At 34.2% G+C, this 57,671-nt stretch carries 23 protein-coding genes and 1 other RNA gene (1 of these 24 running past the window's edge); 3 read left to right on the forward strand and 21 right to left on the reverse strand.

The features are described from left to right. The 7 genes from ebh to HMPREF2658_RS04590 form a co-directional block, all read right to left on the reverse strand. Positions 1-29,360: hyperosmolarity resistance protein Ebh (gene ebh, locus HMPREF2658_RS04560; RefSeq protein WP_070854222.1), on the reverse strand; the 29,360-nt coding region annotated here is incomplete at its 3' end. A gap of 406 nt (positions 29,361-29,766) precedes the next feature. Next, positions 29,767-31,155, reverse strand: coding sequence for an MFS transporter (locus HMPREF2658_RS04565; protein ID WP_000414680.1), 1,389 nt, complete (start codon positions 31,153-31,155; stop codon positions 29,767-29,769). A 156-nt stretch (positions 31,156-31,311) separates the two neighbouring features. Next, positions 31,312-32,634: an APC family permease gene (locus HMPREF2658_RS04570; RefSeq protein ID WP_000064771.1), complete on the reverse strand. Its 1,323-nt coding sequence runs from the start codon at positions 32,632-32,634 to the stop codon at positions 31,312-31,314. Positions 32,635-32,664: 30 nt separating this feature from the next. Then, positions 32,665-33,705: a bifunctional threonine ammonia-lyase/L-serine ammonia-lyase TdcB gene (tdcB, locus tag HMPREF2658_RS04575; protein WP_000210832.1), complete on the reverse strand. Its 1,041-nt coding sequence runs from the start codon at positions 33,703-33,705 to the stop codon at positions 32,665-32,667. Between the two features lie 94 nt (positions 33,706-33,799). After that, positions 33,800-34,918: an alanine dehydrogenase gene (gene ald / locus HMPREF2658_RS04580; RefSeq protein WP_000959438.1), complete on the reverse strand. Its 1,119-nt coding sequence runs from the start codon at positions 34,916-34,918 to the stop codon at positions 33,800-33,802. A gap of 595 nt (positions 34,919-35,513) precedes the next feature. After that, positions 35,514-36,392 (reverse strand): 5'-3' exonuclease, encoded by an 879-nt coding sequence (locus tag HMPREF2658_RS04585; protein ID WP_001133028.1) that lies wholly within the window; start codon positions 36,390-36,392, stop codon positions 35,514-35,516. Positions 36,393-36,411: 19 nt separating this feature from the next. Continuing rightward, on the reverse strand, positions 36,412-39,852 hold the full coding sequence (locus HMPREF2658_RS04590) for a dynamin family protein (RefSeq protein WP_054194579.1): 3,441 nt from the start codon (positions 39,850-39,852) through the stop codon (positions 36,412-36,414). Positions 39,853-40,155: 303 nt separating this feature from the next. On the opposite strand from HMPREF2658_RS04590, the gene HMPREF2658_RS04595 reads away from it, so the two are divergent. Beyond that, the gene (locus HMPREF2658_RS04595) at positions 40,156-41,496 is read left to right on the forward strand and encodes a PepSY-associated TM helix domain-containing protein (protein WP_000799005.1); all 1,341 of its coding nucleotides are present in this window, start codon (positions 40,156-40,158) and stop codon (positions 41,494-41,496) included. A 205-nt stretch (positions 41,497-41,701) separates the two neighbouring features. On the opposite strand, the gene HMPREF2658_RS04600 is transcribed toward HMPREF2658_RS04595, so the two are convergent. The 6 genes from HMPREF2658_RS04600 to HMPREF2658_RS04625 all read right to left on the reverse strand — a co-directional run bounded on the left by HMPREF2658_RS04600 (position 41,702) and on the right by HMPREF2658_RS04625 (position 45,178). Beyond that, complete coding sequence (locus HMPREF2658_RS04600; RefSeq protein WP_000516800.1) at positions 41,702-42,034, reverse strand: DUF4889 domain-containing protein; 333 nt, start codon at positions 42,032-42,034, stop codon at positions 41,702-41,704. Between the two features lie 83 nt (positions 42,035-42,117). After that, a complete protein-coding gene (locus tag HMPREF2658_RS04605) occupies positions 42,118-43,263 on the reverse strand; it encodes a THUMP domain-containing class I SAM-dependent RNA methyltransferase (protein WP_000487165.1) in 1,146 nt (381 codons plus the stop codon). 208 nt (positions 43,264-43,471) lie between these two features. Continuing rightward, an RNA gene (rnpB, locus tag HMPREF2658_RS04610) (RNase P RNA component class B) lies at positions 43,472-43,851 on the reverse strand. Positions 43,852-43,913: 62 nt separating this feature from the next. Beyond that, positions 43,914-44,258, reverse strand: a complete 345-nt coding sequence (gpsB, locus tag HMPREF2658_RS04615; RefSeq protein ID WP_001286320.1) for a cell division regulator GpsB — start codon at positions 44,256-44,258, stop codon at positions 43,914-43,916. A 13-nt stretch (positions 44,259-44,271) separates the two neighbouring features. After that, positions 44,272-44,835 (reverse strand): SLOG family protein, encoded by a 564-nt coding sequence (locus tag HMPREF2658_RS04620; RefSeq protein ID WP_000241311.1) that lies wholly within the window; start codon positions 44,833-44,835, stop codon positions 44,272-44,274. Continuing rightward, positions 44,828-45,178 carry a YppE family protein gene (locus tag HMPREF2658_RS04625; protein ID WP_001000808.1) on the reverse strand — a complete coding sequence of 117 codons (351 nt, stop codon included), beginning with the start codon at positions 45,176-45,178 and terminating at the stop codon, positions 44,828-44,830. The genes HMPREF2658_RS04620 and HMPREF2658_RS04625 overlap by 8 nt, the downstream gene beginning before the upstream one ends. A gap of 538 nt (positions 45,179-45,716) precedes the next feature. On the opposite strand from HMPREF2658_RS04625, the gene recU reads away from it, so the two are divergent. Both recU and HMPREF2658_RS04640 read left to right on the forward strand, forming a co-directional pair. After that, positions 45,717-46,343, forward strand: coding sequence for a Holliday junction resolvase RecU (gene recU, locus HMPREF2658_RS04635; protein WP_001108885.1), 627 nt, complete (start codon positions 45,717-45,719; stop codon positions 46,341-46,343). Beyond that, the gene (locus HMPREF2658_RS04640; protein ID WP_000138360.1) at positions 46,340-48,523 is read left to right on the forward strand and encodes a transglycosylase domain-containing protein; all 2,184 of its coding nucleotides are present in this window, start codon (positions 46,340-46,342) and stop codon (positions 48,521-48,523) included. The genes recU and HMPREF2658_RS04640 overlap by 4 nt, the downstream gene beginning before the upstream one ends. Before the next feature lie 516 nt (positions 48,524-49,039). Here HMPREF2658_RS04640 and HMPREF2658_RS04645 read toward each other — a convergent pair. The 8 genes from HMPREF2658_RS04645 to bshA all read right to left on the reverse strand — a co-directional run. Next, positions 49,040-49,381: a YpoC family protein gene (locus tag HMPREF2658_RS04645; protein WP_000182030.1), complete on the reverse strand. Its 342-nt coding sequence runs from the start codon at positions 49,379-49,381 to the stop codon at positions 49,040-49,042. A gap of 4 nt (positions 49,382-49,385) precedes the next feature. Further along, positions 49,386-50,045, reverse strand: coding sequence for an endonuclease III (gene nth, locus HMPREF2658_RS04650; RefSeq protein ID WP_000253765.1), 660 nt, complete (start codon positions 50,043-50,045; stop codon positions 49,386-49,388). After that, complete coding sequence (locus HMPREF2658_RS04655; RefSeq protein ID WP_000362215.1) at positions 50,035-50,721, reverse strand: DnaD domain-containing protein; 687 nt, start codon at positions 50,719-50,721, stop codon at positions 50,035-50,037. Before HMPREF2658_RS04655 ends, nth begins: the two co-directional genes overlap by 11 nt. A gap of 328 nt (positions 50,722-51,049) precedes the next feature. After that, positions 51,050-52,342 (reverse strand): asparagine--tRNA ligase, encoded by a 1,293-nt coding sequence (gene asnS / locus HMPREF2658_RS04660; RefSeq protein ID WP_000858795.1) that lies wholly within the window; start codon positions 52,340-52,342, stop codon positions 51,050-51,052. A gap of 321 nt (positions 52,343-52,663) precedes the next feature. Beyond that, on the reverse strand, positions 52,664-55,357 hold the full coding sequence (locus HMPREF2658_RS04665; protein ID WP_000525057.1) for an ATP-dependent DNA helicase DinG: 2,694 nt from the start codon (positions 55,355-55,357) through the stop codon (positions 52,664-52,666). Between the two features lie 23 nt (positions 55,358-55,380). Next, a complete protein-coding gene (locus HMPREF2658_RS04670) occupies positions 55,381-56,352 on the reverse strand; it encodes a biotin--[acetyl-CoA-carboxylase] ligase (protein ID WP_000049921.1) in 972 nt (323 codons plus the stop codon). Continuing rightward, a complete protein-coding gene (locus tag HMPREF2658_RS04675; protein ID WP_000361547.1) occupies positions 56,339-57,541 on the reverse strand; it encodes a CCA tRNA nucleotidyltransferase in 1,203 nt (400 codons plus the stop codon). Before HMPREF2658_RS04675 ends, HMPREF2658_RS04670 begins: the two co-directional genes overlap by 14 nt. A gap of 4 nt (positions 57,542-57,545) precedes the next feature. After that, on the reverse strand, positions 57,546-57,671 hold the 3' portion of the coding sequence (bshA, locus tag HMPREF2658_RS04680) for an N-acetyl-alpha-D-glucosaminyl L-malate synthase BshA (RefSeq protein WP_000690024.1). It continues 1,017 nt past the right edge of the window; only the last 126 of its 1,143 coding nucleotides appear in the window; its start codon lies beyond the right edge, outside the window; it ends in the stop codon at positions 57,546-57,548.

Here is a 57,671-nt window from a genome sequence, read left to right on the forward strand (position 1 = left end):
TCAATTAATGCTTGAACTTGTTTATCAACATCTTGTTTCGCATTTTCTTTAGCTTTCACTATATCTTTAATTTCTTGTAATGCTTGTGCAAGTTGTGCTTTGGCTTGTTCAATTTCTTCTTTAGTCATCGCATTGTTAATGCCGTTATGACCTTGTTGCAAGATTTGATTTATTCGATCTTTAAGTGCTTGTTTTTCCTTATCTGTTAGATTTGGATTTCGATCAATTTCGTCAATTAATGCTTGAACTTGTTTATCAACATCTTTATTTGCATCAATTTTAGCTTTCGGTATTTCATTGGCATGCACTTGTTCAATCGCATGGTTACCAGCTGTTTGAACTTGAGATACATCCTGATTGCTTGTTGCTTTATTAATGTTGTTAATGATGCTGTTTGCCAATGCTTCTGCTTTATTTTTCGCAATAAGCTTGTCTTGATCCGTCGCATTTGAAGCTTCGATTTCTTTCAATTTATCTGCTAAGACTTTGTTAACATTTTGAATTGCTTTGTCCTTAGCTTCTTGTAGACGTTGCTCACCGTTAAGATTTTGGATTGCATCTTTGACTGTTTGAATTGCGCCGTTGATATCATTCACATTTGTGTGATCACTATTAATTAATGTATTTGCCAGACGTTTTGCATCATCAAAGTTTGATTTAGCAACATCGTCAGCATTTTGGTAATTGACAGTTTGTTCTGCAGTTGGAATTTCATTGTCAACTAAATGTTTCAATGTTTCCATCGCGTTATTCAAGTCGATTTGATCATTAATAATATTCGCTATACCTGTTACAGTATCGGCATTATTAATTGCTTGATGTGCAAGATCTTGTTGTTGTTGATTTAAACCATTTAATGTATCAACAAATGCATTAGCTTTATCTTTTGCAAGATTTTGATCACCATTTAAGGCTTTTTGAGCATCGATAATATGTTGTTTTAATTGTTCTGCCTCAGCTTTCGCGATTGCACTACCTTGAACTTTATCTAACTCGTGTGTTGCATTTGTAATGGCATTGTCATAATTTGCTTTCAAGTTATCGTCTGCATTGATGTAATTTGTACTGCTAATGACATCAAGATGATGTTCATCAATATACTGTTGTACTGCACCCATTGCATCATCTAATTGAACAGCTCTATTAATTGCTCGAGATGCTTTATTTAGCGTTTCAGCATTATTAATTTGTTGAATTGCTAATTGTCTTTGAGCATTGTTTAGATGTGTTAATTGATCCAATCTTTGTAATGCTTCAGACTTACGATTATTAAGTCTTTCTTCACCATTTAATGCCTGTTTCGCTGCCGTTACCGCATCGTTCAATTTGATAACTTCTTCAGCAGTTAAGTTTTGACCTGTCGCTTTATTTAGTGCTTCCTTCGCTTTATCAACTGCTTCATCGTACACGCGTTTGACTTGTGTATCTGCATTGACATAGTTCGTACTACCTTTCGTACGTCCTTCATTGCCAGTGATTTCTTGAGACAATTGATTCATTGCACGATTTAGCGCCTTAGCCTCATCTACAATTTGTTGGATTTGATTTAAATCGTCTGATTGATCGATGCGACCTTTAAATCCATCTTGTTGAGCATTGTTTAATGCATTTAATTGGTCAATGTCATGTTTACCATTTGTTTTAGCAAGTGCTACACGTTCATCACCAGTTAATGCTTGTTTTGCATTTAAAATGTTTTGAAGTGCTTGATCTACTTGTTGTTTATTCGCATTTTGTTTTAATACATTTTCAGCATCAGCAATCGCTTGTTTATAAGCCTTTTGCTTATCTGAATCTGCTTGCGTGTAATCAACTGTTTGTTCAACGTTTGTATGATCATTGACCGCTTGTTGTAATTGATCCATTGATTGGTTCAATTGTGTTGCTTGATCTACTAACTCAGCGATTGGTTGAAGTTTCGTCGCTTGATCAATGTTTTGTTTCGCACTAGCAATTTGATCAGCATTTAAATGTGTTAATTGGTCAATAGTTTGTTTCGCTTGTGTTTTAGCTTCTGCGACTCTCTCATTACCATTTAGCTCATTTTCTTTTTCTTGAAGCTTCGTTAACGCTTGTTCTACAGCATCTTTATTTGCATTTGAACCATTATTAGGATCTGTAATGCTTTGTGCAGCTTGTAACGCTTGATCCACTGCTTCTTTTTTATCGGTTGATGCTTCAGTGTAATTTGGTTGTACTTTATCTACATTCACTTGATCAACTTTATTTTTCAATGTTTCCATCGCGTGGTCAAGTTCAGTAGCCGTTTGAACATGTTGTGCAACCTCAGTTCTTGTAGGCGCTGCATTTATAGCATCAGTTAATGCTTGTTGTTGCGCATGATTTAAGTTTGGTAATGCGTTAACAGTCGTTACTGCTTGTTGTTGATCACGAGCAAGTTTTTGATCACCATGTAGGTTATCTTTTGCAGTTGTTACTGCTTGTGTTAATTGTTCCACTTGTGATTTGTCGAGTGTTGGATTACCTGTTTGGTTAATTAAATCTTTGGCATGTTGTACTGCTGCTTGGTATGCATCCTTTTGTGGCTTATCTTCATTGATAAACTTGCTACCAGATTCTGTTTGTTGTTGATCTTGAATACTATTACGTAATGCTTGCATTGCTTGATCAAGTGCTTTTGCTTCAGCTAATTTTTGTGCTACTTCATCACGAGTTGCTGCGTTGTTTATTTGACTTTCAAGTGCTTGACGTTGCGGATTGTTCAAACCATTTAATTGATTTAAATCAGTAACCGCATGTTGTTTATCGTCTGCAAGTTTTTGATCACCATGTAAGTTATCTTTAGCTTGGTTAACAGCTTGTGTCAATTGTTCAACTTGTGCTTTATCAAGCGTTGGATTGCTAGTTTGATTAATCAAATCTTTGGCATGTTGTACTGCTGCTTGGTATGCATCCTTTTGTGGCTTATCTTCATTGATAAACTTGCTACCCGCTTCTGTTTGCTGTTGATCTTGAATGCTATTACGTAATGCTTCCATTGCTTGGTTAAGTGCTTGTGCCTCAGTTAATTTTTGTGCTACTTCGCCACGAGTTGCTGCATTATTGATTTGATTTTCTAGTGCTTGACGTTGTGGTGTATTCAAGTTAGACAAGTTATTTAACGTTTCTGTTGCACGTTGCTTATCTTGAGCTAATTTTTGATCACCATGTAAATTGTTTTTAGCATCAGTCACTGCCTGTGTCGCTTGATCAATGATTGATTTAGCTAATGTAGGATCAGTTGTTTTGTTAATCAAATCTTTCGCGTGTTGTACAGCTTGCGTATAAGCATCTTTTTGTGCTTGATCTTCATTAATAAATTTACTACTTGCTTCAGTTTGTGGTTGATCTTTAATACTTTCTTTTAATGCTTTCATCGCTTCATTTAATGCTTGCGCTTGTGCAATGATTTCAGCCACTTTATCACGAGTTGTTGCATTATTAATTTGATTTTCTAGTGCTTGTTGTTGTGCTGGTGTTAATTGATCTAAATGATTCAGAGAATTTCCAGCTGTTTGCTTATCTTGCGCTAATCGTTCAACACCGTCTAATGCATTTTTAGATGATGTTACTGCTTGTGTCGCACTTGTTACATTACCTTTATTGATAGTTGGATTATTTAATCCTGCAATGATAGACTCAGCATTTTGAACTGCTTCATCAAATGCTTGTTTTTTATTCGGTTCAGCATTGACATAGGCACTGCTCGCACGTGTTGCATCTTTGTCAGCAATACTTTGTTGTAATGCATCCATAAGTTGATCTAACGCTTGTGCTTCAGCCAAATCATGGTTAACGGCTGTTCTAGTTGTTTCACTGTCAATTAACGTATCTTCCATATGTTTTTGTGCATTATTTAAATGTGCTAATTGACTAACCGTTTGTTTCGCACGATCTTTATCATTTTGTAATTTCACATCACCATGTAATGCTGCTTTCGTTGTATTCACAGTTGTCGCTGCTTGATTAATTGCATTATTATCTAATGTTGCTGTTTGTTCATTGATAATATTATTTGCGGCTTGCACTGCTTGATCGTAGTTTTGTTGTTCTGGTTGATCTTCGTTGATATATTTGCTATTTGCTTTAGTTGCTGCGTTATCTTGAATACTTTCTCTTAAGCCATGCATTGCTTGGTTAAGCGTATTCGCATTTTGTTCAATTTGATGAACTGCAGTTACTAAAGTTGCAGCAGTAACTTGGTCTTTTAATGCTGTTTTTTGAGGATCATTTAAGCTTGTTAAAGCATCAATTGCTTGCGTCGCATTTGTTTTAGCAACTTGTAAATTATGATCTCCATTTAAGGCTTGAAGTGTTGTTTGAACTTTAGTAATAGCTTGTTCTACTTCTGTTTGGTTCGCATTTTGACCGGTTTGTTTGTTAATCATTGCTTCTGCTTCATTTACCGCTGTAGTATAAGCAGTTTGTTTATCAGTATCAGCATTGACGAAGTTACCACGTTGTTCAACGACTTGATGATCTGCAATCGCATTAATTAAGTTACCCATTGCTGTATTTAAAGATTCTGCTGTTTGTTTGTGACCATTAACTGCAGCAATATCAGATGATCGCGCAATTTGTGATTGTAACTGTTGCTTTTGCGCATTATTTAAATGATCTAATTGATCAAGTCTATTGTTCGCTTGTTGTTTAGCTGCTACAAGATTTTCATCACCATCTAATGCAACTTTCGTGTTATTTACTTGAGTTGTTGCACGATTAACATCATCTGGATTCATCGTAGGTGATGTTGTTTGATTAATGATATTATTAGCAGCTGTTACAGCTTGATTATAGTCATTTTGTCTTTGCGCAGTTGCATCATGATAATCTTCAGATGCTAATGTCGCTTGATTATCTGCAATACTATTTCTTAATAATTCCATCGCATGATCTAACGCTTGCGCTTTTTGATTAATTGTAGTGACATCTGTAACAAGTGACGCTTGTGTAATTTGACTTTCAACTGATTGTTTTTGTGCATCATTTAAGTGTGTTAGATTCACCAGTTGTTGTTTCGCTTGTTGCTTAGCATTCGCTAAATTATCATTACCATTTAATGCTTGTTTCGCTGCGTTCACTTCATTAGTGATGCTTTCAACTTGTGCTTGTACTTCATTAGTACCACTTTGTTTATTCAATAATGCTTCAGCTTTTGCTACGGCCTGTTTATACGCATTTTGTTTGTCAGGATCTGCATTTAAATAATTACCATCCGTTAATGTTTGAGTCTTATCATTAATAGCTTGTGATAATTGATTCATTGCTTGATCTAGGCTCGTTGCTGTTTGTTTAACTTGAGTTACTGTTGCAATTTCAGCCGATTGATCGATTTGACCTTTTAATGCTTGTTTTTGAGCATCGTTTAAATGTGTCATTGCGTTGACAGCATCTTTAGCATTTTGCTTTTCAGTTGCCAATTTAGCTTCACCGTTTAAGCCATTTTTAGCATCAGTCACTTGAGTTAATGCACGAGTAATATCATCTGGGTTAAGCGTTGGATTTGTCGTTTGATTGATAATACCTTCCGCTTGAGACACTGCATTTGTATATGCTGTTTGCTTATCGGCATCAGCATCATGATAGTTTTCACTTGCTTTGACGGTATCTTTATTTGCAATACCTTGTTTCAAGTTACCCATTGCTGTATTCACATTTTGTGCATTTTGTTTAGTTTGTTCAACTGTAGCTAACGCTTGTGCTTGGTTGATTTGATTACGTAACGCATCACGTTGTGGTTGATTTAAGTCACGTAACGTATCAAGATTTGCTATTGCATCTTGTTTCGCATGCGCTAATTTTTCATCACCGTTTAATGCATCTTTCGCTTGATTCATAGTTGTAACTGCTTGTGTTACTGTATCAGGCGTCAATACAGGTGTTGGTGTGCCATTTGCGATTTGTTGCGCTTGGTTAGTTGCATTGTTATATGCTTGTTGTTTGTCTTGATCCGCTTGTGTAAAGTCAACTGATTGTGGTACTTGACTATTCGCTTGAATTTGTTGTTTCAACGTACCCATTGCATTATTTAATGCATCAGCATTTTGCTTAATAGCATTAACACCTGTAACAAGTTCTGCATGTGACACTTGGTCTTTTAATGCTGTTTTTTGTGGTTGATTTAAGTTTGGTAACTGATCAATGGCAGTATTCGCATTGTCTTTAGCAACTTGTAAGTTATGGTTACCGTTTAAATCACCCTTAGCTTGAGTCACTTGTTGTAACGCTTGAGCCACTTGTTGTGGATCCACGTTTGCATTTGGTGTACCACTAATAATTTGTTCAGCATGTGCTACCGCATTGTTGTAAGCATTTTGCTTATCAGTATCAGCATTGACAAAGTTACCATTTGCTTTAGTTTGATCTTTATCTGCAATACCTTGTTTCAATTGTGTCATTGCTTGATTTAAATCTTGTGCTGTTTGCTTAATTGTGTTTACATTTGCAACAGTTTGCGCAGCATCGACTTGTTGTTTTAATGCATCTTTTTGCGCTTGATTTAAATCATTCGCATTAGTAATAACTTGTTTCGCTGCATCTTTTGCACGTTGTACATTGTCACTACCATTCAATGCTTGTTTCGCTTCGTTCACACGTTGCATCGCTTGTTCCACTTCAGTTTGACTTGCATTGCTGCCATTTGCTTTAGATAAAATGTCTTCTGCATGTGCAACCGCATTAGTATAAGCATCTTTCTTAGCTTTATCTGCATCAGTAAAGTTAATGCTATTTAATGTCTCAGTTTTATCTTGTAATGCATTACTTAAGTTAGTCATTGCATTATTCAGATTTTGAGCATTTTGCTTAACATTATTAACTGTTGCAATATCTGGTGCTTGTTCAACTTGAGTTGTTAACGCTTGTTTTTGCGCATCATTTAAATGATCTAATGTACCAAGATTTGTCTTAGCAGCTTGTTTGGCATCAGCTAATTTTTGATTACCGTTAAGTGCTTGATTTGTATCATTCACTTTAGTTAATGCTTGTTGAATTGTATTTGGATCCATTGTTGGATTTGTTGTTTGTTTCAACAATTCTTCTGCTTTAGTTACTGCATTATCATATGCTGTTTGCTTGTCAGTATCAGCATCGTGATAGTTCTCGCTACCTTTAATTTGTGCTTTATTCGCAATACCTTGTTTCAATTGTGTCATCGCATCATTAAGCGTAGTTGCCGCTTGTTGAATAGCATTGACGTTTGGTACAAGTGTTGCTTGCGTGATTTGTTTGTTGTATTCATCACGTTGCGCTTGATTCAAGTTTGGCAATTGATCAATAGCATGTTGAACATTTTGTTTCGCCTTTGCTAAGTTCGTATTACCATTTAAATCATTTTTAGCTTGCGTAACTTTATTTAACGCTGCAGTAATTTCGCTAGGTGTAACGACAACATCAGGCGTACCACTAATTAATGCTTCAGCTTTCGCAACTGCTTGTTTATATGCATTTTGCTTATCAGGATCTGCATTGACAAAGTTACCATCAGCTTTAGTTTGCTCTTTATCTGCAATGCCTTGTTTTAATTGTGTCATCGCATTGTTTAACTCTTGCGCTGTTTGTTTAACATTGTTTACACCAGCTACAGTAGTTGCATTTTGAACTTGTTGTTTTAATGCGTCTTTTTGTGCTTGGTTAAGGTCATTAGAGCTATTAATTAATGCTGTTGCTTCATCTTTCGCATGTTGAACGTTGGCATTACCATTTAAAGCTTGTTTTGCAGCATTAACTTGTTGTATTGCTTGTTCAACTTCAGTTTGTGTTGCATTACCACCATTAGCTTTTGAAATGATATTTTCAGCATTTGTAACAGCAGTGTTATATGCTTGTTGTTTTGCTTGATCTGCATCAGTGAAGTTAACTGTTGCTTTGGTATCATTTTTATCAGCTATCGCTTGTTTCAAGTTACCCATCGCTGTATTTAAGTTTTGCGCATTTTGTTTAATTTGATTTGCTTCATCAACAGTATGCGCGCCATTAATTTGATCAGTAACTGCTTGTTTTTGAGCATTATTTAAGTTGTCTAATGAACCTAATGATTGTGTCGCTTGTTGTTTCGCTGCCTCTAGGTTTTCATTACCATTTAATGCATTTTTAGTTGTGCTTACTTGTCCAGCAGCTTGATTGATAACAGTCGGATCTAAAGTTGGACTTGTAGTTTGATCAATAATACCTTGTGCAGTTGTGACAGCATTATTGTACGCATCCTTTTTATTCGGACTTGAATCAGTATAATTTTGATTTTGTTTTGTTGTCGCATTATCTGAAATACTTTGACGTAATTTGTCCATTGCTGCATCAACATTGTTTGCTTTTTGTTCATTACCTTGTGCTTCTGCAACAGTAGTCGATTGTTGTACCAATTGTTTTAATGCCTCTTTTTGTGCATTTGTTAAATGGCTTAAACCGTCAATTGCTGTATTTGCGTGTTGTTTAGCTTTTTCAAGGTTTTGAGAACCATTAAGCGCTGCTTTCGTTGTATTCACTTGATTCATTGCTGCCTCAACTTGATCTTTAGGCACGTTTGTACCTGTAGATTTATTTAAAATCTTTTCAGCATTTCGAATCGCTTCATTGTATGCATTTTTCTTCTCTGGATCTGCATCAGCAAAGTTTTGACTACCAAGTGTAGTGTCTTTATCATTCAAGCTATCTTTCAAGTTACCCATCGCTGTATTTAGTTCCTGAGCTGTTTGAATGGCTTGCGTTACTTCAGCTACAGTGTGCGCTTGATTGATGTTTCCAGTAACAGCACCTTTTTGTGCATTGTTTAAGTTATCTAACGTAGATAATGTTTGGTTTGCATTGTTTTTAGCATCTGTTACTTTTCTATCACCATTCAACGCTTGTTTCGTAGTTGTTACAGTTGAAAGTGCTGCTTCAACTTGTGATTGGTTCGCATTAGTACCATTTGCTTGATTAATAATATTTTCAGCAGCAGTTACCGCATTGTTGTATGCTGTTTGTTTTTCTGGATCTGCATCTGTAAAGTTAACACTTTGTTTCACTTGATCTTTGTCTTGGATTCCGTTGATTAAACGTTCCATTGCTTGATCTAATTGTTCAGCTTTAGTTTTCACTTGATTTACTGTGTTAATATTTGGTGCATTTGTCACTTGCGTATTTAAATCTTGCTTTTGAGCATTATTTAAATGACTTAATTGGTTGATGTTAGCAGTCGTTTCTTGCTTTTTATTCTCTAAGTTTTGTGCACCATTAAGCGCAGTTTTGTTAGTGCTCACTTGATTAGCTGCATCAACATATGGTTGACTCGCTTTTACTTCATCTTTATTCGCAATACTATTTCGAAGTTGATTCATTGCATTATCAAGATTTGTCGCGTTGTCTTTCACACTTTGAACGCCAGTTACTTGTGTCGCGCTATCAATTTGACCAGTAATACTTTGTTTTTGTGCATCAGATAAATGTGTCATTTGACGTAATGCATCTTTAGCTTGTTGCTTCGCAGTTGCTAAGTTTGTATCACCGTTTAAACCTGTTTCAGCATTATTCACACGTTGTGTTGCTGCTGTAACATCTGCTGCATTTGTAATCACATTAGGTGAACCATTTACGATATTCTTCGCAGCATTATATGCATCAGTATAAGCACCTTGCTTATCAGGACTTGCGTTAGTGTAATTACCACCAGCAACAATTGTGTCATGATCAGCAATTGCTTGTTTTAATTGATCCATCGCACTATTAAGTGATGTAGCACTATTTTTCAGATCAGTTACACCTGATACACGTTGCGCAGCATTCACTTGTTGTTTTAATGCTGTTTTTTGTGGTGTATTCAAATGTGTCAAGTTATCGATAGCTTGTGTAGCTTCAGTTTTAGCGCGTTGTAAGTTCGCGTCACCGTTCAAAGCATTTTCAGTAGACGTTACACTTTGAATTGTCTGTTCAACAGCTTGCTTATCTTTATTCGCACCATGATCTTTATTTAAGTAAGATTCAGCTTGTGTGATGGCATTATCAAATGCTGTTTTCTTAGTTGGATCTGCGTCGATGTAATTTTCGTTCGCTTTAGTTTGATCTTTATTTGCTATAGCTGATTGTAATCGTTGCATTGCACCATCTAAGTCTTGTGCTTTCGTTTTAACACCATTTACACCGTTGACTGTTGTTGCGTCTTCAATTTGTGATGTTAAATCTTGTTTTTGTGCATTATTTAAGTGTGTTAATGTACCTAAGTTTGCTTTCGCATCTGATTTTGCTTGTCTTACATTTGCGTCACCGTTTAAAGCATTTTTAGCATTCGTTACTTGATTTAATGCCGCTTCAACTTGTGCTTTCGTCATATTTTGACCGTGTGCTTTATCTAAAATACCTTGAGCATTCGTAACAGCATTTGTGTAAGCATCTTTCTTACCTTGGTCAGCATCTGTAAAGTTCACTTGTTGTTTAACAGTGTTTTGGTCATTAATACCATTTTGAAGTTGACCCATTGCTGTATTTAATTCATTAGCAGTATTTTGTGCCGCAGTTACGCCTGCTACTGTCGTTGCATTGTCAATTTGACTTGTTGCTGCAGTTGATTGCGCGTTATTCAAGTTACTATATGAAGCTAAAGCACGTTTCGCTGCTTCTTTAGCTTTTGCAACTTTATTATCACCGTTCAAGTTGTTTTTAGCTTGATTCAATTGGTTAAGCGCTGTTTGAACTTGCGCTTCGTCGGCGTTGCTGCCATTAGCATTGGTAATTCCTTCTGCTTGTGTAACTGCAGTGTCATACGCTTGTTGTTTCGGATGATCTGCGTCAGTGTAATTGACACTACGTTTCGTAGTATCTTTTTCAGCAAGTGCATGTTTCAAATTACCCATCGCTGTATTTAACGATGTTGCTTTATTTTTAGCCGCTGTGACAGCTGCAAGATTTGGTGCTTGATCCACTTCAGCATTTGCAGAAGTTTGTTGTGCGTTGTTTAAGTCTGATAAACGACCGATTTCTGTTTTCGCAGTTTGTTTTGCGGCTGCTAATTTTTCATCACCGTTCAATGCTGACTTCGCACTGTTCACTTGGCTCGCTTTTTGATTAATCGTATCTGGATTCATTTCAGGATTATTCGTTGCACTAATAATACCCTCAGCATCAGATACTGCACGGTTGTATGCATTTTGTAAATCTGCATTCGCGTCTTGATAATCTTCGCTTGATTTAGTCGCATCTTTAGATGCAATACTTTGTCTTAATTGATTCATTGCTTCATTTAAAGTACCAGCATTTGCTTGAATACCTTGAACACCAGATACTGTTGTACCGCTTTCGATTTGCGATGTTAAGTTTGATTTTTGAGCATCAGTTAAATGTGACATTGTCGCTAATTGTTGTTTAGCTGTATTCTTCGCTTCATTTAATCGCGCGTCACCATTTAATGCTGATTTAGCAGTATTTACACGTTGTAAAGCTTGTTCAACTGCTGCTTTATTGTCATTTGCGCCAGCTGTTTTATTTAATAAAGTTTTAGCTGCTGATACAGCATCATTGTATGCAGCTTGTTTTTCTCTATCTGCATCAGTATATTTCTGAGCTGCTTTAGTAGCTGTTTCATCATTAATACCACTTTGTAAGTTGCTCATTGCAGTATTTAATTCAGATGCCGATGTAGACACTTGATTTACACCTGCAACTGTTGTCGCACCTTCAATTTGTGATTTCAATGCATCTTTTTGTGCGTTGTTGATTGATGTAAGGTTATTCAATGCATTTTTCGCATTTGTCTTAGCATTCGCAACATTTTGATTACCATTCAATTCATTTTTAGCACGTTGTACATTTTGTAACGCAGTTTCGACACCGTCTTTTGCAGTATTTGGACCTTGTGCTTTATTTAAAATTTGTTCAGCTTGCGTCACTGCATTTGTATATGCATTACGTTTCACTTCATCTGCATCAGTGAAGTTAACACCTTGCTTAATCGTATTTTGATCTTGAATACCATTTTTCAAGTTCGTCATAGCTGTATTTAATGCATCCGCATTATTTTGTGCTTGTGTTACTTCATTAACATGCGTTGCACCCTCGATTTGACGTTTCGCTGCTTCTTTTTGAGCATCAGTTAAGTCACTTAAGCCATTCAAATGTTGCTTCGCATTTGTTTGCGCAGTTCTTAAGTTTTCTTGACCATTTAAAGCTTGTTGTTTAGCTGTCACTTGGTCTTTCGCTTGATTGATTTCTTGCGCATCCATTGTTGGACTTGATGTTTGACCAATGATTGCTTTTGCTGCAGAAACTGCATTGTTGTAGTCAGTTTGTTTGTTTTGACTTGCATCAGTGTAGTTTTGACCTGCTTTAATCGTTGCTTCATTCGCAATGCTATCTCGTAGACCTTTCATTGCAGTGTTTAATGTTTGTGCATTATCACGAACAGTTTGAACATTTGGCAACGTCGTCGCTTGACCCACTTGTTCTTTAAGTTTTGCTTTTTGCGGACCATTTAAAGAAGTTAAACCATCAATTGCTGTGTTAGCATTTTGTTTCGCTACTTCTAAATTATGATTACCGTTTAACTGCGTCTTCGCATTCGTTACTTGTGTTGCTGCATTTGTAACATCTGATGGTGTTAACGTTGGCGTTGGTGTACCACTAATGATGTTTTCTGCAGCTGTCACTTTTTCATCATATGCTTGACGTTTATTCGCATCAGCATTGACATAGTTACCACTGGCTTTTGTCTCAGCTTTATCAGCAATGGCACGTTTTAAAGCTGTCATCGCATTATTTAATTCAGTCGCAGTATGTTCAACACCATTTGCTGCAGATACGCGACCTGCGCTTGTCACTTGTGCTTTTAATGCTTCTTTTTGTTTCGTATTTAAGTCCGAAGCATTTGTAATCGCTGTGTTAGCAGCCTGTTTTGCACGTTCTAAGTTTTGAATACCGTTTAATGCAGTATTTGCTTGCGTAACAGCTTGCATTGCTCTTTCGACATCTGCTTTAGGTGTATTTCCGCCAGCTGTTTTATTTAAAATAGTTGCTGCTGCATTTACTGCTTGAGAATAAGCAGTTCGTTTAGCATCATCAGCATCTTGATAATTTTGACTTTGTAACGTCGTGTCTTTATCACGAATTGATGTTTCTAATTGACCCATAGCACCATCTAATTGTTGTGCTTTGGCTTTAACTGTATTAACACCTTCAACATTTGTTGCTTGTGTAATTTCATTATCTAACGCTGTACGTTGTGCATTATTAATGTGTGTTAATGTACCTAACGTTTGTTTCGCAGCGGCTTTCGCTTCATTTAATTTCGCATCACCGTTCAACGCCGTCTTCGTACTGTTCACATTTTGTAATGCTTGTTCAACTGCTGCTTTGTCTACATTTTGACCACTAGCTTTTGTTAAAATTGCTTTCGCTGCATTTACAGCTTGATCATAAGCTGATTTTTTACTTGGCTCTGCATCTAGGTATTTCTGAGTTTGTTTTGTTTGTGTTTCATCATTGATACCGTTTTGTAAACTACGCATTGCGTTATTTAATTCTGTTGCTTTTGCAGTTTCTTGATTTACACCAGCTACTGTTGTTGCACCATCAATGCTATGTGTTAACGCATCTTTTTGTGCATTGTTAATTGATGTTAAGTTATTCAAGTTATTTTTCGCTGTTGTCTTAGCTTGAGCTAAGTTTTGCGCACCATTTAATGCATGTTCTTTAGTTGTCACTTGTGATGTTGCTTGCGTAATAGTATTTGGTTCCATCGTTGGATTCGATGTTTGATTAATGATTGCTTTTGCGGCAGTAACTGCGCTGTCGTACTCGTTACGATTATTTGGACTTGCGTCAGTGTAGTTTTGACCTGCTTTAATTGTTGCTTCATTCGCAATACTATCTCTTAAGCCTTTCATCGCTGTATTCAACGTTTGAGAACTATTTTTAACAGTTTGAACACCATCTAATGTAGTTGCACTTTGAACTTGTTCTTTTAATTTTGCTTTTTGTGCATTATTCAATTGTGCTAAGCCGTCAATTGTATTGTTAGCATGCGCTTTCGCTACACGTAAGTTGTTATCACCATTTAATGCTGTTTTAGCCGCATTTACTTGTGAAGTCACACTATTTACGTCATTGACTGTTAATGTCGCATTCGGTGTACCATTAATGATATTTTCAGCGTTCGTCACTTTTGAATCATACGCTTGACGTTTTTCTTGATCAGCATTGACATAATTACCGCTTGCTTTTGTTCTTTCTTTATCAGCAATAGCTGCTTTAAGTGCTGTCATCGCGCCGTTCAATTCAGTTGCAGTATGTTGAACGTTATTCGCATCAGATACACGTTGTGCATTGTTAACTTGTGTTTTTAATGCATCTTTTTGTTTTTGGTTTAAGTCATGTGCGTTGTTAATTGTGTTCGTCGCATTTGTTTTAGCTTGAGCTAAGTTTTGTGCACCATTTAACGCTGCTTTTGTTGTATTGACTTGATTTGCCATGCCATTAATCGCATTAGCATCCATATTTGGCGTGTTCGTTGCATTAATAACACCATTTGCATTATTTACAGCAGTATTGTAATTATTTTTGTTGCTATCAGATGCATCAAGATAATTTTGACTTGTTTTCGTCGTATTATCATTTTGGATACTTGTACGTAATGCACCCATGGCAGTATTTAACGTATTACCTTTATCTTTAACACCATTTACACCTGCTACATTTTGCGCTTGTTCAACTTGATGCTTCAAGTTGTCTTTTTGTAATTGTGTTAAGTTTGGTAACCCATTAATCGTATTTGTTGCTGAAGTTTTCGTATTTCTTAAGTTTTCAGCACCATTTAAAGCCGCTTTCGCTCTTGTAACTGCATTTAATGCATTATCAACGTCTGCTTTAGATGTGTTACCACCAGTTTGTTTATTTAAAATGCCTTCAGCTGCTGTGACAGCTTGAGTATATGCATTTCGTTTTGATTCATCCGCATCAAGATAATTTTGATTTCTTAATGTAGCATCTTTATCATTGATTGAACCTTGCAAGCTATTCATTGCGCCGTCTAATGTATTGGCATTTGTTTTCACAGTATTAACGCCATCAACAGTCGTCGCTTGATTGATTTGACCTTCTAACGCAGTACGTTGTGCATTTGTAATATGGTTTAAAGTACCTAAGTTTTGTTTAGCTGCCGCTTTCGCTTCTGACAGTTTAGCATCACCATTCAATGCATCTTTCGTACTTGTTACTTGTTGTAATGCACGGTCAACTGCTGCTTTATCTGAATTTGAACCAGTTTGTTTATTTAAAATTGCTTTCGCTGCAGCTACAGCTTGATCATAAGCAGTTTTCTTACTTTGTTCAGCGTCACGATATTTTTGAGTTTGTTTTGTTGTATTTTCATCATCAATACCATGTTGTAATTGACCCATAGCTGTATTAAGTTCATTTGCAGTTTGTTGGATACTTGTTACATTTGCAACACGTTGCGCACTTGTCACTTGTGCTTTTAACGCATCTTTTTGCGCTTTATTTAAGTTCGTTGCACCATCAATGGCATTTGTTGCTGTTTGTTTCGCTTGCGTTAAATTATGTGTACCATCTAATGCATTTTTCGTTGATGTCACTTGTGTAGCGATTTGGTTAATTGCATGAGCATCCATATTTGGATTGCTTGTTGCATTTATGACACCATTAGCACTATCAACAGCATTGTTATAGTTTGTTTTGTTACTTTCTGTAGCATCAAGATAGTTTTGGCCATTTTTCGTAGCTGCGTTATCTTGAATGCTATTTCTTAACGTACCCATAGCTCCATTTAATGTGTTGGCACTTGATTTAACAGTATCTACACCTGCAACATTTTGTGCTTGTTGCACTTGTTGTTTCAATTTATCTTTTTGTGCAGTTGTTAAATGTTGAAGTCCGTTTATAGTAGTGTTTGCATTTGATTTAGCTTGCTCTAAATTATGGTTACCATTTAGAGCACCTTTCGCATTTGTTACTTGTGACAACGCGCTTTCAACGGCAGCTTTGTCTAAATTTGATCCGTTATTTTTATTTAAAATATTTTCAGCATTCGTAACGGCTTGAGTATAAGCAGTTTTCTTATCTGAATCAGCGTCATGATAGTTTTCACTTGCTAGTGTATTTGTTTTATCATTAATACCATTTTGCAAGTTAGCCATCGCTGTATTCAATTGCGTACCTGTATTAGAAACCGCTTCAACACCAGATACAGTTGTTGCTTGATCAATTTTAGTTGTTAAGTCACCTTTTTGTGCATTATTAATTGACGTTAAGTTATTTAATGCATTTTTAGCTGCATTCTTCGCATTTGTAACGTTTTGATCACCATTCAATGCATTTTTAGCACTTGAAACATTTTGAATAGCCGCTTCAACATCTTGTTTAGACGTATTTGCACCTTGCGTTTTATTCAGAATTGTTTCTGCTCTGCTTACCGCATTTGTATACGCATCACGTTTGGCTTTATCTGCATCAGTGAAGTTAACACCTTGTTTAACTGTGTTTTGATCATGGATAGCTTGTTCCAAGTTGCCCATTTGCGTATTTAACTCAGTTGCTGCATTTTTAGCAGCTGTTACCTCACTCACATGACCTGCGCGATCAATTTGTGTTGAGATTGCAGATTTTTGGTTATTTGTTAAGTGTGATAATGTATTTAAGTTTTGCTTAGCAGTGTTTTGAGCATTTCTTAAGTTTTCAGCACCGTTTAAACCATTTTTAGCATTATTCACTTGTGTTGTAGCTTGGGTAATCGCACTAGTATCCATAGTCGGATTGTTAGTTTGATTAATGATACCTTTCGCATTTGACACCGCGCTATTGTATGTTGATTGGTTATTCGGACTTGCGTCTGTATAGTTTTGACTTGCTTTGACTGTTGTTTCATTAGCAATACTATCTCTTAAGCCTTTCATTGCATTGTTCAATGCTTGTCCATTTGTTTGAACAGTTTGTACATCTTCTAATCTATTGGCTTGTCCCACTTGTTCTTTTAATTTAGCTTTTTGAGGTGTATTTAATTGTGTTAATCCATCAATAGCAGTATTGGCGTTTTGTTTTGCTTCACGTAATCTTTCGTCACCATTTAATTCTTGTTTCGCGCTGTTTACTTGATTAGCTGCAGCTGTTACTTCTGAAGGTGTCGTAACAACCGTTGGCGTACCGCTAATAATATGTTCAGCATTGGTAACTTTAGTTGTGTAAGCATTTTGTTTATTGCTATCGGCGTTAACATATTTACTGCTTGCTAACGTAGTCGTCTTATCTGCGATGGCATGTTTTAATTGACCCATTGCCGTGTTCAGTTCAGTCGTATTACGTTGTACATCTTGTGCATTAGATACGCGTTGAGCACCATTAGCTTGTGCTTTTAATGTATCTTTTTGATGTTGATTTAAATCAGATGCGCCATTGATTGCTGTAATCGCTGCTTGTTTCGCATTATTTAAGTTTTGCGTACCGTTTAATGCATGTTTCGCACTATTAACATTATTAAGTGCTTGCTCAACCGCTGTTTTCGCTGTATTCGGTCCAGTTTGTTTATTTAAAATGGTTTCGGCAGCTGATACAGCTTGATTGTAAGCATTACGTTTTTGCTCATCAGCATCCAAGAAGTTTTGACTCGCTAATGTTCCTGACTTATCGTTGATAGCCGTTTGTAAGTTACCCATTGCGCCATCTAAACTATTTGCACTTTGTTTAACAGATTCAACACCTGCTAAGTTTGTAGCTTGTGAAATTTGATTTGTTAAATCATTACGTTGTGCTGTAGTGATATGCGTTAAAGTACCTAAATGTTGTTTCGCTGCGTTTTGAGCTGCAATTAATTTTGCATCACCATTCAATGCATCTTTCGCATTATTAACACGTTGTAATGCTGCTTCAACTGCATTTTGCGCAGTGTTTGGACCATGTTGTTTATTTAAAATCGCTTTCGCTGCAGTAATAGCATTATCATACTCTTGTTGTTTATTTGTATCAGCATCACGATATTTCTCAGATGATTTCACTTGAGATTCGTTGTTAATACCATTTTGTAAGTTAGCCATAGCTTGATCTAGATGTTGTGCATTTTGTTTTACAGTATCAACACCACTCACTCTTGTCGCACTAGTAATTTGACTAATCAAATTGTTCTTTTGTGCATCTGTAATACTCGTTAATGTGTTTAAGTACGTTTTCGCATTTTGTTTTGCCGTAGCTAAGTTTTCATCACCGTTAAGTGCCGTTTTAGAACTATTCACTTGCTCTGCTTTTTGTGTAATCGTACTTGGATTCATTTCCGGATTACTATTCGCATTAATTATCGTTTCAGCAGCAGCTACTGCATTGTTATATGCTGTTTGCTTATCATGATTAGCGTCTACGTAATCTTCACTAGCTTTAGTCGCATCTTTGTTGGCAATACTTTGTCTCAACGTATTCATCGCTTGATCTAATGTATTCGCATTTGATTGAACCGTATGAACACCAGCGACAGTCGTACCACTGTTAATTTGATTTGTTAAATTCGTTTTTTGTGCAGGTGTTAAATGCGTCATATTATTTAACTGTTGTTTCGCTGCTTGTTTCGCTTGATCTAATAAACGCGTACCATCTAAGTTATTTTTAGCAGAATTCACTTGATTCATCGCTTCTGTAACTTGATCTTTCGTTTTATTTTGACCATTTGATTTGTTTAAAATATCTTTCGCAGCTTGTACCGCATTTGTGTATGCTGTTTTCTTACTTGGTGTCGCATCTTGATAATTTTGACTATTAAGCGTCGTTTGTTCATCGTTGATCGCACCTTGCAAGTTACCCATCGCAGTATTTAAATCTGTACCTTGTTGTTTAACAGTATTTACGCCAGCAATATTTGATGCAGCATTAATTTTAGATTTAACATCTGCTTTTTGTGCATTATTTAAATGTGGTAATGCATCAATTGCTCTTGCAGCATCTGTTTTAGATTGTGCTAATTTTTCATCACCATTTAATGCATTTTTATTAGTAGTAACAGCTGAAGTTGCACTGTTAACATCATTAACAGACATCGTTGGATTAGCTGTTTGATTAATGATTGTTTCAGCACTTGAAACTGCACTGTTATATGCATTTTGTTTAGCTGAATCTGCATCTGCGTAATCTTCTGTACGTTTCACTTGCTCTTTATCTGCAACAGCTTGTCTTAAGTTACCCATTGCACTATTTAAGTTTGTTGCATTTTGCTTAATCGTATTAACTGTCTCGATTTGATGCGCACCATTAATTTGCGATTGTAAGTTTTGACGTTGTGCATTATTCAAGTTATTTAATTGACCTAATGCAGTGTTCGCTTCTTGTTTCGCAGTATTTAACTTAGCTTCACCATTCAATGCATGTTCTTTACTTGTGACATTTGATAAGGCATTGTTAACATCACTTGGTGTTATAACTGGATGTTGTGCATTACCGTTAATAATGTCATTCGCATGGTTGTATGCATTGTTGTAATCATTTTTCTTATTAGTATCTGCGTTGACATAATTATCACTTTGTACGACTTGGTTATGATTAGCAACACCACGTTTTAAACCTGTCATAGCAGTATTTAAGCTTTGAGTCGTTTGTTTAATATCATTTACTGCTTGTACATTTTGTGCACTATTCACTTGTTGTGTTAATGCATTCTTTTGTGCTTGGTTTAAATCACTTGCATGCGTAATCGCATTTGTTGCTTCTGTTTTCGCACGTTGTAAGTTTTGTTGACCATCTAAAGCACCTTTTGTTGATTTCACCGATTCTGCTTTTTGGTTCACTGTATTAACATCCATTGTTGGATTATTCGTTTCTCCAATGACACCTTTAGCTGCATTGACTGCATTGTCATACGCTTGTTTATTAGCTGGTGTTGCGTCAGTGTAATTTTGTCCTGACTTGATTGTATTATTATCCGCAACACTTTCTTTTAATTTCGTCATCGCATTATTTAAAGCTGTAATGTTAGACTTGATTGTTTCAAGTGCAGCATGATTTTGAGCAGCATTAATTTGTTGCGTGAAATTATTTTGTTGTGCTTGGTTTAAGTTAGATGCACCATGTAATGTTGTTAACGCTGGCTGTCTATCTAATGTTAAACCTTGACGTGCTGTATTTAATTGATCCTTAGCTTGGTTTGCCTCTGCCACTTTATCATTGATATTTTGGACCGTTGGATTGCCATTTAACACTTGATTAATTTCAGCTAACTTTTGACGCGCTGCTTGTAATTTTTGGTTATACGCATTTAACGAAGCGGTCGTCATACCTGTTGTATCCGTTGGTTGATTAATGCTTTGTTCTAATTGCGTTTTCGCAGTTTGAAGCGGCGCTTTATCTGGTGTTAACGCTTGACGCGCATGATCCAAATCAGATTTAGCTTGGTTTGCTACAGACGTATTTGTATTAATTTGATCTACTGTAGGTGAACCTGCTAATACTTGATTGATTTGTTGAATCTTATTACGTGCAGCCGTTAACTTCGCATTATAAGCATTTACAGAGTCTTGCGTCATACCAGTTGTACTTGTTTGCGTATCAATACTATGTTGTAGTTGATTTTTCGCATTTTCTAAAGGCGCTTTATCGACTGTTAAGCCATTACGTGCTTGATCAAGTGCTGATTTAGTAGCATTCGCTGCTGTCACGTTTTGACGAATCGTTGCAACATCTGGATGTGATGCTAGTACGCGATCAATTTCTTGAATTTTAGTTCTAGCTGCTGAAAGTTTGTCATTAAATGAAGCAACAGATGCGCTTGTCATACCAGTCGTACTCGTTGGCTGATCAATATCATTTTGCAACTGAGTTTTTGCAGTTTGTAATGGTGCCAAGTCTGGAGTTAATCCAGCAATTGCTTGTTTTAAGCTATTATATTTTTCTTCTACTTTAGCTTTTTCTGCGGCAATTTGTTGATCTGTTGCGTCACCATTGTTAATAACATTTTGTGCATTTGTTGATTCTGTTTGACCCGCACGTTTAGCACTTTCGTATGCTTGGATTGAAGATTGTGTCATACCATCAGTTGTTACTGATTTATTGATTTCTTCATCAAGTTTCGTCTTAGCTGTTCTTAAAGCACTATTATCGGCTAAAGGTACTAATTGATTAATAGCTTGCGTTAAACGCTCGTTTACACGATTTACATTTGTTAATGCAGATTGTACCTCTTGTACGGTTCTAATTGGCTTTTGAATAATAGCATTAGCGCTATTTTTAGCACTTGTTAAGTCACTTTGAAGTGCATGAATCGAATTATTGTAGGCAGCAATACTTGCTGGTTTCTTACCAGTGGTTGTACCTGTACGATTCAATTGTTGCACTGCTTGCTCTAATTCATGTGTATCTGCTGTTAAATTTTGTTTCGCTTGGTTTAATGCTGTTAATGCGTTATCGACATGATGTTTTTCATCTGAAATTTGTTGTGCTGTTGCGTCACCATTATCAATGACACGTTGAGCTGCTGTAATTTCAGATTCTGCTTCACGTTTCTTCGCATTATAGTTATCAATACTTTGTTGCGTCATACCAGTAGTTGATGGTACTTGGTTCACAGAACTTTGTAAGTTATTTTTAGATGTTACTAATTGGCTATTATCTTCTTTATTTTGAAGTAATGCTTTAGCTTCATTTATCTTAGTTTGTGCAGCTTGAACTTTAGATAATGCTGCGTTCACTTGTTGTGGTGTTGCACGATCATTATTAATCACTTGTTGCGCTTCTGTTTTCGCAGTATTGATTTGTTGTTGCGCATTATGAATTGCATTATTGTACTGCGTAATTGTACCTGGCTTTTTACCATCTGTACTCACTGGATCATCTAAATGATTTTTAGCTGTGATTAACTCACGTTTATCCGCTTTTGTGAAAATGGACTCTTGTACTTCTTCAGTACTGCCATCATTGTAAGTGACTGTAACAGGAATCGTCGTTGTGCTACCACCAGCTAAATTAGTAGGCATTGCTGTGCCATTTTTAATCGTTGCATTGCGTTTTTCTGCTACATGAACTGCATTGTTAATTTCAGCTGCTGTTACATTTGAACCATAATCTTTCACAATTTCAGTTGTGTTGACAGTATGTGCTGCCGGTGCAGTTAATGTACTTGGATTACTGCTTGCTGAGAGACCTGTACCTGCTTTCGGCGTAATGTTGATTGATGAATTTGGTTTTATAGTATTTGCATTGAACGTCACTTTACCTGTATGTGCATCTAACGTTACATAATCTGGTTTATTGGCGATTGTCCATTGATTATTTTGACCACGAACAACATTAAGTGTCTTACTATGTTCCGCACCATTACCAACCTTTTCAGTGTAGGCAATATCCATTACTTGTGTTGGATTAATTAAATGACCTGATGGGTTATTAGGCGTGATATCAATGTGACCATTTTGCCAAATTTTCGTAGTCGCTTGGTTCGGTTGTGGTGCGACAACTGTGAAATCATCACTACGTTGCTCGTCACTGATTGTTTCGCCACTACCTTGTGTTGCAACAACTTGAATTGTATCAGCAGGATTGAAAGTACCTGCTGCCACAGTAATACCATTATTAGTTCCAACAATACCTGTTACATTAGCTGCTGATGCTTCTTTCACCCATGGGCTCGTATTATTACGACGTGTAAATGTCGTTACAACATTTCCATTACGTTTAATAACTAATTTGTCAGCGTAAGTTGTTACGTTACCGGCATGTGTATTGACTGTTTGGTTCGCACCAGGTGCAATCGTAATCGCTCCTGCCGCTGTTTCAGTCACAGTTGGTTTCGCTGGTTGGACATCTTTTACTACAAACTTCGCTGGTAGAGATGTTGCAAATGTATGCCCGTTATAGATGATGTCATATTTTGCATTAACGACTTTAGCCACATTCGGTTTATTCATAGCTGCCCAGTTTGCGTCATTTGTACCTGTTGCTGCATTATTCCATTTATACGTAAATCCATCTGTCGGTAAACCTGTAGCATTTTGCATTTGTGCATAACCAGAGGCTTGTGTACCACTTGCTAAAGTGCCACCAACTGTTGTCGTATAACTATTTTGAGGGAATTCAAATTGATATACGTTCACAGTTACAGGAACTTGTTTAGCAGCTGAAATGCCTGGATATGTTACATCGACATTTAAGTTTTGAACGCCTGCTTGTTGGTTATTTGGTTGTTGTCTATTTGCCCATGCTGCAGTGATACCATTTGTGTTTGTATTTGGATCAAATGTAATGTAGTTTATCGCATCCGTTCCATTAGTCAAATTTTGACCTTTCACATCACGTGATGGCGCCTTAGCATTAGCAACTGGATAAACTTTGACAGGTACTTCTACATTACGTGTACCTTGACCATTTGGTAATGTTACAACCACAGTTTTATGAGTGTTACCAACAGTATGCTTCCATGTATCTGGACTATCATGCCATGCAACCGTTGCCCCATGTGGAGGATTTTGAATAAATCGTTCTACATGACCGAAATCAAAATCGTCGCCACCTTTAATAAATACAGCGCCTTCAGTAGTCGCTTGTAATTGAGGTGTCACAAGCACAGAAGCACTATCATTAGAGTCTACAGATTCATTTCTTGTTACTGTAACAACTTGACCATGTTCATCCTGCGTTGTATATGTCACATTGTTCATTGATATCGAAGATCTTGCTTTAATTTCACCATTTGGTAACGCGTCACTTACTGTCACAACCGAACTAAAACCACTACCATGGGTAATATTTGTGACATTTAATGGTGTATTATCTGCTTTAAATAATTTTACTGACGAGTTATTTAATACGTTATTAACTTTAATTTCTTGGTTTGTAAGACCCGCTTTGTATGTCACAGAGTTTCCGTCAATTCTAGGTGGATCAGGCTTAACTTTAGATATAATATTTAAATCTTCTGTTTGTCTATTATCATATGTCACTCTAATAAGACGCGTAGATATGCCTACAACATCTTTGTTAGGACCATAAGTTCCAACAAATTGGAAATTCATATGTTGCGCATTTGTCGACCAAGAATTATTTACTGGCTTAACATATTGTTTCGCATCATACATATCTGAAACACCTGGGTATAAGACACCTCTGGTTGTTTCAAAGACTTGCTTTGGTACAGTTCTTACCACTTTATATGTTGCTGTTTTCGTAATTGGGGTTGTTTCACCATCAATTAAGATATGTGCAGTTACATTGATATCTTGACCTATAGTTGTGTTATTTTTGTTTGGCGCTTGACCACTTACCCATGTAATCGTCGCATCTGGAATGGCACTACCATTCGATAATTTAAAGTAATCTGATGCACTTGCTCCATTACCTGTTGGGAAGTCTTGCCCTTGTACAGTGTAATGCGAATGTGCAACGATTTCTGGAATAACATGCTTTACAGGTACTGTCACTGTTGATGTTGTTCCATCTTGATAAGTAACAGTTACAGTGACATTGGCATTATTTCCATTACGACTGACATTACTCACTGTTTTACTAGTGATTTCATTTGTGCTTGCTCTTGCATAACTTCTATTTGGTACCGTTTCAGTAAATGTTAATGAATTAATAATTGCTGTTTGATCAGCTTGCGATACTGTTGCATTATTCGAAATATTGGCAATTCTTACTGGATTAGCAGCCGTTGATGATGTTCCAACTCGATATTTATCACGTAAAGGTTTAATTGTGACATTGAATGACGTTGTTGCAGTATTACCGCTTGTATCATTTGCCACCAAATTAATTGTTTTATTTGTAGCAGATGTCACATTTGGTGCTGTTGCTGAAACATGTTGATGATTATTATCAACAGTACCTGTCAATTGTGATGTCGCTGGTACTGTTACAGATTGCACACCAAAGTTATCATTCGCTGTAATCGTATTGGTAAATGTTTCACCTGAGAATACTTGATGATTAGCGTAATTACCTACTGAGATTGTTGGATTTACTAAATCACTAGGCACAAAATAAATGTTGATAGCTTCATTCGTATTGCCCGTATTCTGATTTAAATGTTCAACATATTGTTTTGGTCCATATGGCGATAAGTATAACTGTGCTTTATACACCGCATCAGCTGCATTATGCGTAGAATTACTTTTAACCACATGATCTATTGTAAACGCACCTGCACCATTAGCAGCTGGTTCATTGACACTAACGACTGTCGAGTTACTGTGGTTCGCACGAACATTAGAGTTTGTAACGGGTTGTCCACCAAATCCATTTGAAGGATTAATGATATCTAACACTTGAATCACTTGACCATTCAACGTAAATTGACGTTGGCCATCAGTCGTTGGATTTGATTGTGAATAACCTGATGATTTATAGTTTGGTCTTCCACCAGCTTCTGCTTGTGCTTTTTCATTACCGGCAATGTTATTACGTAATCCAGCCACTGTAGTTGTTGCTTTTAACATTGTCAAAATGTCATTCGTTGTTATTTGTGTACCTAATGTTGCATCATAACGATAAATTAATGATTTATGGTCATCAGACCAAGATAGACCACCATCAGTCGGTCTATTTGCAATTTTCGCATTCGTCCATGTCACTGTATAATCTTGTGGGAAGCTAATCCATCGCAAGAAATTCATATTAGTAAGGTTAGATGTGAACGATTTCGTTAGGCGACCTTTATTAATATTGACTGTAATTGTACTTACATTAGCTCCATTTGGTGTATTTGTTACTGAAATATCACCTTCTGCAAGCGTAATTATATCTCTATTCGCATTAATAAAAGCTTGTTTTACTTTTGAAATTTCATCAGTAGTTAAATCATATGTTGACGTACGATATACACGTTGATCGCCCTCTGGTTGTTTCACATCAATGATCTTCAAACTAATATAGAAGTCTTCAGTGTCTTTATGATATGCATTTGAAGCAACTATATGATATAACTGCGTGCCCGCATTCATTTGACTAACTTCTTGTGCAGTTGGAATCGTTCTATCAGATGTAATATTTGTAAATGTTCCACTTGGAATAGGTTGTCCATTACTTAAAGTAAAATATTGTTTAATATCACCAATACTAAATGATTGTCCTTTAGCAATTGTAACCGTTGCCGTTTTAGGTGCATTCGCAGTTTGGTATTCGGTTTTCACAACTGGTTCATATGTCATCACATTTGTCGCATCTAGCGCAGTTGATGAGCCATCACGGTAATGTAATGTAACATTGCCATGATCATCGACTGCAACTGGATTAGAAGATGCTAAATAACCTCTTATATTTTGATTTTTATTCATAAAGGCAGTAATAATGCGTTGCTTTTCATCACCAGTTAAAGCAGTTGGATTTACAACGACAACTTTTTCAGAATTTCCTAAGACAATTGGGTGCGCATCATCACTAATTTTACCTACATGCACTGTCACGTGTTTAGACTGACTATCATTCGTCGTATTATTGACATTATCGGTTGCTGACACTTTGAATGTAATATCACTATTAAAGGCCTGATTCATACTCACTCTACCAGTAATAGATAATGAGCCATTATTCTTATCCGCTTTAGTTAAATTTGATGTCCAACCACTTGGCAATGTCGTAATAGTTGTACTTTTTATACCAGAATGTCTATCAGAGACACCCATAGTAAAGCTAACTTCATCGCCACGATAATATTTCGCATTTAATCCAACTGGATTATTAATTGTCGGTGGAATATCATCCGGCAAAATTGTAACTGCATTACTCATATTTGAGGCAACTACGTTATTGTAGTATATTAACGCTCTAATTTGATGACCTACCGGAGGTATGAATACTACATAATCTTCTGGTCGTATCGTTATCGTTGAATGAACCCCATCAGGTGTCCCCGTCGCAATTTTCGTATAGCCAGATGGTATTTGATCAGCCTCAGAACCACCATCTCTTGTTTGAGACGTAGGTATAACTAAATATACTAATGCTGAAGGATCTAATGGAACCCCTGAAACTGTTACTGGTACCTTTTGTAATGCTGTACCTCTTAGTTGCTCAGCAGTTGTAGTAATTGTTGGTGTATGTGGTTTAACACGAATCTCGAATAATTGTTCTTTACGTCCAAATCGTATTGTTCCAAAGTAATCACCCGGTAATAAATTACCAACCAGTTCAATGTTACGTTCTCTGGCATTATTAGTTCTATTTGTTGAATTCTCAATGTGTAATGTACGTGGAATACCTGTAATTTGCCAATCTTTATCTGTAAAATTTTCATTACTTGTTAAATTAATACGTAACGGTTGTATAGATGTTACACTACCACCTAAGTTTACTGAAGCATTCCCTTGATTACCTGCATATACATAGAAAACCGGATGTCCAGCTTGTTTTGAAGCTGGTTTATCAGCAATATTTTGGCCGTCATCATTTTTAAAGAATTTGATGTTATGTTGGATTTCGGGCAATACTGTTAAGTTAACTGGAACTAACGTTTCAGCGTTACCATGTCCATCTGGATAGTCAAATCCAATCATTAGTTGTATTGGCGTTCTATTTCTAGCAGCCTGTTGTAATTTATCATCAGTAAATAATTGACTTATTTGATATTCATTTAATTCCTGTACGCCACCTGGTCTACGAACATTAGGATTGGCATTCGTTGGATAAAAACCTAATACTTTATTACTCGGTGTCTTAACGTAACTTAAAGGATCGTCGATGAAATCATCAATGTTTAAGTTTGAACTTTCAAGCACTTTTTTAGTTTGTACATTACCATGACTTATCTCTACTCGTTTAGTTGTACCTAAGCGATAAGTACGGTTAACAGTTTGTCTTAAACCATTAAGACGTTGTTGCTGGTCTTGTGTTGATTCGACATATAACTGGCTATACATAAATAATTGATTGTATTCTAATGCACGACCCCCTGCAGCATAATACAGCTTATCAATTGTTGGACCTTGCGTTTTAAATGAAATTGTATAACTTGCATCACCTTTACCGATGAAAGTATAAACTCTAGGCACACCTGGTGATTCAGTTGGTCTTTCTCCATTAATATATTCGAATATTTGTCTACCAAAAGCTTTAGTAGAAGCTGGTGCACCAGCTTCACTGAAATAATCCCCTGCACGTGCTAAATCTTTCAAGCTATTAATATGGACAGTTGGCCAATCATATATTACTTGTCCGCTTCTATTTCTAATTTTAAAGTCCCACGAACGCGAGTCATTTACACCATTTGGCCACATTTGTGGAAGTGGTTTGTTAGCACCGGCTCCTGCACCATTACTCCATTGTACATTTGTACCGTCTGCATTTACGGTTACAAAGTCTGTACGTCCAACTGGTACTTGATCAGCTGGTAGTGCAAACCAGTAGATCATATTTTCATGTGGTGCGTGACCTTTGTTAAATTTAATCACCCATTGATAGCCATCTCCAGTTTGCTTCGCTGTGATAAGTGCGATTTCTTTTGCGGCGGATGCTTTCAATGTATTCCATGGTGTAGTAGGTAAATTATATGGTGCCCCTTTATTAGAAGCGTTGATATATGTACCAACAGGATACCCTGAACCATCATTAGCATTTTCAACATAGTAAGAAGAGTCTGCATTTTGATAACTTGATACCGATCTAGGTTCAGCCGATCTTGATTCAATCGAACGCGTTTGAATTCTACTTGAGCGTCGACTTGTTTGTTGACGTTGAGGCATTGTACGAATTAGAGCAACAGCTTGTTCTAATTCTTTGTATGCAACTTGCAAGTCTTTATTGTTTATTGGATCATTACTACCTAATAATGTATTGATTTTGTCAAAAATGCCTTTTACATAGTTAAATGTCCCAGAATCTGCATTTTCGCGGTCAATAAAGCGATAATCATGGTAATTAGCATCAAAAAATGCTTGTAATTCATTACGGTCGTGTTGTACGCTGCCACTATCTGATGAATCTGAAGCTGTGACTACATTTGCTTCATGATTTTCTACATGTGTTGCGTTATTGTCGTTTCCCTTTTTGTTAGCAGAACGACTTTCGTTTTGTTCATGCTTGCTTTCCGCTTTTGCCGATTGCGTTTGCGTCGCATCTGCCGTATCTTTCTTAGCTTGCTCATTTTGAGATACTGGTTGATCATGTTTTGTAGTATATGGCTGTGCTCCACTTGCATCTACTTGATTTGTTTGATTATTATTTGGTTGCTCATTTTCAATAGGCGCAGATAATGATTGACCATTTTGTGAATTTTGAGAATTTTGTGTTTGCGATTCTCGATTCTCAGTCTGCGCATCACCATTTTGTTGTTTCTGTTTTAATACACTAGCCAGTTGATTTGTCTCAGCAGCTTGTGCATGTGATGTGTTTAATCCTAAAAATACTAACGTCGCAATGACCGTTGAGAAAGTTCCAACGGTATATTTACGAATACTAAACTTTTGAATTTTATCACGATAATTCACAGCTATTGTTCACTCCTTATCTTGTTGTTATGTCTCTGTTGTGTTGTGAATGTATTTACATTTGATTGCATGTGAATTGTAATGCTCATTCCATTCTCATTTAAAAATTTAAAACAATGACGATTCAATACAATTTCGCAATCTATTTAAAAAGTATTGAAACACATTGCAACTATGTGTTGAACAATTTATTTATGCTCCAGAATATAATAACACAAAATATAATGATAGGTAAATTGAATTTGTGACAATTTATAATAATTATAAATAAAGTAGTGTAAAAGGGTAATAAAAAACCGACCTTATGTAGAATCATTTATAATGATTACACATAAGCATCGGTTTATTTTTTCGTGATGATTTAATATTGTAGCGACTGTCCTATTTTTCTAATTCATAATTATTGTCATGTTGATACATTCTGCTTTGGTACAAGGAACATAATGATAATGAATGATAATATACCCATACCTGCATTCAACCATAGTGCAATCATTGCACCAGTGTATATGTTTGTAATGTTAGATACGATGGCATAAACTGCCCCACTTAGAGCAACACCAAATGCGCCACCTAGCGCAGACGCCATTTTATAAATACCTGCAGCGACACCAACTTTTTCTAAAGGCGCATTGGCAATGGCCGTATCTGTTGATGGTGTCGCATAGATGCCAAGTCCCAAACCAAAAAATAAATATCCTATGATACAACAAATCACGTAAACAATTTCTGGTAAAAATGTTAATGAAATGAGACACTCACCAATAATTAATACACCCGTTCCTATTAACATCGGTTTCTTACATCCAAGGGATTGAAGTAATTTTTCACCGACACGAATCATGATGAGTACCATCACTAAATAAGTAATTGATAAACTACCTGCTTGCAATGAAGAATAACCTAAACCTCGTTGTACAAATGTATTTGCTACAATCAACGTTCCAGCGACACCGTTTAATAAAAAGTTTGAAGCTGTTGCACCTGTATAAGCCTTATTTTTAAATAATTTAAAATCAATCAAAGGATTGTCAACACGCATTTCAAGAACAACAAATAAAATAAAAGTACCGATTGAAATAATCAGTAAGAAGATAAACAGCATTGATGTTATACCTAATTCTGCACCTTTGGTTATTAAAACATTTAAACTTAACAGCATCACAACTAATACAACTAAACCTTTAATGTCAAATTTGTTTATTGATACATCTTTAGCTTTTGTCTCAGGTGTGCCTTTAATTAGAAATAATGCAATGAGCGAGATAACTATGGAAATAATGAAAATCCAACGCCAACCTAAAAGCGTTGCAACTGCACCTCCAAAAAATGAACAAACACCTGAGCCGCCCCATGAGCCAATTGACCAGTAACTTAAAGCGCGTTGTCTATCTTTCCCAATGTAATATGACTTAATAATAGACAAAGTTGCAGGCATAATACATGCTGCTGAAAGTCCTTGAATTAATCTTCCTATAATAAGTAATAAAGGAATATTTGAAATAATGATTAATAATGAACCCAATATATTTAAGATAATACCAATGTTCGTGAGTTTAATTCTGCCATATTTATCAGCAAGACCACCTGCTCCTACTACAAACATTCCTGAAAATAAAGCAGTTATACTAACGGCGATATTAACCGTTCCAATATCTGTGTTGAAACTATCTTCAAGTATTGGTACAACATTAACCAATGATTGTGCAAATAGCCAAAACGTGATAACACTTAAAACAATTCCTATTAACAACTTATTATTGCCTTCAAATGCCTCTCTTGACGGCTTTTCCATTTCTATTTGCCTCCCTATACTTTTGAAAAACAGACAAATTCCATAACAGAAATTTGTCTGTTCGATAGAATAATTGAATGGTTTTCGATTTTAATGTGTAAAACTTTAAATTTATTAGTAGTCCATCCATTTATTCTCAATGCCAATTGTCAAAACTTATGCCGCTTTTTGTTTCTTTTTATAGTAATAAACTGGTATACCAAGTGCTGTGATTAGAATCCCAATAATTGCCAATATAAATTGTGTAAACAGTGTATTAATTAATACAAATGATCCTGCCAAAATAGCAATTAAAGGTATGATTGGATATAACGGTACTTTATATGGTCGCTCCATATTTGGTTCACGTTTTCTTAAAATTATTACAGCAACAAATGACATACAATAGAACAACCAAATAACAAAGATTAACATGTTTGTAATTGTATCAAATGCCCCCATTGACATCATGACGATTGCGATTAACAGTTGAATAATTGCGCCGAACCATGGTGCACCTGATTTTGTTAATTTTGCAAATAAATGGCTAAATGGTAATAATTTTCTTTCAGCCATAGCATAAGGCACACGCATACCTGTCATAGTATAGCCATTGATCGTACCATAAACAGAAATTAATATTCCGATTGTGATAATTTTACCGCCGTATTCACCGAATAATATTTTTGATGTGTCTGATGCTGCATTTAAATTACCTGCAAGTAATTCAATAGGTAATGTTAATAAGAATGTAGCGTTAATTAATAAGTACACAGCCATAATACAACCGATACCTACAGAAATAGCTAAAGGTAAATCGCGTTTTGGATTTTTAAGTTCTCCTGCAACATTACCTACATGAATCCAGCCATCATATGCAAACATAGTTGCTAGTAATCCACTACCGATTGCTGTAAAGAAACCATTTCCTGAATTACCAGTAGTCGGAATTAATGAGAACGTAATGTCTCCTGATTGGAAAATACCAAAAATAACGATAACAATAATTGGAATTAATTTAATAACTAAGGTAACAGATTGTAAAATACCGCCTGCTTTAGAACCAAGGAAATTGATCAACACGATTGATAAGGCCGAAGCGATCGCAATTGGTATTAAAGAACCTGCCGATAAATGGAATAAATTAATTAATTGAGTCGCAAATACGATTGATAAGGCTGCGACGTTTGCTGGAAAATAAATAAATGATTGTGCCCAGCCTGATAGGAAGCCCCAGAAATCACCGTATGTATATTCTATATACTTTGTTAAGCCACCTGTTTCAGGGATCGCAGCAGCAAGTTCTGCTGCTGTTAACCCCGCACAAATGGTAATGATGCCGCCTAGGAACCATACAAACAAGGCCATTCCTGCTGTTCCTGTTACTTCTGTCACGTTTGATATTTTGAAGAACACACCAGAACCAATGACTGTCCCCATTACAATCGCAAACGCTGAGAAGAAACCTATATTTTTTTGTAATTCTTTACCATTTGACATAATTACACCTCATTTTTCAGATTAAATGTTTTAACCTACCACACCCTTGCTTGTATCTGCAATATTTAGTCCATGTTCAATGACACCTGACACTCTAGTTAAGTCAACGTTTCCGCCTGAAACTAATGCCACAACATTTTTATCCTCAAGCCATTTTTTATCAATTTTCCCACTTAAAATTGCAGCAGTCGGCAATGCACCTGCACCTTCAGTAATAATTTTGGCACGTTGCATTAAATCTTTCATTGCATGTTCGATTTCTTCTTCAGTAACAAGAATAAATTCATCTACTAAATGTTTAACTACCTCATATGTTTGTTCACCAGGAACTTTGACATCACAACCATCTGCAATTGTGCTATCATCACGATGCTCAGTTAAATCTCTCTTATAGAATGACTCAGCCATACCGTGAACATTTTCAGATTGAACACCAATAATATGAATTGAAGGATTGAAAGATTTTAACGCGGTGGCAATACCTGCAATTAATCCACCGCCGCCAACAGGTACGATTACTGTATTCACATTCCAAATATCATCTAAAATTTCTAAACCAATTGTTCCTTGGCCTGCCATTACAAACTTATCGTCATATGGATGAACGATTGTCATACCATTTTCTTTCGCTAATTCTTCCATATAAAGTCTAGTTTCGTTAAAGTTTTTACCTTTTAAAATAACTTGAGCACCATAGCCTTTTGTTGCTTGTTGTTTCGCTTGTGGTGCGGTTTCAGGCATCACGATTGTGGCATTTATACCTAATAGTTTTGCTGTTAAAGCTACGCCTTGTGCATGGTTTCCAGCCGATGCAGCGATAATACCTTTTTCTTTTTGTTCATCTGTTAAATGATTGATTTTGTTACTTGCACCTCTGAATTTGAAAGATCCTGTGAACTGCATATTTTCTAATTTTAAAAACACATTACCTTTAGTGATACTTTGACTTAAATACATAGATTTAATGAGTGGTGTTCGTCTAATAAATGGTTTGATGCTTGCTTTCGCTTCTTCAATATCTCCTAAACTTACAATGTGTGCTGTTTGTAATGTAACTGTGTTGGTTGTCATAATGATTACATCCTTCCGTTTTGTAAATTTTTAGTCCATACTATATTGCTTTATTTAAAATATTCATTTCACGCTCATTCAAGTAAATGGGTATTTATTCAATAACATCCTTAATCTCTTTAAAATCTAAATCATGTGATGAAGCTAATCCTTGGTTTGTCACTTGTCCTTTGTATACGTTTACACCAGTACTTAACGCTTCATTGTCCTTGATTGCCTGTTCTAGGCCTTTGTCACAAATTTCTAAAATATAATCAATATTCCCTTGTGCTAATGCCATTGTTGACGTTCTTGGAACTGCACCTGGTTGGTTTGGTACACCGTAATGAATTACGCCTTCTTCTTCATACACTGGATCAGAAATTGTAGTTGGTTTGATTGTTTCAATGGTTCCACCTTGATCAATAGCTATATCGATTAAAACTGAACCTTTTTTCATTGATTTAACCATCTCACGTGTAACTAATTTTGGTGGTTTTGCACCAGGAATTAAAATTGTCGAAATAAATACATCTGCTTTTTTAATTTGTTCTGCTAAATTTTCTGGTGTTGATTTGACTATAGTGACATCTTTGTCTGCATACATATCTTGTAAATATTTAATGCGATCATCGTTTAACTCGATAATGATTACTTTAGCATTGAGTCCTAATGCAACATTGGCTGCGTTTGTTGCTGCTACGCCACCACCGAAGATGACATATGTACTTCCTGGAATATCGACATTGTCATGTACTCCTGTCACTAATGTACCTTGACCACCGTGTTGCGCTTCAGAATAGTAAGCACCCATAATTGCTGAACGTTGACCTGCTATTGCACTCATCGGCGCTAATAATTCGGCTTTACCATTTTTAACAATGGTTTCACCACTAATTGCAGTGACACCAACTTCTTGCATTTTCTCTACAATTTCTTTTGAAGATGCTAAATGTAAGAATCCCCAGATGATTTGGTCTTTTTTAAAATATTGATATTCACTTTTATGAGGTTCTTTTACTTTGATAACAAGATCAGCTTCCCATGCTTGTTCGTGAGTTACGATCTTAGCGCCTTCTTTTTCATACATATCATTAGAAAATCCTGAACCAATGCCAGCATTTTTTTCAACAATTACTTTATGTCCTGCATCCGTTAACTTACGCACATTTTCGGGTGTGCAAGCTACACGTCCTTCACCTTGTTTTAATTCTTTGACTACTGCAACTAACATTTGCAACACTCCTTTTGATTTTGTGAATTATTTCACAATCATTTTATCTTGTGGGTATGCATATGTAAATACCATTAATTAATTATTCATATTTTATCTATAATTTGTTAATAAAGTTTTAATATATAATTCTTAATTTTAAATATAATGTGCAATTCTACTACTATATTTATTTCTTATCCTCAATACAATTTATAGTTGTATTTATACATTGACTCAAAAAACAAATAATCAAATCTGTTTTATTAAGCAATAAAGTTGTATTTATGCTAGTTTGTTGTGTTTGGTAATTTTATGAAACTTTCTCAAATGAATGAACACTCTGAATGGTTGTTCACATTTTTATAATTAGTCTACAAACGTTAAAAATGTTACTATTCCCTTTCAATTTTTCAAATGAGTATATGAATCGTACTATGTATTTCAGCATTGGATAAAGCGTTATTAGTTTAGTCGCTTCCGGTATAAAAGCATATCGCCTTTATTTCAACCGCAATAAAAACATAAAAAAAATGACAATTCCTACTACACTGAGATAAGAATTGCCATTTTTAAATTTAGTTTGATTCATAATTCATAGATTTATGTCATGATATTAAAAATGGGATGAAATGTATTTTCCAGATACATGTAATTCATATTCGTTACAAATCGATAAAATATGATTAAGTGTTGTTGCAAATGCCATTTTTTCAAAAAGCGATTCACTATCAATCGGTACTTGTGTGTGAATTTCAGCAAGTCGCTTCGATAAATATAGTTCATCTAAATTGTCATTAATCTTATTACGTTGCCCAGCTGATAATGCATCGATATTTTCAACTACATTTTCAACACTTTGATATTGCTGAATGAGCTTAATTGCCGTTTTTTCTCCAATACCTTTTACACCAGCATAACCGTCTGCTGTATCACCCATAAACGCTTTAATATCAATTAATTGTTGTGGTTCAAGTGCATATTCTTCATTAAAACGATTCAATGTATATCTATTATAAATGTTAAAACCTTTTTTAATTAGCCAAACTTCAACATTGTCATTAATACATTGCAGTAAATCTTTGTCGCCCGTAATAATATAGACATCGTTATCAGTTGAATATTGTCGTGCTAATGTACCTATAACATCATCCGCTTCATAGTTTTTAACGCCAATATTTACAAAGCCAAATTGCTCTGAAATTTCTTTAACATAATCAAATTGTGGTATCAATTCTTCTGGTGGTGCAGAACGATTTTGCTTATAACCATCAAACATATCATTTCTAAAAGTTGATTGTCCCATATCCCAACATACAGCTACATGTGTAGGGCGTATTTCATGTATTGCCGAAAAGATATGACGCACAAATCCTTGTATTCCATTTGTAGGTACACCTTGTGAATTGTACATAAATTGTTTATGAAGACTTGTAGCATAGAAATGTCTAAATAATAGCGCCATACCATCTACAAGTAATATTTTATTAGGCATTTAAAACGTTCCTTCTTTCTTAATATAAAATAGTTTTCAGTTGTTGATGTTTATCTTTCAATTGATTGATAAGTGTTGTATCTAAATCAAATGCTAATAAATCGTTTATTTGCGTTTGAATATTAGCTTCAAAACTTTCAAATTGCGATTCAGCTTCTACAGCCATTTGCTTTACATATAATTCAAGCTGTTGCCTCAATAATCCCATTTGTGGTTGTAATAATCCTAACGTACTTTGACAAATTGATTCATGTATATCTCTTTGCCCATTTGGATTCAAAATTTTACGTTTTGTTAATTGTTTTGGCAATGCATTTAGCATATCGTTGAAATCGATGTGCAATAATGGTTGCACTATATTAGCTGATTCAAAGTTAAACTGAGGATTAACAATAACATGTAAATCTGCTAATTGTTGAACGATTGGTGCAATTTGCTCAGTAAGTTGCTTATTAAAGTATTTTTTTATACGTTCTGTAATTAAAGATTGCTCTAAAAACAATCGTTGATGAATTTGATCTAAGTATACTTTCGTAGACACTTTCTTTTCTTCATTAAAATCACTATTTTGTGTCATTTGAGAATTAAACACTGATTTAACATCGTCAAGTAGTTGTAATTTTAAACGTGCATTTAAATGATAAACTTGTTCTTCAACTTCGTTGTCTGTATGTTGTAGCGTCGCATCAATTAATTGATGTTGTAAACGCTGTTTATCTTTATAGACTGTTAACCTTTGTTGGCGACGTGAAATATCAGCTTTATTTGTTTCAAATTCTGTAATCATCTCTACATAAGAACGATCCATTTGTTGAAGCTGATGAATCATTTGTTGTTCTAAAATTGATTTAGATTCAACATCAACAAATTGTTGTATGCTTTGTTTTAATTTATCAATGCCCTTATCTTCAGCTTGCAATGCATTTCGACTTGATACAGCAAAAATGTCTGATTGCAAGTTTACTTGTCTTAATGCATCTGATACATATGTTTCAACCGCTTCAAGATCATCTTGACTTTCTGCTAAATCAGCAGCATTAATTACCATTTTAAAAGCTTGATTCTCATTCAACTGATTCATATCTTTCATATGTTCTATAAACGCCTTGTCATTATCAGTAAATGAATGATTAAAATAACTTACATACAATATTAAGTCTGAAGAAGTTAAAATTTGCTCGGTTTCATTTGTATGCCTTTGGTTATTTGAGTGTAGCCCTAATGAATCAACAATTATTTTACCTTTTAACCAATCATGCATTAATGCAATGTGTACTGTTTTAACAAATGTTGCGTATTCATCTTCTGCACTCCACTTTTTCAATTCTTGTTGATTAATGGCATGTTTCTCTCCGTTTTCCAACATATTGACATACAAATTATAATGTTTTTCAACTGCATGAACAAAAGCGAGTTGATTTTTATTTAAATGTGATTTTAACTTTTCTAAATCTGAATTAATAAAGTCTTCTATAGTTGAAAAAGATATATCTTGGTATTCAACTACTGCATTAATTTCATCTAATAATTGCGATTGTGATTTTAGCGTTATATAACTCTCGTCTCCATAAGATATTTCTGTAGTAGCTGCTGTAGTAGGATTTGGAGAACTAACTAAAATATGCTCACCTAATAATGCATTTATCAAACTACTTTTACCCGCACTAAACGTTCCAAATACACCTATTTTTATTAATTTATTATCTATACGTGTTAATGTTTCGTGGATATCCTGCTTTGTACGCTTGAACAAAGGCACATCCGAAATTATATCAAGTGCTTTTTGAATATCTATAGACATATTTGTTGTAGCTGTATTCTGATTTAGCTGCTGATTATCACGATTATCCTGAGCATTATCAGTAGCCACTTGATATGTTGTCTCTTGTCGATCTACTAATTTATCTAGAGATTCATCTAAATGAATATAGTAGTGACGATAATTCTTAGTCGTCAATGACTGACGCAGCTCATTTAATTCTGTATAACGTTGATATTCTTTTAAATCATCACTTTCTTCTATTGGTAATTCATCTGCCTGCACATTTACTATAATTTCTTTAAAAATCGGTGTCGACTGTTGTTCAACGTATTTCTTAATGGCTTTAACCACTTCGTCTGAAAATGTAAGTACATAAGTATTGCTGATTGATGTTTGTGGTTGATATAAACCTTCAATCATTTCCGGCTTAACGTCATAATGCTGATTTAATACTTTATCTGAAGCATCTTTTTTATTGATAAAACGCGTAACAAATGACATATCTTCTCGCATTGGTTGACGAATTTGTTGATTAACATGTTCTTGTAACGCATCTGTCGCTGTTAATAATCTCTGTTGTTGAATTTGTAGCTTTTTCTTCTTTTTATTAAAAAGGCCGCCAACATTAAAGTCTTGAGACATACTTTCCAAATAACTTCGTAACATTTCTCTCATATTATGCGGCATAATGTATGCATTTTCTAAAATATTTTTACGCTTATTCTTTAAAAATGCCATTAATTCATCTGGATTATTTAAAAGTTGCGCCTCTTCACTAATTGCTTGATGTTGTTGACTATTTAAAAATGCTTGTTCAAACTCTGCTTCTTCGATACCTAAATCTTCTAGTACTTCCTGGATTTCAGACTGAATATAATCTAGCTGAGCTTCGGTAATATATTCAACCGTTCTTGATGTATAATCCTCAATTGTCTCTCTATCTTGATCTAATGAAACTAGATACGTTGATAATGCTTCAAGTTCATTTTCAGGGTGATCAAATTTAGATACATAAAAGGTGCGTTCTAATTTAATGCCCCAATCTGCAATTGATTTTTCAACTCGAGATTTAAACGTAGAGAATGACAATTCATCGTCTTGATGCTTGTCAATTTGATTAATGATAAACACAACAGGTATTCCAACATCATTTATATGCTTCATAAACTTAAAGTTAAGTTCAGATTGAACGTGGTTATAGTCAACCGTATAAAATATCATATTACTTGTATACATATATTGTTCTGTTATTGACTGATGTGATGCAACATTTGAATCAACACCTGGTGTATCTTGCAACGTAAACCCATTTTCAAATTTAGCTGATTGAAAATTAATTTCTACAGATTCAACGTCGACATTTTGGCGATTCATTTCCCTTACTTCATCATAATTAGATAATTTGGCATACGTTTGATTCGGCAAATTAGCAATAATATCGTGATTGTCTGAAACTGACACGATAGCAGTATTACTTGTCGTTGGTACAGGTGAACTTGGTAAGATATCTTGTTCAATTAATAAATTTATCAGTGTCGATTTACCTGCAGAAAAATGTCCAACGAACGAACATGTATATTGCTGCAAATATACTTTCTTAATTACTTGGTTAATTGTATGTAAAAGTGCTTCATTTCGCGACTTTTCAACTTCTTTTTTTAATTTATATAAAAGATCTAATTGTTCTTTATTAATCATGTTACTTTCCCCTTTGGTTCGTTCACATAGAAATGCTTGCTTGTTAAAACGAATTCATACAATATCGATGTCCATTTAAACATAAATCGTTAAATGGCTCGCATTGTATTATGTTTAAATTTTATCATAGCTGCTTGATAAAACATACGAATAATCAATTTTCTTCAAACATTCCAACTTAAAAGTTCATTTTTCTAAAAATCACAAATCATCGTTAAATTTTTCTAGAAAATAAATATTGTCACAGTTTGTTCACACACGTCACAGAATTGACACCGTATAATAGCCAATTGGGAGGGAAATATGAAAAATACATTTAATCCATTACAAAGATTACATTTCTACGCAGCAATATTTATTGCTCCACTGTTAATCACTTTAACCATTTCGGGCATTGGTTATTTGTTCTTTCCAGAAGTTGAAAATAATATTTATAAGAATGAGTTTTTTGGTGACAGTAATGTCAAAACGCATCAAACATTAAATGATGCAGTACATCAAGTTGAACGACAATATGAAGGATTCTTTGTAAGTAAAGTTAGCATACTTGATGAACCATATAACAAGCGAATTACACTGAGTGATATGGCAGGAAATCAGCGTTACGTCTTTCTAGATCATAACAATCAATTTGTTGCAGATCAAAATGCGAAACATACGTATTCTAATGTGATGCGAAGTATACATAGTTCTTTGTTTACTGAAAATACTATTATTAATTATTTAGTTGAGTTAACCGCATGTTGGACGATATTCATGATTTTATCTGGTACTTATTTACTCATTAAGAAGCAATTAATTTCTAACAAAAGTAAGGCACTTCGTTGGCAAAAGTGGCACGCAATGATTGGAGTTATCATTGCAATTCCAGTATTTGTATTAGTTTTAACTGGATTGCCATGGTCTGGTTTTATGGGCAGTAAAATTGCCGGTATGATGGACACAAACGGTGATCTTGGTCAAGGTGAATTAGCGATTAATCCACCTAAATCAGATTTGAATGAGTTACCTTGGGCTACACGTAAAAATAAACAGCCAGCTTCATCGGAAAAAGGTTCAAGTAGTCATCATGGCAATGCAGCAATGCCTCAAACCAAATTAGATTATCAAATATCTATTGATAAGGTCGTTGAACAGGCACAAAAATCTGGTATTAAAAAGCCGTTTTCAATCGTATATCCAAGTGATAAAATTGGCACCTTTATTGTATCTAATACTAGTAATTCAGGTGTTACTGGGCTAGATGTATCACCTTACAAGGAACAAACACTTTATTTCGATCAATATAGCGGTAAAAAGCTAGGTACGATTAAATATGATGACTACGGTATTATTGCTAAATGGTTTACATGGGGCATTCCGCTTCACGAAGGTCATTTATTCGGTATTTTAAATAAAATCATTAATTTATTTGTATGTATCGCTTTATTAGTAGCCATTGGTATGGGATTTGTCTCTTGGATAAAGCGTACAAAAAATACTGCAGTAAAAGTACCACATCGCGTAAAAAAACCAGCATCTATATCACTCATCATATGTTTAATTGTATTAGGACTATTAATGCCATTATTTGGATTATCACTTATACTAGTATTTATAATTGAATTAATATTATATGTTAAAGATCGTCGTGCTAAACAATAATGCACTTAAAGTTTTGAACTGACGAAATTTACAAAATGATTCTCGACTCTCTAATTACTTAAAACGGGTTCTATAATAAATCGGACAGATGAAAAGTTTTTTACTTTTCATCTGTCCGATTTTTTGAATTTGAAGATAAAAAAGCATCTAAAACGTATAAGAAGATTACTTCACTTCTTCCAAATTACGTTATAGATGCTTTTTATTAATTCATATGCATGTCGTGAATTTTCATCATTAAACCGTGTGGGACGTCATCATGTTTAACAATTTCTTGTTTATAAAATGTCTTCCCATCATCTTTAGAAACTAATTTTACAAAGTCTCCTTTTTTCGGTTTAAAATCATTTGATGGTTCTACTTTGATATTATGTTTGACTAATCCATCTTTTTCGCTGACAACTTTTTCTGCATTTGTATTACTATTCATATAACCAAAATAAGTCGTTTTTTGACTAGAAAAAATCATTAAACATACAACGGCAATACCAATAACAACCAATGCTATAGATAAACCTAGACCCATTTTTTTACCCATTTATAGACTCCTCCATTTTTCAAAAATACCTATTATCATGAGAACATAATTATTACTAATTTTAGTCACGCATTAGAAACACTTTAGTTTTCAATAGTTTTACGTTCTGTCTTTTTACCCCAGTATTGATAATAAGTACATTCTATATATCCATTAAATAACTTACGTCGCTTCGTTGCTTTACGATCTACTAAATATTCAAATTCTTTATTACTTGTTAAAATGTATGTAGATAAAAATGGATGTTGTTTCATTAGTTTACCAATATAACGGTACATTTCTTCAACTTCTTCACGATCACCAATACGTTCACCATATGGAGGGTTTCCAATTAACGCCACCGGTTCTTCTGTATCAATTGTTAATGTATTGACATCTTTTACACTAAATTTAATAATATCAGACAATCCAACTTCTTCAGCGTTACGCTTAGCAATCTCTACCATTTCTGGATCGATATCAGAAGCATATACTTCGATTTCTTTATCATAATAAGCCATCTTATCGGCTTCATCACGGTAATCATCATAAATATTTGCTGGCATGATGTTCCATTGCTCTGATACGAACTCGCGATTAAAACCAGGTGCGATATTTTGAGCAATTAAACAAGCTTCTATAGCTATTGTACCCGAACCACAAAATGGGTCAATTAAAGGTGTATCACCTTTCCAGTTTGCAAGACGGATTAAACTTGCTGCCAACGTTTCTTTAATTGGTGCTTCACCTTGTGCTAATCTATATCCACGTCTGTTCAAACCAGAACCTGATGTATCGATAGTCAATAATACATTATCTTTTAAAATGGCAACTTCAACGGGGTATTTCGCACCTGATTCATTTAACCAACCTTTTTCGTTATATGCGCGACGTAATCGTTCAACAATAGCTTTCTTAGTTATCGCCTGACAATCTGGCACACTATGTAGTGTTGATTTAACGCTTCTACCTTGAACTGGGAAGTTACCTTCTTTATCAATAATAGATTCCCAAGGGAGCGCTTTGGTTTGTTCGAATAATTCGTCAAACGTTGTTGCGTTAAAACGTCCAACAACAATTTTGATTCGGTCTGCTGTGCGCAACCATAAATTTGCCTTTACAATCGCACTTGTGTCTCCTTCAAAAAATATACGGCCATTTTCAACATTTGTTTCATAGCCTAATTCTTGAATTTCCCTAGCAACAACAGCTTCTAATCCCATCGGACAAACTGCAAGTAATTGAAACATATATGATTCTCCTTTTATACAGGTATTTTATTCTTAGCTTGTGTTTTTTATACATTTCCAACAAATTTAATCGCTGATACGTTAACGCATTTGCTTATCATTTTAAAACAAGGCAGTGTCATTATATCAAGACAAGGCGTTAATTTTAAGTGTTCTTTTCATGAAAAAAGCTCTCCATCATCTAGGAGAGCTAAACTAGTAGTGATATTTCTATAAGCCATGTTCTGTTCCATCGTACTCATCACGTGCACTAGTCACACTGGTACTCAGGTGATAACCATCTGTCTACACCACTTCATTTCGCGAAGTGTGTCTCGTTTATACGTTGAATTCCGTTAAACAAGTGCTCCTACCAAATTTGGATTGCTCACTCGAGGGGTTTACCGCGTTCCACCTTTTATATTTCTATAAAAGCTACGTCACTGTGGCACTTTCAAATTACTCTATCCATATCGAAAGACTTAGGATATTTCATTGCCGTCAAATTAATGCCTTGACTTATTGTTTCATCAAGCACGAACACTACAATCATCTCAGACTGTGTGAGCATGGACTTTCCTCTATATAATATAGCGATTACCCAAAATATCACTTTTAAAATTATAACATAGTCATTATTAGTAAGACAGTTAAACTTTTGTATTTAGTAATTATTTACCAAATACAGCTTTTTCTAAGTTTGAAATACGTTTTAAAATATCTACATTATTTGAAGATGTATTTGTTGTTGTATTATTCGAAGAAAAACTTTTATTGTCCTGAGGTCTAGATGTTGCTACACGTAGTCTTAATTCTTCTAATTCTTTTTTAAGTTTATGATTCTCTTCTGATAATTTTACAACTTCATTATTCATATCGGCCATTTTTTGATAATCAGCAATAATGTCATCTAAAAATGCATCTACTTCTTCTCTTCTATAGCCACGAGCCATTGTTTTTTCAAAATCTTTTTCATAAATATCTTTTGCTGATAATTTCAATGAAACATCTGACATTTTTTCCACCTCATTAGAAACTTTGATCTTCAGACCACTGTAAGTCATTGATGAATGCTGTTAATTCATCGAACGTCACAATATCACAAGTATAGTTTGTTTTATCCATAAAATCAACTAACTTCTGCTTGAAGAACTTAGGACTCGCCTCTTGTTCCTCATCATAAATGAGCAATGTTTGATCCGAATGTTCAAGCATAAATTGATCTGCTTGTTTAAATTGAAAGGGACCTTGATACGACGTATGAAAAATACTATCAACATAATCTGCATACTTAATTATGTTGGCATACTTACTTTGATTATGTTCATTCCACTTTTCTGTATGTCCTTGGAATGGTGTAATTACAGCAAACTTTAACGAATCATATGTTCGTTGTAATTCAATAACAACTTCTGCAGTCCATAATTCTATACCCATTTGCCCTTGTATTAACACCCATTCTAATCCTTCATCCAACAGTTGTTCAATTTTATGTTTTATAAATTGTTTTAAATAATGTACTTCAGGTGCGTCATCTTTAAAAATGTTTAATTCGAATGATTTATAACCTGTTACATAAACTGTTTTAACCATAAGTACCCTCTTTAGTTATGCCATCTAATATATTTTGTAAATCATATTGAACGCTTTTAAGCTTTTCAATAAATAACTTTCGACTTGTTCGCTTAAAATGACATTCGACAGAAAGTTGTTCAATGTTAGCAATCAGTAGCTCAAATTTCCTTGAATTCATATAAGGTACTTCTATAATAAATTCACGATGTAATTTGATTTCATTGAGCAAGCTATCAATATGTTCAGTATATGGCTTTACAGTTTGATAAAAATCATGATCTTGTTGTTGTGATTTCACATTTTCAAAATTTTGTTGCATATTGCTAACTTCATAAATTAGTGATTCGACTACATCATTCATGAGGACGCCTCCTACATTTTTTAATTTATCACAATATACTGTATTCGTCATGTTTTAACACTCTATCTAATTTGATTTAACTGTTTTCTAATGTGTTATCTGTTAAATCAAGTAAACCCAAAAACTTCCTATATAAATATAAAAATTTATCGTGTATGTTGTCATACGATGAATATACTTTGTAATCTAATAAAATCATTTAAATCAAATACACCTCTGCTGATTAACTACACATACTTGTACTTGTCTCAAAAATAATAATTACTGATCATGATTTGACTTTTATAACAAAATTCAAAAATATTGTAATGAGTATTCATTTTTATAAGCAAAACTTTTCAATCAATTAAAATTGTGTGTAAAATTCCAACATTAACGGTAAATGTATTATAATATTATTGTGTTAATGCTGAAATCACGTTAAAATAAGCTTTGGTGTATTGTGTCTTTCGCATTTATACTAATTTAAGTTTGGTGTTTCACTATAATGTTGTGTATAATAAACAACGTTTACTACCAAACTTGTGTGGTGAAATTTATGAATTATCCAAATGGTAAACCATATCGTAAAAATAGTGCTATAGACGGAGGGAAAAAGACCGCTGCCTTTAGTAATATTGAGTATGGTGGACGTGGTATGTCACTTGAAAAAGATATCGAACATTCAAATGCGTTTTATCTTAAAAGCGACATTGCAGTTATTCACAAAAAGCCTACGCCAGTACAAATAGTTAATGTCAACTATCCTAAACGGAGTAAAGCTGTGATTAACGAAGCTTATTTTCGTACACCTTCAACAACTGATTACAATGGCGTTTATCAAGGTTATTATATTGATTTTGAAGCAAAGGAAACTAAAAACAAGACGTCCTTTCCTTTAAATAATATTCATGACCATCAAGTCGAACATATGAAAAATGCATATCAACAAAAAGGTATTGTGTTTTTAATGATTCGTTTTAAAACGCTAGATGAAGTTTATCTTTTACCCTATTCAAAATTCGAAATATTTTGGAAGAGGTATAAAGATAATATTAAAAAGTCTATAACAGTTGATGAAATACGAAAAAATGGTTACCATATTCCTTATCAGTATCAACCAAGATTAGACTATCTAAAAGCAGTTGATAAGTTGATATTAGATGAAAGTGAGGACCGCGTATGACGGAAAACAAAGGATCTTCTCAGCCTAAGAAAAATGGTAATAATGGTGGGAAATCCAACTCAAAAAAGAATAGAAATGTGAAGAGAACGATTATTAAGATTATTGGCTTCATGATTATTGCATTTTTCGTTGTTCTTTTACTAGGTATCTTATTGTTTGCTTATTATGCTTGGAAAGCACCTGCTTTTACCGAAGCTAAATTACAAGATCCGATTCCTGCAAAGATATATGACAAGAACGGAGAACTTGTTAAAACATTAGATAATGGCCAAAGACATGAGCATGTAAATTTAAAAGACGTGCCGAAATCAATGAAAGACGCAGTACTTGCAACTGAAGACAATCGTTTCTACGAACATGGCGCACTTGATTATAAACGTTTATTCGGTGCAATTGGTAAGAACTTGACTGGTGGATTTGGTTCTGAAGGTGCCTCAACATTAACACAACAAGTTGTTAAAGATGCATTTTTATCACAACATAAATCTATTGGACGTAAAGCTCAAGAAGCATACTTATCATATCGTTTAGAACAAGAGTATAGTAAAGATGATATCTTCCAAGTATATCTAAATAAAATTTACTATTCTGATGGCGTAACGGGTATTAAAGCTGCTGCTAAGTATTACTTTAATAAAGATTTAAAAGATTTAAACTTAGCGGAAGAAGCTTATTTAGCCGGTTTACCTCAGGTTCCAAACAACTATAATATTTATGATCATCCAAAAGCTGCTGAAGATCGTAAAAACACTGTTTTATACTTAATGCATTATCATAAACGCATTACAGATAAACAGTGGCAAGATGCTAAGAAAATCGATTTAAAAGCGAACTTAGTAAATCGTACTCCTGAAGAACGTCAAAACATTGATACAAATCAAGATTCTGAGTATAATTCATACGTTAACTTTGTAAAATCTGAATTAATGAATAATAAAGCATTCAAAGATGAAAATTTAGGTAATGTATTACAAAGTGGTATTAAAATTTATACAAACATGGATAAAGATGTTCAAAAAACATTACAAAATGATGTTGATAATGGTAGCTTCTACAAGAATAAAGACCAACAAGTTGGTGCAACGATTCTTGATAGTAAAACTGGTGGTTTAGTTGCTATATCTGGTGGACGTGATTTCAAAGACGTCGTTAACAGAAACCAAGCAACAGATCCTCACCCTACTGGTTCATCTTTAAAACCTTTCTTAGCGTATGGACCTGCCATTGAAAATATGAAATGGGCAACAAACCATGCGATTCAAGATGAATCTTCATATCAAGTTGATGGTTCTACATTTAGAAACTATGATACGAAGAGTCACGGTACTGTATCTATTTATGATGCTTTACGACAAAGTTTCAATATCCCAGCTTTAAAAGCTTGGCAATCAGTTAAGCAAAATGCTGGTAATGATGCACCTAAGAAATTCGCTGCCAAACTTGGCTTAAACTACGAAGGCGATATTGGTCCATCTGAAGTACTTGGTGGTTCTGCTTCAGAATTCTCACCAACACAATTAGCATCAGCATTTGCTGCAATCGCTAACGGTGGTACTTATAACAACGCGCATTCAATTCAAAAAGTAGTTACTCGTGATGGTGAAACAATCGAATACGATCATACTAGCCATAAAGCGATGAGTGATTACACTGCATACATGTTAGCTGAGATGCTAAAAGGTACATTTAAACCATATGGTTCTGCATATGGCCATGGTGTATCTGGAGTAAATATGGGTGCTAAGACAGGTACTGGTACTTACGGTGCTGAAACTTATTCACAATATAATTTACCTGATAATGCAGCGAAAGACGTGTGGATTAACGGCTTTACACCTCAATACACTATGTCAGTGTGGATGGGCTTCAGTAAAGTTAAACAATATGGTGAAAACTCATTTGTGGGACATAGCCAACAAGAATATCCACAGTTCTTATATGAAAATGTGATGTCAAAAATTTCATCTAGAGATGGCGAAGACTTTAAACGTCCTAGCTCAGTAAGTGGTAGTATCCCATCAATCAATGTTTCTGGTAGTCAAGATAACAACACTACAAATCGTAGTACACACGGTGGTAGTGACACATCAGCAAACAGTAGTGGTACTGCACAATCAAATAACAATACTAGATCTCAACAATCTAGAAACAGCGGTGGATTAACAGGTATATTCAACTAATCCACTCAACATAAAATCCTCAGTTATACCATATTTATGGTGTAGCTGAGGATTTTTTTATAAGTATTCATACGCTATTGCTATATTAGTAGAAACCGTAAAATCAGTCATTCACATATATTTTGAAACATCTAAACAGTTTTCATATGCACATCTTTAGCTATGTAAAATTATTGAATTTGAATAAGTGGTTGTTCCCATTTTTAAAATTATGATTATATTTTCTCATAGTCATCTTAGACGCTGTTTTAAATTGATATGTTTATCAATTCCCGGAGCACGTTAATCAGTAAAATATCAACATGTTTGAAATGTATTTTCATAATCATAAATATAAGAAATCCACCTACGATTCGAAATAGATATCTTAAACCATACCTCAAGATATCCATTATGATGTAGATGGACAGTTATTATATTAAGACGTTATAATGACACGACACCTAACATAAATACAAATATGTGTGCATGAATTAGTTTTACATATTTTCAATATTAGGAAATGATCAAACTTATCTATACCTGCTTATTCTTTAATCTTGTTTGATAACTAGCATTCATTTTAATCAATTCAGTTTTAAAGGTCTTCATTTGTCGATAGCCCATAAAATGATATTTACGTTCAATCATATATTCATATCTTTCTTTAAAATTCATTGGCACAACAGGATATTGATTTAAATTATCAAAATCAATATTGCCAGTTATGTCATTAACCTGCTTAAAATAATCAATAATTTTACTATGGTATTCATCCAAGTAGGGCTTTGCTTCACTAGAACCTAATGTCTTATTTTTGGCAAATACATCAATCTCTTGTTCTAAATTATCAAATACCTCTTTTGTAATATTTGTCATGTTATCACGCTTCTTTCAAACTAGCTTTATAACGTTTTTGTCCTTCTCTACAATCTTCTAATAATGGACAAATATCGCATTTAGGTTTTCGGGCTAAACAGTGGTATCTTCCAAAGAAAATGAGTTGATGATGGCTCCTATTCCATCTATCTCTAGGTATGACAGAACATAAACGGTCTTCTACCTGTCTCACATTATCTTTCCAACGATTAATACCTAAGCGTTTAGAAACACGTTCTACATGCGTATCAACAGCTAATGAAGGTTCATCAAATGCTACACTCATGACTACATTAGCAGTTTTACGTCCTACACCTGCTAAACTTTCTAATTCCTTATGTGTTTGTGGTATTTCTCCATTAAATTGATCAATCAAAGATTGACAAAGTTTCTTAATATTCTTAGCTTTGTTACGATACAGACCGATGGAACGAATATCATTCATAAGTTCTTCATCACTGACTGCTAAATAATCTTCAGGCGTTTTGTATTTTTTAAACAGCTCAGTTGTTACTCTATTTACTAGAACGTCTGTACATTGCGCTGACAATAGTACAGCAATAGTTAATTCGAACGGATTATCATGTTTTAATTCACATTCTGCATCCGGAAACATATTTGCTATAACATCAATCATTTCTAATGCTTTTTTCTTACTTACCATCAAGGTTCTCCCCGTTTAACCAATCAAATTTAGGTACCGTTTTAACTGTGTGCGTCATTTTCGGTTTATTAAATTTTTCTCTTATTTTTCTAGAATCGTCAATTGTTTTGACATTGTTTTTTTTCCAATTAAGTAAAATACGATCCATATATTTAAAGCTAAGTTTATTCAAACTATTCGCCTCGTCTAATGCCGCTTGTATAATTGCAGTATCGTGTCTATCAACATCAATCCATTGATTTAATGTTTCTATTTCATATGGAGATAACGGCCTTGCAAATGTATCCTCTAAAATTCTAAATAATTGTTTAAATTTTTCTTTACTATTTTGCTCTTTCGTTTCCATACTTTGTTGCTTCAATATATGACTTAATTTTTCGAAAAAAGGATCTAGATTCATATATTCGGTAAATCTACCTTCTTCATCTTTTTGAACTTGTAATTCTAGCAATTCACGTTGAATCAAATTTTGAATAACCATTGTAATATCACGTGGTTGCATAGTTGAGCCCTTCTGAAGTAATTCAATTGAAGGCTGTTTGTTTGATGTTTCGGAAGCATAAATCAATTTAAGCAAAATGACTAAATCTTGCTCATCTAAACCTAAGTCACTGTAATGGTCTAATAGTTCTCTTCGTATCACTACAGGTCTTGCTTTTAATTGATATTTATCCATGTTCGTGCCCCCTTTTAAATTTAACCATTACTTAATAGTATAAATCATTTTCTTTAATTTTCGACTAAAATGCTTAATATATTTAACTAGTAGCAAACAAATTTTAAATAACCGTATTTTTTTAAAACTAGATTTTAACAATGAACTTTATGTATAATCAGACGAGCTATTTATTTTCCAAATATAGTTACTAAACAAAAGTTTGTTCATCATTAATATAAGCCGTTATCAATCTACATTTTCCAAGCATAAATCGCCCAGCTATTAATATAGGCTGGACGATTCTTTTTATTATCATAATATAAATTTTAAGTAACGACCCTAAAACTTATGGATATAAACGGTTTAATAATCTTGGGAATGGCGCTGTTTCACGAACGTGTTCAACACCAGAAATCCATGCTACTGTACGCTCTAAACCTAAACCAAATCCACAGTGTGGCACACTACCATAACGACGTAAGTCTAAGTAGTAACTATATGCTTCTTCGTCTAATCCATGTTCTTTAACGCGTTGTTCTAACAATTCTAAGTCATCCACACGTTCAGATCCACCTATAATTTCACCGTATCCTTCAGGTGCAATTAAGTCTGCACATAATACAGTTTCTTCATTCTCAGGATTTGGTTGCATATAGAAAGGCTTAATTTTAGTTGGATAATTAGTAATAAACACCGGTAAATCATAATGATTAGCAATGGCAGTTTCATGTGGCGCACCAAAATCTTCGCCCCATTCAATATCATCAAAGCCTTCTGCTTTTAAGAATTCAATTGCATCATCATATGAAATTCTAGGGAATGGTGTCGCAACTTTTTCAAGTTTTGATGTATCACGCTCTAACATTTTCAACTCTAGTTTACAATTTTCTAAAACTGATTTTACTACATGTGTTACATATTGTTCTTGAATTTCTAAACTTTCAGCATGATTTGTGAAAGCCATTTCCCCTTCAATCATCCAGAACTCAATCAAGTGTCTACGTGTTTTTGATTTTTCAGCTCTGAAAGTTGGACCAAATGAAAATACTTTTCCGTGTGCCATTGCTGCAGCTTCTAAGTATAACTGACCACTTTGAGATAAAAACGCATCTTGATCAAAGTATTTAGTATGGAATAATTCACTTGTACCTTCTGGTGCACTTGCTGTCAAAATTGGTGGATCAACCTTTGTAAATCCATCTTTGTTGAAAAATTCATACGTTGCACGAATAACTTCATTTCTAATTTTCATTACAGCATGTTGTTTTTTAGAACGTAACCATAAATGACGGTGATCCATTAAGAATTCCGTACCATGATTTTTAGGTGTAATCGGATAGTCATGCGCTTCTGAAATAACTTCAATTGACTTCACTTGCATTTCGTATCCTAAGTCAGAACGATTATCTTCTGTAATTGTGCCTGTAACATATAGAGATGATTCTTGAGTAATTTCTTTCGCAAGTTTGAATACCTCTTCATCAACTTCTGATTTAACTACTACGCCTTGCATAAAGCCTGTTCCATCACGTAATTGTAAAAAGGCGATTTTACCACTTGAACGTTTATTTGTTAGCCAAGCACCAATTGTAACGTCTTGATTTAAATGATCTTTCGCTTGTTTAATCGTTGTTTTCATAACCATTCTCCTATTTATTTTTTCGTTATACAATACTCATTCATTTTAACAAAATCCGCTTTCAAGTTCTAGAACTAGACTAAAAGATAACGTGTAAATGGTAATGATTTAAGCACAGATTTGAACATTAATTTATATTAAGACAATACAATCATCAGTTTCAGACAAAATATATAATAAAGCCTCAATATTATTAGTATGAAGGTCGTTTTTTGTGCCAACATTCAAGTTTAATTATAAAACTCAAATTTTGACGACCAAACAAAAATTCTTGTAACAGAACATAGCACATGTCATGTCACAAGAATTTTACTTTGTATTTTACTTTTTCTTCTTTTGAATTTGTCTTAATAATTTTCCAAACTGTTGAATGTCACCTTTTTTCTGACGATAATTTTCAAGTGTTTGTTCAAAAAAGTTTTTATAATTACTGTTTATGAGTCGATCATCAAATGAAACTATTATACCGCGATCATTTTCATTTCTAATTAATCTTCCAAGTCCTTGTCTAAAACGTGTAACTGCATCAGGTAATACATATTCCTTGAAAGTTGAAGTGAATTCAGAATCCATAAGCCAATATTTTGCATTATGCTTGTTCATAAACGGTAACTTCGCTATCATCACACATTTAATACCTTTTGCTTGAAAATCAAAGCCTTCAAAAAATGTTGACGTACCAAGCAGTATGGCCTTATCAAAATTATTAAACTGTTGTACTATTTTATAATTTTGGTTCTGCTGTTGTGTTAACACAACATAATCTTCAAATTCTGGCAATTCATTTAGCATATCTTGTACCATATGCATCATTTTATAACTCGTAAATAAGACTAAACATTTTGATGACGTTATAGTCGTATATTCAATAATATAGCTTACAATCGATGCTACATACTCATCTATATTTTTATATTGATAAGATGCTACATCACTCGGTATAAAAACACTTGTATTTTTTGCACTTTGTAACGACGTGTTAACTTCAAATGTATTAAAGTGAACATCTTTGTTGAATAACTGTTTAAAAGCATCAAACGAATGATTAAATTTTAAAGTACCAGATATAAAAATAAGTGATTTAAATTTTTCCAATACTTGTTTCGTTAATACATCTTTTACAGCGTAATCTTTCACATATAAACGTATTGTTGATTTTTGAGATAAATTTTTAATTGAAATGAAACTAGTATGTCCAGCTTTTAAACTTTGTTCGATATTTTTAAATTTATCTTTTAAATACAACAACTGTTTCCGTAATGATTTAACTGTTTTATGACTAATGCCATTGAATATTTCTAGCGTTTTATTTAACTTATCGATAATCGCATGTAAATCCTTCAAAATGTCTTTTGTTTCAAAAGTAAATACATTATGGAAGCGATGAATATCATCATCATAAACATCAGAATCATTGATAATCGTAAATATCGTTGAGAACAATTGCTCATTTAACTCATGAATCTCATTCATACTAGCCTTCAAGCCAAAAATATCAATTGGTGCAATATCTAATTTTTCCAAAATCCGCTGCTTTTCCAGTTGATCAATTGCCTTTAACAATTTTTCATTTTCGTTTTTACCAATCAAACCAAGCTGATATTTAATATCAGCATAACTCAACTCATTTGTCACTTGATTTAAGGCATAGTCTGGTAAGCGATGTGCTTCATCCACTATACAATCATCAAACAATTGATATATTGAATTTTCAACATCAGAATGAATTAAATGTGCATGATTTGTAATACCAATTTGAATGTTCTGTGCATTTCGCTTAATAAAATTATAATAATGAACATCGTGACGTGCCGGTACATATGTTTCAATTTTCTGGTCAAAATACATCTTTTGACCACCTTTTAAATTTAATTCCTGTATATCTCCGGATGGCGTCTCTGTAATCCAAATCAGCAATTGCATTTTCAAGATATTCACTTCGTAATTACTTGTGTCATCTTTTAAAATTTGACTAATAAGTCCCAATGAAATGTAATCACTTTTACTTTTAATCAATAGTGCATTAATTTTAAAATTTAACGCTTCATTCATTGCTGGAATATCTTTTTCTAACAATTGACTTTGCAGTAACTTGGTATTGGTAGAAATCATGACATGTTTCCCAGTTTCAATATTATACATCAAGGCCGCAAGTAAATATGCTAATGATTTACCACTGCCTAGTGATGCTTCAATCATTGCTTTTTCACTATGCATGAGCTGATCTAATATAGTTTCCGCTAAATATAATTGCTGTGGTCGATATGTTAAGCCAAGTTGATCTACAGCTTTGCTATATAAAGACTTCAAACTGCCATTATAATTTGTTGTCGGCTTTTTAAAATCAACTTGCTTACGATAGATAATCTGTTCGAACTTTTCGTACGATTTATCCAATGGCTTTGCATCATATTGCCTAACCATCTCAAAGAAAATATCATACAAATCGTATTTCAACTGTTTACTTAAATAATATAGTTGCTTTAAAGTATCTAACGGTAACTTTTCAAATTTTTCAAAAGCTAAAATCATCAATTTAGCAGTAGTAGCGGCATCTTCGTCAGCTCGATGGGCATTTGCTAAGGTAATACCATGTGCCTCCGCTAATTCACTTAATTGATAGCTTTTATCTGTAGGAAAAGCTATTTTAAAGATTTCTAGTGTATCTATAACTTTTTTGGGACGATATTGAATATTACAATCTTTAAATGCCTTTTTAATAAAATTTAAATCAAAATCTACATTATGAGCGACAAAAATGCAATCTTTTATCTTATCGTAGATTTCTTGTGCAACTTGATTAAAATATGGCGCTTGTTGTAGCATCTTTTCTTCAATGGATGTTAACGCTTGAATGAATGGCGGAATCTCTAAATTTGTTCTAATCATAGAATGATATGTATCAATAATTTGGTTATTGCGCACAAACGTTATACCAATTTGAATGATATCGTCAAAATCTAATTGGTTGCCTGTTGTTTCCAAATCCACAACGGCATAGGTTGCCATACCCATAGCTATCTCTCCTTGCTTTAGTGTTAAAAATCTATATCTGCACTAATTAAACGGTGTGATTCACCCGCTTCATCTCTAACAATTAGATAGCCATCGTAATCTAAATCAATTGCTTGTCCTTTAAACTGTTTATCATTTTCTGTAAATAGCAACGTTCTATTCCAAATATTAGAAGCTGCAATATATTCTTCACGAATTTCAGAAAAAGGTAACGTTAAAAATTGATTATATCTTTTTTCAATTTCTTGAAGTAATCTCTCTAAAAATTGATATCTATCTAATTTATTTTTATCATGTAATTGTATACTTGTTGCTCTATGTCTAATACTTTCATCAAAGTTTTCTAGTTGTTGCGTCAAATTAATACCTATACCACATATTATTGCTTCTATACCATCATTATTAGCAACCATTTCAGTTAAGAAACCACACACTTTACCATTATCAATATATATATCATTCGGCCATTTCACTTTGACTTCATCTTGACTAAAATGTTGAATCGCATCTCTTATCCCTAATGCAATAAATAAATTAAATTTAGATATCATTGAGAATGCAACGTTAGGTCTTAACACGACAGACATCCAAAGTCCTTGCCCTTTTGAAGAACTCCAATGTCTATTAAATCGCCCACGACCTTTCGTTTGTTCATCACTCAAGATAAAAAATGAAGATTGATTTCCAACAAGTGACTTTTTCGCAGCAAGTTGTGTAGAATCTATTGAATCGTATACTTCACTAAAATCAAACAAAGCAGAACTTTTTGTGTATTGGTCTATTATACCTTGATACCAAATATCTGGGAGTTGTTGTAATAAATGTCCTTTATGATTTACTGAATCTATTTTACATCCCTCTAACTTTAATTGGTCAATCACTTTTTTTACTGCAGTGCGCGATATATTAAGTGATTCCGCAATGCTTTGTCCAGATATATAATTCGGTTTATTTTTATAGAGTAATTGAAGTACATCTTGACTATATTTTGACATGATTATCCACCCATTTCAAAATTTCAGTTTCTTCGTTGCTTACTTTACCTGTTACAATCGCTATCTCAATTTGTCTTAGCACATCTTTTAACCACGGACCACTTTTGGCATTTAAATGTGCCATAAGTACACCGCCATTAACCATCATGTCTTTTCTATAATACATAGGTAAATGATGTAATGTTTCATAAATCGTTTGAAGGTTAACGATTAATGGTTCATGTCCTTGAATATCATTTGCCTTTAACACGTCTGCTGCAACCATTACATTTTTAATGAGATTCGTATCATAATCATAAACAAACATTTTTAATTGTTCTTTTGTAATAATAATTGGTAATGCATTCATAATTTGAATATATTGATTGATATCTTTTACTTGTCGGTTACTTAGCTTTAAAGGCTTTAATGAGTAATTTATATCAAATTTAACTGACACTATAGCAATCAACAATTCTAAATCAATTGGTTCAGTCACATTAATTTGATTCATATCAAGATGTTCGAAATATGGCATATAATTAAATGCTTTCAGCGATTTTAAATGATTAAAACTCTCTTCAACATTAATTCCTCGCATTAATTTAGTTAGTTCAATCACTATACGCTCAATTGATAAAAATTTAATATCTGCCATTTGTGTTCGCATCGCTTCAAATGTTTCCGTTGCAATATCAAATGATAATTGTGACTGAAACCTTAAACATCGAATCATACGTAAAGCATCTTCTTGGAATCGTTCCTCAGCTATACCTACAGTTCTTATTATTCGATTATTAATATCTTGTTGACCATCAAAATAATCATACAATTTGTATGCTGTATCCATTGCTATCGCATTCATCGTGAAATCTCTTCGTTGCAAATCTTCGTATAAATCACGAACAAATGTAACACCACTTGGTCTACGGTGATCGACATAATCTTCTTCAGCCCGGAATGTTGTCACCTCATAATTTTCATCATTAAAAACTACATTTATGGTGCCATGTTCTTTACCTACAGGTATCGTATGACTAAAGATAGATTCTATTTCATCTGGCGTTGCACTTGTTGTGATATCTATATCATGAATATTTCTTCCCATGACATAATCTCTTACAGAGCCACCTACATAATATGCTTCAAAACCATTGTCTTGAATTTGTTCTAATATAGGCCTTGCCTGTTCAAATAATGATTTATCCATATTATTACTCGCCTTTACTTTTGTTATGCTCATTTAGCATTTTTTGATAATAATACTCATATTGATCTGTAATGAGTTCTGATCCAAAACGTTCAGCAATATCTGCTAGCATGTTTTTCTGAAGTTTGTT

This window comes from Staphylococcus sp. HMSC062H10 (assembly GCF_001836945.1).
Taxonomy (GTDB): domain Bacteria; phylum Bacillota; class Bacilli; order Staphylococcales; family Staphylococcaceae; genus Staphylococcus; species Staphylococcus aureus.

Coding starts and splice junctions, on each gene's coding strand:
- HMPREF2658_RS04565 (WP_000414680.1), bottom strand. CDS start 31,155: ATGGAAAAGCCGTCAAGAGAGGCATTTGAAGGCAATAATAAGTTGTTA.
- HMPREF2658_RS04620 (WP_000241311.1), bottom strand. CDS start 44,835: ATGGTTAAAACAGTTTATGTAACAGGTTATAAATCATTCGAATTAAAC.
- recU (WP_001108885.1), top strand. CDS start 45,717: ATGAATTATCCAAATGGTAAACCATATCGTAAAAATAGTGCTATAGAC.
- HMPREF2658_RS04655 (WP_000362215.1), bottom strand. CDS start 50,721: ATGGATAAATATCAATTAAAAGCAAGACCTGTAGTGATACGAAGAGAA.
- nth (WP_000253765.1), bottom strand. CDS start 50,045: ATGGTAAGTAAGAAAAAAGCATTAGAAATGATTGATGTTATAGCAAAT.
- HMPREF2658_RS04645 (WP_000182030.1), bottom strand. CDS start 49,381: ATGACAAATATTACAAAAGAGGTATTTGATAATTTAGAACAAGAGATT.
- HMPREF2658_RS04640 (WP_000138360.1), top strand. CDS start 46,340: ATGACGGAAAACAAAGGATCTTCTCAGCCTAAGAAAAATGGTAATAAT.
- HMPREF2658_RS04605 (WP_000487165.1), bottom strand. CDS start 43,263: ATGTTTCAATTACTTGCAGTTTGTCCGATGGGATTAGAAGCTGTTGTT.
- HMPREF2658_RS04600 (WP_000516800.1), bottom strand. CDS start 42,034: ATGGGTAAAAAAATGGGTCTAGGTTTATCTATAGCATTGGTTGTTATT.
- ald (WP_000959438.1), bottom strand. CDS start 34,918: ATGTTAGTTGCAGTAGTCAAAGAATTAAAACAAGGTGAAGGACGTGTA.
- HMPREF2658_RS04590 (WP_054194579.1), bottom strand. CDS start 39,852: ATGATTAATAAAGAACAATTAGATCTTTTATATAAATTAAAAAAAGAA.
- HMPREF2658_RS04675 (WP_000361547.1), bottom strand. CDS start 57,541: ATGGATAAATCATTATTTGAACAGGCAAGGCCTATATTAGAACAAATT.
- asnS (WP_000858795.1), bottom strand. CDS start 52,342: ATGAAAACAACGATTAAACAAGCGAAAGATCATTTAAATCAAGACGTT.
- tdcB (WP_000210832.1), bottom strand. CDS start 33,705: ATGACAACCAACACAGTTACATTACAAACAGCACACATTGTAAGTTTA.
- HMPREF2658_RS04670 (WP_000049921.1), bottom strand. CDS start 56,352: ATGTCAAAATATAGTCAAGATGTACTTCAATTACTCTATAAAAATAAA.
- HMPREF2658_RS04585 (WP_001133028.1), bottom strand. CDS start 36,392: ATGCCTAATAAAATATTACTTGTAGATGGTATGGCGCTATTATTTAGA.
- HMPREF2658_RS04625 (WP_001000808.1), bottom strand. CDS start 45,178: ATGAATGATGTAGTCGAATCACTAATTTATGAAGTTAGCAATATGCAA.
- HMPREF2658_RS04595 (WP_000799005.1), top strand. CDS start 40,156: ATGAAAAATACATTTAATCCATTACAAAGATTACATTTCTACGCAGCA.
- gpsB (WP_001286320.1), bottom strand. CDS start 44,258: ATGTCAGATGTTTCATTGAAATTATCAGCAAAAGATATTTATGAAAAA.
- HMPREF2658_RS04665 (WP_000525057.1), bottom strand. CDS start 55,357: ATGGGTATGGCAACCTATGCCGTTGTGGATTTGGAAACAACAGGCAAC.
- HMPREF2658_RS04570 (WP_000064771.1), bottom strand. CDS start 32,634: ATGTCAAATGGTAAAGAATTACAAAAAAATATAGGTTTCTTCTCAGCG.